Consider the following 57671-nt stretch of genomic DNA (forward strand, 5'->3'; position numbering starts at 1 on the left):
TCATCGCGGACAGAGGACAGCAAGTCCCCGATGCAAAATGAACTGATGGAGAGTTCTGAGCCGACAGAATCCAGTCGAGAAATATCCAAAAGGGCGTGCAACAAAGACTCAATGGAGTCGAATGACCGACCGAGACGGGACACAGTGTCTTCAAAAGGGGTGTCTTGTGTCCCCTCCCCAAGCGTGGAAATCAGCAGCTTTGCGGCATTGATTGGCTGAAGCAGATCATGACTGGCTGCTGCAAAAAACTTGGTCTTGGACGAAACCGCTTCTTCCGCTTCTGCTTTGGCTTGGCGCAGTTGCTCATCGATGATGGCCTGCTCCTCGTTTTGCCTGCGCAGACGCTCATTTACCGCAGTCAGTTCACGCGTGCGCTCTTGTACCATCTGCTCAAGGGTTTCCTTGGAGTGCGTTTCTGCCGTGATATCAAGCACATTCATGATGTAGCCCTTATCGGGCAATCCATGAACGCGAATGTTCAGAATGTTGCCGTTCACATGGCGCACCATGGTGTCGATCGACCCACGCGATCTCAATTCGTGCAGAATTTCGTCGAAATCATCCCCTGTTTCCAGTCCAACCAACAGCCGCTGTTTGCGTGCAAATTCGAGGATCTGACGAATAGCGGTTCCCTTTTGGACCAAAAACAGCGGCAGGTTTAGAAGCTCCCGAAACCGCTCATTGGTAATGAGCAGTGTGCCCTCTTCGGAGAATGTGCAAACGCCTTGGGTCATGTGATCAAAGGCGGCTTGCAGAAAGAAGCTCTGCTCGTCAATCAGGCGGTTCTTTTCCAGCCGGTTTTGTCGAACGATCCGCGTGATTTCCGTAGACAATAGAACAGTTCGATTGGCGGAGGCGCTCTTGCGGGTGATCTGGAACCAACGGTCACCGCGCAGTTCGAGCACAGATGGTCTATCCAGTGAAAACGATCTGTTGTCGCCAGTTGTGTCCGTTTTGCGACCAGTTTTTGCGACCGACACAACGGAAGCGCTGGACTGCAACAGTTCAAAGTAGGTGTCCAGCTCCAGACCGTTGGTGATTTCCTCCTCTAAATCAGGCACTAGCGTCTTGAACTGATCATTAAAAACTTCGAGCTCACTCTCTGAAAACAAAGCGAAACCACCCTCCATTGCTTCAAGAGCTTCGGCAAGGTTTTGCTCGGTTTGCTGCCAGGCGTATTCTGCGATCTTGAGCTTGTTGCTCGCCCGCCCCAAAGTATCGAGCGCTTGTTCCAGATCGCGGGTTTTCTCCCAAACCTCGCCCTGCAGCGCAATGGCTGACTGGAAGAGAGAATAGACCGATCCACCAACCCCATGTTCGCGATTGGCACGGCGGATCAGGGCGTCAATAATTTTCGATTGGCGCGCAACCTGCTGCTCAAGTGTTTCCTCAGGGTCGATCAAAACAACGCTCCCTCCCGAGGCGGGTAGAACGCGACACCGACGAATGTCTGGTTCACATGAACGCCGAGATGTTGCTCGCCGTAAGTGTTGAAGCCCAGCACCTTGTGCTTCTTCAGGATGTCAGAGACTGCTCCTGTCAGGTTTTTTTGATCAATTTCCAAGCGGCGCAACACACAATCGAACCCCAAAATAAAATCAGGAGCAACGCCTTGGTCCTGCACCTCCAGCCCTCTTTCCAGCGTGTTCAGGATCTCGGTTCCCTTGCCCAATGTGAGAACCAATCCATCATCAATCGCAGACAGGAAACTGAGGCCGCCCTCCTCCACAACCTGCTGAATGGCACGCACATGCCAGCTCTTGCCGTTTCTCACCAGAACCGGATTTTCAGCGAAGACCTCGGGAGAAAGATCTTCAACTTTACATCCCACATACCGTGCATATTCCTGTGCAGCTGGAACACCGTTCAGTTCAAGAACAACACGCTCTTCTGGATTGGCGTGGGTCACAACCATATGCTCAGCTGTCGGGAGAAAGTGATCAAACCCGAGGCCATGAAATGTCAGGTCGGTTTCAATCAACAACAGCAGGGCGGCATCATCATGAGCCTTGCCACCATGCAGAACCAGGGTTTCATCGAACGCCAAACCATGGCCCGCCGATCCGCCAAAAACGGGAATATCACCCAAACCTGAGCTGATCGCCGCGACCAGCAGGTCTTCCTTTTTGGACAAGCCGTCAGCGATAACCAGCGCGATGCGCCGCCAATTCGCCGTATGGGGAAACCGCGCTGCAAGGAGGCGCGTTTCTTCAGACACGCGCTCGATGGAGATCGGTGACAAGGGTTTAAACAATGCCGAGGAACAGCGAAAATGTGCACGTGGAAAGGCTATAACGACCAAGGCATCGGTTTCATATCCGCTCAGAGAGATCTGCCCAGCCGTTGAACATCCAAAAAAGCTGCTGTTCGGAGCAGCCGCCTCCAGCTTTCGGGCAAGCTCGTGCGGGTCCAGCTGATCAGGAACAAATGCTAATGCGAAGCATGTCGTCTCCGCCGTGATTTGCGACATCACATCCTTGACAGCCTCTTCGACTGTCTTTGCCCGAGACACCGCCACCTGCGTCATTGTTGGCTGATTGTCTGGGCGAACGGCTGTCATTTTGTGCTCAGCTTAGTATCGCGCGGACATCTGTGTCCGTGAGCCCGGCTTCGGTTTCGAAACTCGCGCTTTTTACCAACAGGGCAGCCTGTGTTCGATTGTGAACCCCGAGCCGACGAAGCAGCGCCGTTATGTGGGCTTTAACAGTGGCTTCAGCAAGCGACAGTTCATAGGCGATCTGCTTGTTTGCCTTTCCGTCGCAGATCAACTTCATGATCCGACTTTGCTGCGGTGTCAGGTCAGCAATTTTATGCGCCACCTCCTGCGCAGTTATATCCGTTGCTCTTGCGCGCTTGGGAGGCTGATAGCCAGGAGGCAAAAAACGGCGCCCTTCACTGATATCTATCAGTGCCTGTTCCAAAACCTTATGATTGGCATCCTTCGGCAGAAATCCTGCAGCTCCGGCTGCAGTCAAAGCTGTTATCGTTTCGTTGGATGATTCAGCGGAAATCACAAGCACCGGCACATCAGGAAGCCGGTTTTTAAACTTGATTAGGCCGCTTAGTCCGGTCACATCCGGCAGTCTCAAATCAAGAATGACGAGGTCCGGTTCAAACCTGGAGCCTAGATGGCGCATCCCTTCTTTCAGGGTGTTCGCCTTTTTGATTGAACTGGATCGAAACTGGTTTTCCAGTGTTGCTGCCAAGGCATCGCAATACAAAGGATGATCATCGATCACCAAGACCGAGCGGATCACAACCTTGTCATGCGTATTGCAATTTTTGCTCATCCGTGACGTTCCTCCCAAGGGCAAAGTATCGTAAGGGAAGCAACGGCAAGCAAGATAAATATGATTACGATTGGAAAATTAATATATTAAAGACGTAACTTTCTTACATTTTACTTATCTTTAGTTGCATTTTAAAAATGAAATACAATCAACTTCATATCAATGACAATCCCAGACTGGCGATAGCCTCTATGAAACATCGTGACAACATGGCAACAACTCGGATGGCCAACACCCTGCTTACCAAAGCAGGAACAACGTGATGGACGGGAACGCTGCCAAAAGAATGACACGCAAGATGTCGGAGGTAACGAACCACATGACGGCTCTGTAGGTCTGGGTCATCGGTGTTGACCGGTCCATAGCATTGATGATGAAGAGGTTCATGCCGACCGGCGGCGTAATCAACCCCACCTCCACAACGATCAAGACCAATATTCCAAACCAGATCGCAACATGTTCCGGGCTCATGCCAAAATCGAGCGCGCTTATAACCGGGAAGAAAATCGGAATGGTCAGCAAGATCATCGAGAGGCTGTCCATCAAACACCCAAATACCAGATAGAATACGAGGATCAACGCCAGAACGGACCATGGGCTCAACCCAAGATCAATAACCCAACCGGACAGCTCCTGCGGTACCTGTGTCAACGCAAGAAATCCGTTGTAAAATCCAGCTCCCAGCACAATGAAGAAGATCATTGCCGTGCTGACTGCGGTTGAGATGATCGCTTCCTTGAACTGGTTCCAATTCAGATTTCCGGACACCAAAGCCACTAAGCCGGTGCTTGCTGCGCCTACGGCAGCACCCTCAGTTGGTGTAAACCAGCCCAGATAAATTCCGCCAACAACGAGGGCGAATACACCCAGCACAGGCCAAACCTTCAAAAGCGCCTGCACCCGCTCACTATAAGGCACAGCATCGCGCGTCCCGGCGGCATCCGGGTTGACGCGAACATAAATCGAAATCGTGATAATGTAGCCAATTGCCGCCAGAATACCGGGAATGAAGGCCGCCAAAAACAGCTTGGCAATGTTCTGTTCGGTCAGGATTGCATAGATCACCAGGATGACCGAGGGCGGGATCAAGATGCCCAGTGTTCCGCCTGCAGCGAGCGTTGCGGTGGCAAACCCGCCGGAATAGCCATATTGGCGCAGCTCTGGCAGTGCGACGCGGCTCATGGTTGAAGCGGTTGCCAGAGAAGACCCGCAGATCGCGCCAAACCCGGCACAGGCACCAATGGCAGCCATTGCGACACCACCGCGTTTATGGCCAAGCCAGCTTTCAGCGGCCTTAAACAGCGCCTTTGACATGCCAGACAAGGTCGCAAACTGACCCATCAGCAGGAACATGGGGATGATGGTCAGCGAATAATTGGAGAAGGTGGAGTAGGTTTCTGTCTTCAGCTTTGACAAGACAATGTTCGGCCCACCCATGGCAAAATATAGTCCGCCAATGCCACAAATCATCATGGCAAGTCCGATGGGAGCACGGAAGAAAATCAGAAGAAGCAGGACGGGAAACGACAGGATACCCAGTTCGAGCATGCTCAAGAGGAGGCTCCTTCGCCAGAGATGGACTTTGGGGTGCCTTTGAACAGATCCATCACCCGCGTAACGGCGCAGTACACGCCAACTAATGAGGCAATGACCGCAGCAACAAAACTGGCAGCATAAGCCCACCAGACCGGAAACTCGATCAAAAAGGTGGTCTCACCATAGGCCATCTTGCTTTCCATTCCCGCATAGAGCCGCCAAGTGATCAGGATGAGCACAGCCGTTAGCAAGACTTCCCAAAAGGCCTCCAGAAAACGGTTGAGCCCTCTTGGAAACATGGATGCGAACACATCCACGGTGGCATGGCCGCGGTTGAGCTGACAGATCGGCAGAAACGCAAAAATGGAGAAGGCAATCCCGGCCTCTACCAGCTCAAAGTCACCGGTGATCGGCCCGACCCCGGTTGCAATCAATCCATGAGCCAGTGTTTCAGAAAAGGCCTGAAGGACATCGGAGTGACCCAACGTGTTCAGGCCGCGACCAAGAACACTCACACATGTGAGAATGACCAGTGCCGTCAGAACCAAGCCGCCGACATAAGCCATCAATCGAGCGCCGCGCTCTACCAAGGTGACCACGTTTTCAACTCCAGTGCGATGAAAGCCCCCGCACTCAGCTTGCGCAGAAATGCGGGGGCGTGCGAGATCAGTTGTCGGTGTTTTCGGCGATCAGTTCAAGAGCCCGCGCGCGCAACCCTGTGCCGTCAAGTCCCTTGCCATCCATCTCGGCAATCCAGTTGTCGATGGCTGGCTGTGCAGCAGCCTTCCACTTGGCAACTTCTTCTTCTGACAAGACAATTTCATTGTTGCCGCCATCAAGGGCCACCTGGCGGGAACCAGCATCATCGGCTTGCATCTGCTTGCCTGCCGAGGCCGAGAATTCAACGCCAGAATTTGCATCAATGACCGCTTTGAGATCATCTGGAAGCGCGTTGTAGCGGTCCTTGTTCATCGCAAAAATGAAGGCTGTCGTGTAAAGCGCGTCATCACCAAAGCTGGTGTGGTTCTTTACCAGCTCGTTGACTTTCAATGCCTGTGTGACTTCCCAAGGGATGACCGCTGCATCAATTACGCCTTTGGACAAGGCCTCAGGAACAGCAGGCACCGGCATACCGACCGGTGTAGCACCGAGGATCTTGAACATGCCGGTGGTGATCCGCGTTGGCGCACGCAATTTGACGCCGTTCAAATCTTCCAGCTTCTCAACCGGGCTTTTGGAGTGGATCAAACCTGGTCCGTGAACCCATACACCAAGGATTTTCAGGTCTTTGAAGTCCTGATCCATCATGGTTTCTTCGGCCAGCTGCCAATAGGCCCGCGACACGGCCTCTGCATTGGTCATTGTGAACGGCAGCTCAAAGACTTCCGCACGTGGAAAACGGCCAGGCGTATAACCCGCAACGGTCCAGACGATATCAGCTACACCGTCAATCGCCTGATCGACCAACTCTGGCGGCTTGCCGCCCAACTGCATGGACGGGAACCGCTGGATTTCGATGCGCCCATCGGAATCTTGTTCCACCTTATCGGCCCATGGATAGAGAATATTTTTCGGAACGTTTGCCTGCGCTGGCAAGAACTGGTGCATCCGCAGTGTAACCTCTGCGGCATTTGCACTTGCAGCACCCAGCATCGCGGTTCCGACAGAAGCGGCCAACAGGCCCTTCAAAAGTGTCCGGCGCAATTTGATCATTGTGTCCTCCCTGACAAGCTGTGATCATCGAGACAATTGCCGATGTGTCTTCCCATAGGCAATTTAGTTACATTAGAAACTTGTTTTGTCCAGAGCCAATCTGCAAACCACTCCAAAAGACCAATTTCAGATTGTATATTGATTGCGCGCCAACTTATTTAGCCGCAATTCGATTGAGTTCGGGACGCGAAAATCTGTTCGGATACCTCTTTTGCTGGCTCCAGATATCGGTGGAGATCAAAAAGCCGATCCCGTGTGATTGGGCTTGGAGCGTTTCGAAGCACGGCGTCTACAAACCCTTCATCGGCCCGCAAAGCAGCTTTGACGCGTTCTGCAGCTTCCTGCCGACTCATATGTTCTGACAAGGCTGCGACGGCTGTCTCCGCCATTGCTTCCGGATTTGACAGAACGCGCTCTTTCATTGCCTGCATATCAGGCCTGAAGTCAGCCAATAAAACCAGCGCATGGTTGAGAGCAGCAGCGGTTGCCGACAACAACTGGGGCATCAGGTGCCATTCCAGAGGCCAGGCAACGCCGTCCCGGTCTTCGCTCTGGACGCTACTTGCTGAAAGCCCAGCGCCCAGCGCTTGCGCCAGCAGCTGAATTGACTGGAGAAATTCCGCAACAACCGGATTGTGCTTGTGAGGCATGGCAGATGAACCGCCGCCTGGACCGGCGGAAATTTCAGCAATTTCTCCTCTTGCCGAGAGGCTGGTGTCTTTGCCGATCTTCGCCAGTGCACAGGTCATCTGTTCCAGCCATGCAGCCAGTTGGCGGACACCGGAGCGGTCGGTATGCCAAGGCGGAGCAGGCTCCAGTTGCAGCACTTCAGCCAGAGCGTCCGAGACCTTTTTGCCATTTCCGCCCAGCGCACTGCGACTACCGCTAGCGCCGCCAAACTGAACCTTCAACGTCCGCTTCCGAACCTGCCCAAGTTCATTTTCAAGCGCAACCAGAGGCTGGGCCCACTGAGCAATGCGCAGTCCAAGTGTGATCGGCGTGGCGAGTTGCCCCCTTGTTCGCGCCATCATCACCGTTTCCGCATACTCGCTTGAGAGAGCTTCAAGCCTGTCGAGCAACTGGCCTAGACGAGTATTGATGATTTCAAGAGCATCTCGATAGCAAAGGCCAAAAGCGGTATCGATGATGTCCTGACTGGTCGCACCCAAGTGCACAAACCCACCACCGCGCTCGCCAGCTTCTTGCCGTACACAGTCAACGAGAACGGGAACAGGAACACCGGACTTGGCAACTCCCTCGGCAATCAAAGCGTCCGGAAACTTCACCGTGCGCCCTGCACTTTGGATCGCTTCTGCAGCCTCCCCCGGTATGATGCCAAGCTCTGCCTGCACACGGGCGAGCGCCAATTCCACCCGGATCATGGCATCTAGGACGGCACTGGTGGTGAAGTGCGATGACACGGCTTCATCGAAAAAGATTGGATGCGTCAAAGCGTCAGGCGCAGGATATGTGTCGGTATTCGAAGTCATATCGCGTTACGCAGCCTTTCTCAGTCCAAGAATGTCTCGGGCCTGTTGCCACGTCGCCACTGGCCTTTCATATTTCTCGCAAAGCCCAACCGCGCGCTGAACCAACGCTACATTGGAGGGCGCAAGCGCGTTCCTGTCCAGCCGGATATTGTCCTCTAGGCCGGTCCGGGTATGACCTCCTGCAGCAATGCTCCATTCATTCAAAGTCAATTGATAACGTCCGATTCCCGCTGCACACCATTCAGCATCCGGGACCAGACGCTCAACCGTTTTGACATAATAGTCAAACACATCGCGGTCGACAGGCATCGCGTTTTTCACGCCCATGACGAATTGCACATACAACGAGCCGGGAATACGCCCATCCCGGTTCATGGCTGCAGCCTGATGGATGTGGCTGAGGTCAAAGGCCTCAATTTCCGGCTTGATGGAATGCGTGCGCATTTCCCCAGCCAACCAGTCAACAAGATCAGGTGGGTTTTCATAGACGCGGGTCGGAAAGTTGTTGGACCCGACAGATAGGGACGCCATGTCTGGCTTTAGCGGCAACATGCCCCCGCGCTCCTTGCCCGCACCGGATCGCCCACCCGTTGAAAACTGGACGATCATGCCCGGGCAGTGTTTCAACAGCCCTTCCTTGAGCCGGGCAAAGCGTTCAGGATCAGACGACGGGGTTTCATCGTCATTGCGCACATGAGCATGAACAATTGATGCACCCGCCTCAAACGCTTCTTGCGTTGATTCAATCTGCTCCGCGACTGTGATCGGAACAGCCGGATTGTTTTCTTTCCGCGGTAAAGACCCCGTGATCGCCACGCATATGATGCAAGGTTTGCTCATGTACTGGCCCTCAAATGTCGAAGAAGACGGTTTCGCCCTCTCCCTGCAAGCGAATATCGAAGCGATAAACCGGCATCTCCTCGCCTTCCTCACGCTTTGCGATCAAGGTGGCTCTGCGGTTCTCCCATTCAATCAGGTTCAAGACCGGATCAACTGCGTTGACGCCCGCTTCATCTTCGAAATAAAGACGCGTCTGCAAGCCGACATTTATACCGCGTGCCACGATCCATAAACTGATATGGGGAGCCATGATCTTGCCATTCGCATCGCGAACAGACCCCGGCTTGATGGTCTCAAAGGCCCATTTCCCCGTTTCAAAATCGGTAATGACGCGGCCCCAGCCGCGAAATCCGTCTTCGACGTCTCCGTCATGTTCAGGATGGGCATAAATCCCGTCTGCGTTGGCCTGCCAGGCTTCCAGAAGCACATCTTTGACCGCTGACCCCATGCCATCGATCACTGTGCCTTCCACGCGGATGCGTTCGCCTCTTGCATTGGGACCGGCGATATCCCGGCCCAATTCGTTCTTGTAGATGTCAAACCCGGCGGCGCCCGGCGCCAGACCGATATGCACAAACGGACCGGCTGTTTGAGACGGCGTTTCTTTCAGGTAGTAGAGCTTCTGACGCGCCATCAGTTTCCCTCCAGCCGATTTTCAAACAGGGTGGATCGCCGACCGCGCAGGACAATGTCGAACTTGTAGGCAAGTGTGTCGAGCGGGATAGAGGCATTCATATCAAGTCGGGCGACCAGTTGCTCAATGGCATCCGGGTCGGGGATCGTCTGAACAATCGGGCAGCGCGGAATGAGCGGATCACCTTCAAAATAGCATTGGGTAATCAATCGTTGGGCGAAGGCGCAGCCAAAGACGGATACATGAACATGTGCTGGTCGCCAGTTGTTTACCCAATTTCGCCATGGATATGCGCCCGGTTTGATGGTCCTGAACGCGTAATAGCCGTTTTCGTCTGTCAGTGTGCGCCCACATCCGCCGAAGTTGGGATCAATCGGTACCAGATATGTGTCCTTCTTGTGGCGATACCGTCCACCAGCATTGGCCTGCCAGATTTCAACCAGCGTTTCAGGCACCGGTTTGCCGATTTCATCCAATACACGGCCATGCAGGATGATGCGCTCGCCAATGGGGCTTTCACCGGTCTTGGCATAATTCACCAGAAGATCATTATCGCCGGGATCGATGTCGTTGTGCCCAAACACCGGGCCGGTCATTTCACTGACCGTTGTCTCAAGACTGATCATGGAATACTGCGGCGAGCGCGCCACGCTGGTCTTGTAGTCTTGCGCTTTTGCCGGAGGATGCCATTGGCGATCCCTTTGATAATACGGCCCAGGTTTCATTTTGCATCCTCCGGGTCAAAACGCTGTGAGGTGTTGCTCTGCTGCGTTTCTTCCATTTCCATGTACGTCTGCTTGGCAAGCTTCAGGGCATGGTTGGCCCGCGGCACTCCAGCATAGATTGCAACATGCTGAAACGCCTCCAAAACATCCTGCTTGCTCGCTCCAGTCCGGGCCGTTGCACGAATGTGCATGGGAATCTCGTCAAAGTTTCCAAGCGCCGCCAAAAGCGCAAGCGTCAACATGGAACGTTCGCGCTGGCTGATCCCGTCTGACGCCCAAACGGTTCCCCATGCGCTTTCAGTAATCAGCGTTTGAAATGGTTCATCCATCACAGTCTTGGCTGCTTCAGCCCGCTCGACATGCGCATCCCCGAGAACCGCGCGGCGCACCTCCATGCCGCGTTCGTATCGATCAGACATGAGACGCCTCCGTAAAAAACGACATCAAATGCGCCGCATAGACCTTTGGAGCTTCAACACACGGCAAGTGGCCCGCCCCTGCGAGTTCAACAAAGCGACTACCGGGCACCAAGTCCGCGGTCGCCTTGACCAGATCAGGCGGGATGGCCTTGTCTTCCGATCCGCCAATCCCGAGCACCGGGAGACGGAGCTGAGCAGTTGTCGCGTGCAAGTCCGCATTGGCGATAGCCTCACAACAGCCGATATAGCCTTGCGCCGGAGTTCGGGTCAGCATTGCGCGCCAAATCCGGTTTTCTGAGCTGCCGCGATAGGCGGCACCAAACCAACGATCCAGTATTGCGTCCACCAGACTTCCCAGCCCTCCCGTCTCAATCGCCGCAATCCGGTCGCGCCACATAGCCGGTTCGCCCATTTTGGCTGCGGTATTTGAAAGAACCAGCCCCTTGATGCGACCGGGATTTCGGCTTGCCACAAGCTGTCCAATCATACCGCCAATCGAAAGCCCGACGAACAGGCAATCGGTGACCTCAAGGTGATCGAGAACGGCTTCAGCATCGTCGGCCAACTCGCCCATCGTATAAGGGGACGACGGACAGGCCGACAGTCCATGGCCGCGATTGTCAAACCGAATGTAGCGAATCCCTTCTCTTGGAAGAAGCTCGATCACCGCATCCCATATGCGCAAATCCGTTCCCAGTGAATTGGCAAATACGACGGGCTGCCCATCCGGATCGCCCTCTTGCTGCCAATGCAGATCAACGGTGGTGGAACATAGACCGCGCATCAATACGGCAACCCCACATAGTTTTGCGCAAACCACTTTTGGGCCGCTTTATTGTGATGCAGGGATTCAATTTCAGCCCTCTGCATTTTGAGGTCAAAGCCGGATTGATCCGGGAACCGATGCAAGAGATTGGTCGTCGCCCAGCTGAACCGCTCTGCCTTCCAGACCCGAGCCAGAGCCATTTCAGAGTAACTGTCGATGCCCTGCTCGTCGCTGTGCTCATAATATTGGATCAAGGCCTCAGACAGGTAATGGACATCAGATGCGGCCGTGTTGAGCCCCTTGGCCCCGGTTGGCGGTACGATGTGAGCTGCATCCCCACACAGGAACAGCCGCCCCCAGCGCATCGGCTCGCTCACGAAAGACCGGAGCGGTGCGATTGACTTTTCAATTGACGGACCCGTGACAATCTTCTCGGCAATGGATTGGGGCAGCCTGCTTCGCAGTTCATCCCAAAATGCATCGTCACTCCATCCTTCCACCGTGTCGGTCAACGGGCACTGGACGTAATAGCGCGACAGGTTCTCATTGCGCAGCGAACACAGCGCAAAACCCCGCTCAGAATTGGCATAAATCAGCTCATCATGCACCGGCGGCGTTTCGGACAGGATACCCAACCAGCCGAAGGGAAACACCTTCTCAAACTCCTGCCGGACGGTCTCCGGGATTGTCTTGCGGCTAACACCGCGGAACCCGTCACATCCCGCGATAAAATCGCAGGCGATTGTATATTGCACCCCGTTGACGCAGTACGTGACCAAAGGCGCATTGCTATCGGCGTCCAAAATTTGAACACCTTCAGCCTCAAAGACGGTTTTTGCACCGATCTGATCGCGTGCGTCATACAAATCTCGCGTGACTTCTGTCTGGCCGTAGACAACGACGCTTTGGTCGATCAACTCCTTGAAATTGATGGAAAAGAGCTCGTTCTCATAAGAGATGTAGGTGCCGTCATGCACAATGCATTCCCGGTCCATTCGCTCCGCCACACCAGCCTTACGCATCAAGTTGACAAGGCCGGTTTCCAGTATGCCCGCACGAATGCGCGACAAGACATAATCCCGCGTCTTGCGCTCCAAAATGACGGTTTCAATTCCTTTTAGAGCAAGCAGTTGCCCCAACAGCAGTCCTGATGGCCCCCCCCCAACAATGACAACCTGTGTCCGCATCCGCATTTCCTTCCATTCAACACATGATAAATGTTCAAAAACGCAATGTAAAATGATATAAATCGCCCTCTACTTATCAAATACGATAACTAAATGCTCGACCGTCGTATCAAGTTCCGACACATACAGTCCTTCGTTGAAATCGCCCGTGAGGGAAGCCTAAAGCGGGCAGCAGACAAGCTGAGCCTGACACAGCCAGCCATTTCCAAGACCCTGAAAGAATTGGAAGACATTACGGGTGCGGCACTCATGGTGCGCAACAGGGCGGGCGTTGCCTTGACCAAACAAGGCGAGGTCTTTTTGCAGTTTGCGCAGGTGTCCCTTGCAAGCTTGCAGCAGGGGTTTGACAGCGTAGAACAGGCTGGCGGCCGAGCCGGAGTAACCTTGAAAGTCGGCGCATTGCCGACCGTTGCAGCCAGTCTTATGCCGCCTGTCATACGCAGCTATGCTGATCTCTGCCCGGATGTGACAGTTCGGATCGTTGACGGCCCACATGGCTATCTGATTGAGCGATTGAAGCTTGGAGAGCTTGATCTTGTGATTGGCCGACTTGGTCGTCCGCAATCCATGGAAGGAGTCTCCTTCACACAGCTTTATTCTGAACGTGTCGACTTTGTTGTGCGTGCCGGGCATCCGCTTCTAGACAATCCAGACCTGAAACACCTATCGGACTGGCCAGTCATATATCCACCGGAGGGGTCCGCAATTCGACCACTGGTGGAGCGGTTTTTAATTGCGAATGGGGTGCCTGAACTTCGCAACAGGATCGAAACTGTCTCTGGCGCGTTTGGCCGGATTTACGCGCGTATGACGGATGCGGTTTGGATCATTTCGTCAGGTGTGGCTCAAACCGAAATTGCCGACGGCCACCTGACCCGCCTTCCCTTTGAGAGCGATATCACCAAAGGGCCGATTGGGCTGATGACACGTCCCGACGCTCAGCCTTCGGCTGTTGAACGGGTGTTTCGAGTCGCCCTGCAAACGGCCATTGAGGACCTTGGGCTCAAGTCGTGACACCGCTGATTATCTTACGGGCATCACCCTTCCCGAGACACCAGATGATCAAGGCGTGCCACAAGGTCCGGCTCCCAGTCTTCAATCGAATGCGCTCCGGCCCAGGACTTCAATCGGCCAGCCTGTTCAGCCGCCAGACAATAGAGCCCTGCACCTGACATTTGCTCCAGCACACTTAACTCCATCAGGGCCCGTGTGCGCGGGGATCGCGCTGTTTTGAAAGCACGGTTCCAACTCTCTGCCTCGCCCCCGTCACTGACAAGTTGCGCCAACTCTTCAACGTTTACGCCGGGCCGCTCATCAGGCGCAGCCACTGCCGAGTGAGCATCGGCACTTGCCGAGTCAGGCCCTGTCTCCAACGTTGTTAGACCACCGACGGTTTCCTCTGAAACAAGTGGCGTACCGTCTGCATACTTCAGGTCTCGAATCTCCGGAAAGCGAACCAGAAATGCGAACAAATCACGCAGGATTGCCTCCTGCACTTTCTCCCGCCCCAACCGGGCGGCAAAGTCGGCTGCAATTTTATGCCCATCAAACCAGAAGGGTGTGGACTGCAAGGTTCGTTCAAGCCGCTTCACCAGCTCACCATCCACAGCCCCGCCTGCAAGCGCGCTGCTGTAGCGATCAATGGTATCCACGGCCACAGGCGGCACAATGGTCTTTGGCGCATCCTTGATAGGTGGCGGAGCCGTTATGTCGCCCCAAGTCACAGCGCGACGCAATTGATAGGACACCGGTGCGGTGGGATCGAGATCATAAAGCGTGTCGGCGATTTCCCCGGCAGATCGCTTGAGCGCACGCCAATCGGTCTCTGAGGACTGAGACTTATCAGGAGATCGACTTTGTGACGTCCCGCTGGCTTGTTTAGCGTTTTGCGCAGGTTTCGCAGCGCTTTGCGCAGCCCCGCTCTCAGGGGAAGCCGTTTCAGCACCGGCGCCATTTTCAAGCGCCAAACGTTCCTTGATGTCACTGAAATGCTTGCCGAGGGCTGCGGCGCGGATCAATTCGTGACCAGAAAGACGAGTTAGTATCTCGGTCAACTCGCTGGTCAACTTGCCTTGCGGCCCGGGGAACTCCTTTCGCGACAGGCTGCTTGCGATCCTGCTCAGCTGAGTATGAAACGCCCTCTCCTGTTTGGGTTGCCTCTGATCGGCAGGCAATTCCAAAAAAGCATAGAGGCCACAATAGCCCGACATTAGAGAATCACGGGTGGCATTTTGGGTCAGCGCCAGACAGACTGCCTCGACAAGCCGTAAATCCTTGGCTTTCTTCGATAAAAGCTCAAGTGCAGCTTCCTGAACCTCTGACCAGCTTATTGAGCCGTGCGACAGGGTTCCACGCTTCATAAGCGCATCGTCGATCACATCGAATTGTGGCTCGTCTTCCAAATCGCCTTTAGCTGGCGTCGCAATAGGTGCGCGTATCGCAGCAACGAATGGATCGTCAGAAGGGAGAGCGGACAACGAGCCGATCTCCTCTTTGCTTGAGATCGGCGTCGCCTTCTTTTTCGATGCCACTGCCATTGACCTTACATCCGCGCTGGGAGGATCAGATCGGTCAACGGGCTTTGGGCAGCCGGATTCTTTTGCCCGTCCTGCGTCACCACATAGCTTGTGCTCGCCCCGCTGATGTCAAACCGCACGATCGTTCCATTGCCCGCGAAATTCGTCACGGTTCCTGAATCCAGCAAACGGAAGCCGGACCAAGGCCCCGTGAACGAGATTGTTTGCGGGCGACCGCGACCATTCGGGAAGACCGTGAGTTTGCTCTCTGCCTGCTTGGACAACTCGTTCGGCCAGATCACCCGGATCGGGCGGCGCGGCCCGTGGGTATAGGAAATAATCTGCCCTTCCACATTCATGACAGCCCGGCGGAACTTGCCGGAAAGGCTCTTCGGTTCAATGGTGTAGCTGATGCCGAGCGTTCCATCGCTTGAGAAATAGTGCTTGCGCAGATCAAGAGACTTTTTCAACTGGGTCAGAAAGGTCCGGTTTATCACCAGGCTGCGCCCGTCAATCGTTCTAGGGTCGCCGGTCGCCTCATCCACGAAGAGAACCAGATTCTCCTCATAGAATTTTTCAATACGCCCACCGGGACCAAAGAAGGCCTCAAAGTCCTGAAGTGGCACTTCTTCGCGCGCATCAACCGTGAACGGATAGCGGGTCGAAAGGCTAAGGTTATACTCCGCATAAACCTCTTCATTCCAGGCGCGTTGCAATTCTTCCTTGGCCTTTTTCAAGACCACCTTCCAGCTCTGGTCTGCAATCTTGTCAAAGAACCGATTGAGAGGTTCTGGTAGATCAACACCAAGGCGCCTGATGACATAGATCGGATCATCACCTTCCAGTTTGATCCGCGCCTTTGCCTTGGTCAGTGCGACTTCACCTGAGCGTTCACCAGCCTGCCGGATTTCCTTCAGATATTCATAAAGGCGGTCGAGCGCTGCCTGCAGGTCTTCCAGATAAGCCTTTTCATCTTCCAAGGCTGTGCCTACGTCATTCAGACGGAAGAACGCACGGCGGATTCGAAGCCCCTGCTCCCGATTCAGATCAAACGGAAGATCGGCATTGGTCGCCTGTTCGGCTTCCAGCTCGACAAGCTTTTCCTCATAGATCTCAGTTTCTTCCTTGACCCGTGCAAGCAAGCGCCCGAAAGGGTTCTCAGGGCCGGTGATCTCTTCCAGAACGTCAACAGCATGGTCGACATTTTCAAAGTCGACCATTTCAAGCGCGTTCAAGGCATCAGACCAGGCCGTGATGTAATTTGTTGCGTACCGTCCAGCGACCTTGCGCTGGAAATTCTCAAGATCCTCCGGTGAGTAGCTGACCGTGTCGCGTTCACCTGCAACCCAGGCATCTTCAACGGCAACAACAGACAACGTGTCATTTTGCTTTATGAAGAAGTCTTTGAAAGCGCCCTTCGTGAAGAATGGCTTCACCTCCACAGGCTCGCTTCGGCCACTGGCATTCTTCGCCGTTTCAAAGATGATGTTGTAGGCAGGCCCAATCTCGTTGCGCAGGTTCACAGGCGTGATGAGCTGACGATCGCCCAGCTGTTCAATGTTGCGATAGAGGCGCAAATCGCGGGGAACTTCCCGGAGGTTTGATTGGGCGGCAAGCACCATCTGCTCATCCAGCTTGGTTTCCAGCTCGACCGTTTCAAGTGCGAACTTGAGGTGGTCATTGAGCTCACCTTGCATGACGCCCTCGCCGGTATACTTATCCTGCCAGACTTCGCTGACCCAGCCCTCGACCAACGTGTTGTTGCGGCGCTCACGGTCCCCCAACATCAGATAGATGCGAAGAGCCTCCAAACGCGCGTCGCTGTCCTTGGTTTTGGGGTCTTTGCCTAATTCATCTATTTCGTCATGAACATGCGCGCCGATATCTGGCAAAAAGGCCTTGTCGAGCAATGCCACATAGGACTTTTCGATCTCGGGGCCGATTTTCTTGCCTTGATAAAGGGTCGCCGCCGCTGAAACCGGGTTCCAGTCCCGATAGTTCCCGAAAATTCCAGCTGCAGATTTCAGGGAGTTAAGGGGCTTAAGGAAGGCAGCGCCTGCCGTTTCGCCACTGACGTTGGCCTGCTGGTTCTGGATCTCCTGAAAGGTCTTGGCAATATCGACAACTTCGTTTGCCTTGGCGCGATTCGCGTCATAGGCGAGCCAATAAAAGCCCGAGAAACCAACGAAGAGAACAGACGCCGCTGCAGCAGACATGGCAAAGCGCATTTTTTTGGCGCGCTCAATGCGAATATTGTCACCCGCAAGCCCGGCCTCGCGAAAGACTACCGTTTTCAGAAGATCGCCCGCGAAATAGTTCTTGGAATAGCCATTGTGGACCGGAAGGACCGGTGTGCGGATCTCGTATTTTTGAGAGGCTGCTGTCAGTACCGCATTAAACGGCACGGCTTCCTGCCGACAAGACGTCATGAACACACCGCGAACTTGCGGCGCGGTTGAGAATTTATCCTGATGCAGGCTTGTGGTCAGAAATTCCAGAAGCAAGTCGCGCAGTCCCGCCAACTGCCTGCTGAAAGTGTACAGCTTGCGGCGTCCGGCGATTGATCGCTGATCCAGAATTCGATCGAGCGTCAGGTCATTTACCTGCTGCAAGAAGGCGTCAAAGGATTCGGAAAATTCTTCAATCCACGCATTTCCAGCTGATTCCGGTGTGACATCGAAGGTGAACCCAAATGGCTCCTGACGCTGACTTTGAGGCAGACCAGAAATGAACTCATGGAACCCGTCCAAAAGGTCCACCTTGGTAAGAAGCACATGCACAGTATAGCGCGTACCAAGCGCCTCGGACATCTCCACCAATCGCGCGTGCAAGAGCGCTGCCTTATTGTCTCGCACCTTAGGTGAAGACTGAATAAGATCAATCACATCAATACAGACGACTGCCCCGTTGATTGGGCGGCGAGGCCGATATTCCTGCAATAGTCCGAGAAACTTGTGCCAAAGCAGCGCTGAAACATCCAAAACATTGTCAGACAGACTGCTGCGCTGGTGGGTGAGAATCTGTCCAGCCACATCAAACAGAACGGCTTCGTCCGTGACCCAATAGTCCACGTCCTCCGTTTCGGTAACGTGTTTGGCATCCTCTTGAGAGAACAAATGCGCCAAGGGCAGCTTGAGGTCCGATTCGACGATCAGGCTTGTTTTCCCGGCTGCGGGAAACCCCATTACCACGTACCAAGGCAGAGCGTAGAGAGAGCCGATTTTCTGCTTTTCGTCGCGCCCAATCCAGCTGGTCTTGATCGTGGACATGGCATTGCGGAAGGAGGCTTCGAAGGCGTCCACACGCTCCCGGATCGGGTCACGCGGCTTTTCTTCCTTCTTTTTTTCCTCGGCGCGTTCAGCACGGCGCTTGCGGTAATACTCGGTGACCAGATTGTTTAGGCCCCAGATGAAAATCGCTGCGCAGATCGCTACAAGTCGGAAAGTAACCGGCTCCAGAGGCCTGTAACCAGAGATTGAAATGCGAGGCCCAAGGAACCAAATCGCAATGCATACAATCAATGTAATGACGAATGACGCAAACAAGTAGGACTTAATTGCTGACCATAAACCTCGCGCCATTTTTCTAAAAAAGCCAAAAATCTTACCAAAAATTCCCGAAACCATGACACTTCATCCATAATTACAATCTATTTCCATGAAATAATCACCTCAACCGCAAAACTATCCTAAGGTGAAACATGATTTTATTTATCAATTTATTTCCGATTATATCGCGTTATTAGGCTTGTCAATCACAACAACATACTGCTATTCAAAACCCAAGATTGCCTCTACGGCATCCAGAGGTTTAGTGCCTCTTATATCGGTATTCGTTTTATGTCCGGCTGTTCCATCGGCTACATTTTTTTAAGTGGCAATCGAAGGTGAGCCGGAATTTATTGAGGAGGTTTTAGGATGGCCGGTAAAGAAGGCTCCGTCGCCCCGAAAGAACGGATCAACATCCGTTATGTTCCTGCAACCGGTGACCAACAGGAAGAAGTAGAACTTCCGCTTCGCCTCGTTATGTTGGGCGATTATCTCGGTCGCGAAGACGATACTCCGCTTGAAGAGCGCGAAGTCCTGTCAGTGGACAAGAATAGCTTCGCCTCTGTTATGGAGGAGGCTGGCCTTTCACGCGAATTGAACGTGAAAGACACGTTGTCAGATGACGATGATGCCCGTTTAACTGTGAACCTCAACTTCAAGGGCCTTAACGATTTCTCACCCGATGCAATCGTCAAACAAGTTCCAGAACTTGATCGTTTGATCGAGCTTCGTGAAGCACTGGTTGCACTCAAGGGACCGCTCGGCAACATCCCAGCATTCCGCAAACGCCTTGAACAAATTCTGGAAGATGAAGATTCGCGTCAGAAGCTGATTGAAGAGCTGCAACGCATCGAAGATGCATCGGCAGAAGCTCAACCGGGCGAATATTTAAATGGCGCTGCCGCTTCTGCGAATGGCGAACATGCAGACGAAAATGGTGCATCAGCCGCGCCGGCTGAGGGTGACGACGACACCCAGCGCCCATATTTGAATAGCTGATTTCGGTGGCCGGTCTTCGGCCACCTGCTCCCTGATTTTAGTGCGCCGGTTACCGGCCATGCAACGAGAGTTCTGAAATGACCCAGACTAGCTCGACCGCACCACAGGATGTGCGGACTGGTGATGTTGCTCATGTATCCCTTCTCGACCAGATTATGGAAGAGACCCGCATTCAACCAGATGACTCGGAAAGCTATTCCATAGCCCGGCGTGGTGTTGAAGCCTTCATTGCGGACATGATTTCAAGTCGCAAACCCGGTGAACGGATCAATCGTGTTCTCGTCGACCAGATGATTGCCCAGCTTGACGAGAAAGTTTCCCGTCAGGTCGACGAAATCATGCACGATGAATCGTTCCAGGAACTGGAATCAGCATGGCGCGGTCTCAAGCTGCTGGTTGATCGCACAGATTTCCGGGAAAACATCAAGATCGACATCATCTCGGTGTCCAAGGACAAGCTGCTCGAAGATTTCGAGACCAGTCCTGAAGTGGTCCAGTCCGGTCTCTACAAGCACGTTTATGCTTCAGGCTACGGCCAGTTTGGTGGCGAGCCGGTTGGTGCCATGATCGCCAATTATGATTTTGGCCCCGGCGCGCGTGACGTAAAGCTAATGCAGTATGTCGCCTCTGTTGGTGCCATGGCCCATGCGCCGTTCATCGCGGCCGCAGCACCTCAAATGTTTGAAGTTGACGATTATGTTGACCTTCCGGCGCAAAAAGACCTGTTCTCCCTCTATGAGGGTCCACGCTTCCGCAAATGGATGGGTTTCCGACAGAGCGAAGACTCTCGTTATGTCGGCCTCACCTGCCCGCGCTTCTTGCTACGCATGCCATATGACGCAGAAGAAAACCCTGTCAAATCCTTCGTTTACAACGAAAACGTCACCGAAGATCACGACAGCTATCTTTGGGGCAACACATCGTTCCTGATGGCAACACGCCTGACGGAATCCTTTGCCAAATATCGCTGGTGCCCGAACATCATCGGCCCGCTGTCTGGTGGAGCGGTTCATGATCTCCCGGTTCATGTCTATGAAGCATTCGGTCAACTGGAAGAGAAAATTCCGACAGAGATCCTGATCACGGATCGCCGGGAATATGAGCTGGCGGAAGAAGGCTTTATCGCGCTGACCATGCGCAAGGGCTCCGACAACGCGGCATTCTTCTCTGCAAACTCCGCCCAGAAGCCGAAAATCTTCCAGAACACCAAGGAAGGCAAGGCTGCCGAGACCAACTACAAGCTCGGAACACAGCTTCCTTACATGATGATCATCAACCGCCTGGCGCACTACATCAAGGTGCTGCAGCGCGAGCAGATCGGTTCCTGGAAGGAAAAAGAGGATCTGGAGCGCGAGCTGAACACTTGGCTCAAGCAATATGTTGCTGATCAGGAAAACCCGCCGCAGGACGTGCGCTCACGCCGTCCGCTGCGTGCTGCGCAGGTGGAAGTTTCGGATGTCGAAGGAGATCCGGGTTGGTATCAGGTGTCTTTGAAGGTGCGTCCGCACTTCAAATACATGGGTGCCAACTTTGAACTCTCCCTCGTCGGCAAGCTCGACAAGGACGACTGATCCGGGAGGTCACGTTGAGACGACGACCGGAAGGCACCGAAGTCTGGAACAGTCGGAACCGAAGCGCGGCGGGCAGTTTGTTTGAGCGCTTGGTTCTGGATGAAGAAGACAGGGAAACAGACCGGAATACCAGCGAGGTCCAAGGCACTGTGCGATCCATCAAGCGCCATTTGATGCGCTTGCTGAATGCTCGTGCCGGAGGTGCCGCGTCTGCCCCTGAACTTGGTCTAGTCGATTTCAACGTGTCTTCGGTCGAATCCAACGATTTGACCCAACATATTGCAGCCTCGATCCGTCGGTGCATCGATACCTATGAACCACGGGTCAAAGTGCGTGCCGTCGAATGTTCTCGGGATCCCGACCGGCCACTCGACCTCAATTTCAGGATCGCGGCGGAAGTTCCGGCGCGATCTGGCAACGAAATGGTCCAAATCGATTTGCTGATGCGAGACGGACGCGCAGCGCACATACTTTGAAATTAGTCCCGAACTTTAAGAAACGGGGCGGGTTGGCGACGTGAGATCACGATATTTTCAGGACGAGCTGACATATCTTCGGGAGAGTGGTCGGATGTTTTCCGAAAGCAACCCGAAGCTCGTCAAATATCTGTCGGAACGCTCAACCGACCCTGACGTGGAACGCATTCTGGAAGGTTTTGCCTTTCTGACGTCCAAGTTGCGGGAAAAGCTGGACGACGAACTGCCCGAGCTGACGCATTCCGTTCTTAACCTGCTCCTGCCGAATTTCTTGCGCCCCTTCCCGGCCGCAACAATGATGAAGCTGTCGCCCATTGAAAAGGCGATCACAGAGCGGCAAACCGTCCCCAAGAACACCGAAGTCCTGTCGCGCCCCGTGGATGGCGTGGTCTGCACGTTCAAGACAACGTCGGACATTTCCATCTACCCGCTGGAGATCGAAAGCCAGTCCCTTGAACGAACCCGGCAAACCACAACGCTTCATATCGACCTGAAAACGCTTTCCGGTCTGCCTCTTTCGAAAATTGACCTCAAGGACCTTCGGCTCTGGTTTTCCGGAGATGAGGTCACCGCTCAGACGCTTTACCTTTGGTTCGGGCGCTACCTGTCCTCCATTGAATTGATACCGGAGACAGAAGCAGGACCACAATCACCTATCCGGATCCCGAAAGACAAGATCCGGCCCGGTGGCTTTGCGCAGAGCGAAGCGATGCTCTCAGCCGGAAACGCAGCATATGAGGGCTATCGGCTGCTACGGGAATACTTTGTGTTCCCATCGAAATTCCTCTGCTTTGACCTTCAGGATCTTGGTCGGCTTTTTGCCAACTCGGATGCTCTGGGATTTCGGATAACCGTCCGCTTCCAGCGCCCTTTGCCAGCAGATTTGAAAGTTCGCCCCGGCACCTTGCGCCTCTACTGCTCGCCCGCGGTCAACCTGTTTACCCATGATGCAGAGCCAATGATGATCAATCACCGGCGCCTGCATTACCCGCTCCGCCCCTCCTCCAATGCCAAGAAGACAATCAATATCTTCTCCGTTGACCGGGTGATGAGCTGGCGTTCGATTGAAGACCCGAAGACCGGTTCGCACCTTCGGGACTATCCCCCGTTTGAGTCCTTCCACCATGAAGTGGAACGCGCGCAAGGCATGCAGCAGATCTATTATCGCCTGCGTTTGCGAGAAGCCCTTCAGGGCATGGGGATGGATCACCTTCTGTCCTTTGTTCGCCATGACAACAGTCCGGTGGTTCCAGACCACGAAGTCCTGTCCGCGGAACTCAGCTGTTTTAACGGCTCCCACGCACATGAGTTGGGCGGCGGCGATATCTGTGTGCCGACCGAAGACACACCAGCCCATGCCGAGTTCCGCAATCTGGAGCAGCCAACACATCCGGTTTATCCGCCACTCGATGGCAGCCTCTACTGGACAATGATTTCCAATCTGTCGCTCAACTATGTGTCCCTGCTCGACAAGGATGCGTTGAGCGCAGTTTTGGCCGTTTATGACTTTCAGGCTCAATCGGACCGCCGGGCCGAGCGCACCAGTCAACGGCGGCTTAACGGCCTTCTTTCGATAGAGACAAAGCCTTTTGACAAGCTGTTCCGCGGCCAGCCGGTGCGCGGGCTTTATTCGCGAATGCGGCTGCGCGAATCCGCGTTTCAAAGTGAAGGAGACATGTTCCTGTTCGCGAGTGTGCTCGCTGAATTTTTCACGCTCTACGCCAGCATCAACTCGTTTCACGAGTTGGAAGTTGAAGGCGAAGAAAACAACGAGGTGTACCAATGGCCAGCGAAGATCGGCAGACAGCCGATAATCTGACGGACCGTTTGGTCCACGATGCCCGCACCTGGTCCTTTTTTCAGGCTGTGGAGCATATTCAGCGTGCCTATGACGGGGGCAGTGAAGTCGGCAGTCACATGTTGCCGGGCGACGAAAAGATTTTCTTTTCCGTGGATCATCGATTGGGCTTCCCGATCTCCGACATCAACCGTATCGACCTGTCGAATTCAGACCAACTGAAAGCGAACGGGGCTGTTCCCGATATTCCATCAGACATTCATGTCAATGGGTCCGCTACGGGGGGACTTCGCCAGCCATTCCAGCTGGAAGTTGCCTTTTTGGGACTTCATGGCGCCAACTCGCCTCTTCCCTCCTATTATCAGGAAACCATTGCCCGATATGACGCGGAAGGTTCGCTTCTCAAGGGCTTCTTTGACTTCTTTCACAATCGTCTGATCGGCCTCATGCACCGGACGATGCGAAAGTATCGGTACTATGTGCGCTATCAACCGGAGGCAAAAGACGGCTTTTCGCAGAATATGTTCTGCGTCTTCGGTCTGGCCGATCAAGAGGCCAGAGACAGTTCAAAGATCAATTGGGCCCGACTGCTAACCTTCACCGGCATTCTGGCGTCTCGAAACCGTTCTCCTCAGGTTGTTGCGAGCGTGGTCGCACATGCCTTTTTCCACGAAGATGTGGAAGTGGAAGAATGGGTCCAGCGTAAGGTTGATATTCCGGCGAACCAGTTGTCAGCGCTGGGAAAACAGAACTTCCAGCTTGGGCAGGACGTCGTACTTGGCGACCGCGTGCCGGATCTGGCGAGCAAGTTCAACATCTACCTCAAAAATCTGAGTTTCGAGCGGTTTCAGGACTTTTTGCCGAGCGGCAAGGACCATGAACCTCTCAAGCAGCTGGTCGAGTTCATGCTGCGTGATCAACACGCATATGACATCAAGCTTGGCCTAGCTCCACGGCAGGCCAGACCTTTGGACCTGTCGGATTCCGATGAAGGCCACTTGGGCTGGTCTTCCTTCCTTGGGTCCGGAGATGCCGGTCAGCGCGATGTGCTGATAACGGCCAGATTGTGAGGAATTTGCCATGAAAATGATCCTCGCCGTCAACAACACCACCAATCTGGAAAGCGGGATTGCTGCGACCTCCGTTTTTGAGGCCTCAGGTGGTGTGATTGGCTCAGCACCGGATGCCGACTGGCAGCTGATGGACCGTGCTGGCTCCGTTGCGGACTTTCACGTCAAGGTGTTTCAGCAAGACGGCCATTTTTGCGCAACGCCTCTCGACCGAGAAGGCATGGTGGTCAATCGCGCGTCCCGTCCGATGCAGAAGGGAACAACCTTCTCTGTTTCCGACGGCGACACATGGAACATCGGCGACTTTAACGTCTCTGTTTACATCGCAATTGATGAAAACACTGCCGCCGGTGGCTCGACACCCGGTGAGCAATGGGCCGGTCAGTTTTCCTCAATCGAGACCCTTTTACCCGGTGCGTTGAAAAACGACGATCAACGGGAACAGCTAAATGCCAAAGCCATTCTTGCGGATTATTCCGCCGAGGATGATGAGAAGGCTGAATTTTTCGCCACCAAAGATCGAGCCATCAAGGAAGCGCTCGATCCGGTCACACATTTGAACAAAGCCTCACAGAGCCTGGAAGACGATAGCAAGGATCCGGTTGTTCTGTTTGATCGCAAACGGGGGGCAAGCGCCATGTCCGACGAAAAAAGCCTGATCGATGATCTGAACGTAAAACCACAACAAGGCACTGAAAATCTCGGCCTTGATGACCCGATGGCTCAAAATGCCTTTTTCGCAGGACCCAAAGCAACAGATCAAAATGAGGATCTGGACAGCTATCTGCAGGAACTGACGCAAGCCGGGTCACGCAACATTAATGAGTCCGCCCTGAACAACGTCTAAGCCATTGATGTTGCGCGTGGCCGAAGCAATACGCAAATATTCGATTTGACCGGTTTGGGGATGGGGTTTGTGATCCAGAGCAGCAAAATGATCAGTGCATTGAGGATCAGACGCAGGTTATGACCGGCTGCGGCCAGCAGGGCGTTGATGGCATCGCCATTTTTGCCATTGAGGAAGTTCCGGTCAAGTCGTCCATCTGTTTTCATGTGGCCGATGGTGGCCTCGATCGCTGATCGTCGTTTCAGCTCACGCTTCATCTGTGCCGTCAGCCCGCGCTTCTGGCCGGAGATCATGACCTTGGCGTCGCCCTCATAATCATGCCCCCGATAGCCACGGTCCACATAGACACGCTCAGCTTTGGTGCCGCAGACTTTCTCAGCCTGACTGATGGTGTCATTCAAGGTGTGCCCATCATAGGGATTGCCCTCAAAAGCCCTCGCCGCAAGAACCAATCCTTCCCGATTGGTCGTGGCAATGCCAACCTTGGCCCCGAACTCGTAAGGTGTTCGCGCCTTGCCCTTGGCAATACAGGCCACTTCCGGCGCATGCATGGAATAAATCTTGTTTTTGTCCTTGGGGGTCTGGGCCAGAAGCCGCTCCACCAGTCCCAGCAGACGGGAGAACCGGTGCTCAAGACCTTCGTTGCCTGCGATCTTGCGGGAGATGTCGCGATAGACCCGGCCCAGATAGGTCTTCAGCTTTTTGAGTTCCCGGCGCATCCGCTTGAACTGTTTGGCATGGGCATAACGGCCCGCCATCAAGGCCGCCTTTTTGGCAACTCTGGTATGGCTGCGACGCAAGATGATGCCGGCCCTCTTGGCCTGGCGCACCAGAAGCTGCAAGGCCTTGTGATAAAGACGGCTATCGGTGGGATGGGCAATGGCTTTGGGTTGAACGGTCGTATCAACCAAGACCCGCTCAAGGCTGCTCTTCTTGATCGTCCCGCTCTCAATCGCAACACCTACCGTAGCAGAAAGAAGCTTTTCCATTCCCTCAGGACCAATCCGTTTGCGCCAGCGGGTCATGGTTGAGGGATCAATGGGGAATTGGTGCTGGAAAAACTCAAAACCGCAGAAAGACTGCCAGTAGGGGTTTTCAACCCAACGCTCAACCGTCTCTTCATCGGAAAGATCGTACATGTGCTTGAGAAAGTGCAGCCCGGCCATCAGACGCGTTGGTTTGGCCGGTCGTCCCAAGGGGCGATAATGCCTGCCGAACTCCGCATCAAATTCATCCCAAGGCATCAGACCAGACAGCCGCACCAACGAATGGTTCATATCGATGATTGCGGCCAGGCGTTCCTTGAACAGATCGCCACACCGTTTGTTGCGTTTTGAAGGTCTCATGAGAATATGCCAGAAAATGCGTGCTTCGGATCAACTAACCGGCATATTCACACATCCAAAACCCAATGGGTATCCATACTCTTCAATCAGTTAAGGGGTTTTTCAGCGCGAACTAATGACATCCGCGCCCGTGAAGAGTGGCATGGCAACGTGCAGTCAGGCAGTTTTGACGAAAATGAACAAGTCGACCACGTTGTTCTACGCCCCCTCCTCAGCGCGATGGGCCTGCCGGTTGCAGACATGTCTGTGCCAGAGGCCAACCGGGTGGCCCGCGAAACAGGCGAAGCGATGTTGGCGGCCATCATCGGCCTGATGGAAATTCACAATCGACAGGGCGATGACCGCAACAGTCTCAACGACACCCATTTGCATCCGGTCGAAGACAACCCCCTACGGCTTGGCATGAACCCGGGAGAGGCCGTTCGCCACCTGTTTCTGGTGCAAAGTCCGGTTCACCTGAACGCGCCGGCGGCGATTGAAGAAAGCCTTGCGCAAATCACAGCGCACGAAGAAGCAAGCCAAACGGCAATCGAAGCTGCTTTGGAAGCGGTCCTGACCGCCTTATCCCCGCAGCATCTGTCCCGTCGCTTTGCCCGCTACAAGGGTCATGCCCCGAAAACCGGCGACCCGGATGCGTGGCATTGGCAGATGTATCAGCACTACTACAGCGAGATGAAGTCAGATCGTCAGCGTGGCCTTGGCCGCATGTTCTGGGAAATCTTCCGGCAGGTCTATGACCGTGAAATGCGCAGCAAGACGCTGCAAAGCCAATTCGGGGGCTCACCGCTCAATGACAGCTAGCAAGTCCCCTTTCTGGCGATTGTCACTTCGAATGCTCTCGGTTGGCTGTCTTGTGACGGGCGCCGTGCTTCTTTCTGCCTGTGGAGCGCAGGAGATTCCCGGCAAAGTCATCAAGGTTATCGCGGATCCCAAAATCGCCGTCGGGGAGCCGAAAGACCAGCCGACATTGGTGGATATCACCGTCTATGCGGAGCCCGGAGCCAACCGGAACGATGGCGGTGAAGCTGTTCCAATTGACGTCTGGATCTTCCAGCTCAGTGACGATGGCAAGTTTTTTCAAGCCGAATTCGACCGTTTGACGACAGAACCAGCAGCTGTGCTTTCCACCACCTTCGTCAAGGTGAAGGAGGTGCAAGTTCCACCCGGAGAATCCAAGACAATCAATGAGCTGGAACTTAAAAAAGACACGACCTTCATTGGAATTGCCGGCGGTTACGTCGATCCCGACAAGGTGGATTGGCGAACCGTAGAAGCCGTCAAGTCCAAGGGCGAAACCTACAAGCTTCTGGCTGTCATGAACCGCCGGAAAATCATCACGAACCTTCATCGCTGAGCTTCGCGTAACGAGCAGGATTGCTAACGTATGTCTTTGAGAAACCATGTTGTCTGGCGGGATGGGCTGTTTTTGAAGCCCCACCACTTTCAACAGCAACAGCGATACATGGAATACCTGGTCAAGACCCGGGCCGATACGCTCGACCCTTACCAGACTGGCTTGTCTCGCATTGAAATCAACCTTGAGAACCTGCTGCATGGCAAGGTACTGGTCGATTATGCTCAAGGCGTTTTCCCCGACGGCTCCATTTTGGACATTCCGGGTGAAACCAGCCCGCCGGAAGCGCTGGATGTCAGCACCCGCAGCATTGTCGATCAGCGCATTTATATCGCACTGCCCCTCCGCCTGAATGGCGTACCGGAAGTCGAGGATGCGATACAGCCTCAAGACAACACGCGTATGCGCGCTGTTGATCAGGAAGTGCGAGACAATGCCTCTGTCGACACCGAGCCGTTCATGGTCAGCGTGGCGCAATATCGTGTCCGCCTGATGCTGGAAGAAGAAGACCGGTCTTCCTACACATGCTTGCCGATTGCGCGCATCCGCGAAAAACGCTCGGACGGCAGCTTGGTACTGGATGATGAGTTTCTGCCAACTGCTGCCAACATCGAGGCGTTGCCGACCCTGAAGAAAGTGCTGGATGATTTTGTCGGCCTACTTCAGCAGCGAGCCCGGCAGATTTCAGCGCGTCTCGGCAGCCCGGGCCAGCGCGGCGTTTCGGACGTATCCGACTTCCTGATGCTGCAGACAGTTAACCGTCTGTGGCCTGAATTCCGCCATTTGTCGACGATCACCGGGGTTCACCCGAAAGACCTGTTCATGACATTTGCCAAGGCGGCTGGTGAATTGGCGACCTTCTCTCACGATCAGCGCATGCCACCTGCATGGCCCGCCTATCATCATGAAGAGCCGCGAGTTTGTTTTGATCCAGTGATTGCGTCTTTGCGCCAAGCGCTGACGGCTATTTTCGAGGCAAACGCCATCGCACTGCCGTTGCAAAAACAGAAATTCGGTATTTACACATCTCCGATTGCTGACCGCAGTCTCATGCAAAACGCTATCTTTGTTATTGCCATCAAGGCCAGCGTTCAACTGGAGAAGCTGGCGAAGGACTTTCCGGCCCAGACCAAAGTGTCTTCGATTGAGAAAATCCGCGAACTCATTCAATTGCATTTGCCGGGTGTGGTTTTGCAGCGCTTGCCATCGCCGCCGCGCCAACTGCCCTATCACGCCGGGTTCACTTACTTCCAGCTTGATCAAAATTCGGCCGGTTGGGGCCATATGGACAATGCCAGCGGGTTTGCCTTCCACGTCGCTGGCACCTTCCCTGATTTGGACATGCAGTTCTGGGCGATACGAAACGAAAGGGCATCGTGATGAACGAAGTTGCCAATATTTTCGACATGGAGCCCGCCGTTCCGCTGGAAAACGGGCTCGACACACACACGCAAAAAACCAGCGCCCCGGCGTTACCTCCGATCAATCGGCTGGCCTTTCCGCTGCGCGGCAACAGTATCAACCGCATTGTCGATGCCAGCCAGTCGCTGCTGGCACTGATTGCCCGGATACCGGATGTCGCTGAGTTCAACAACATTGACCACTTGCACCGGGACATAAAGGCAGAGATTGAATCTCTGGAGTTGGAACTCCATCGGGACGGGTATGATCGGGCCACCATCCTGGCGCATCGCTATTGTCTGTGTTCGGCAATTGATGAAGCCGTGATGTGCTCAAAATGGGGTGAAGAATCCGACTGGTCAGAGCGGAGCTTGCTGGCGCTGTTCCACTCGGAGACATGGGGTGGTGAAAAGTTCTTTATCGTTCTGGGGCGTTTGATGCGCGACCCTCCGCGTTACATTGAGCTAATCGAATTCCTCTACCTGCTGCTTTGCCTCGGCTTCGAGGGCAAATATCGGGTCATGCACAATGGCCGTACGCAGCTGGAAGATGTCATTCGCGAGGTTCACGATGCCATTCGCAAGGAGCGCGGTGATCCTCCCGAAAAGCTCGTCTCTTTCCGCGACAAGGTGTTTGAAAAAGTCCATTTCGTGCATCGGCAAACCCCGGTGTCCGTAATCTGGATAGTTTTTACCTGCCTCTGCGCCCTGACTTTTGCCGGTTTCTATTTTGCGATTGACCAATACACGGACTCAGTCGTGTACCAATTGAAAAACATGCTTTGATTTTTGGAGTACACAATGGCTCGGCTGGATATCCGTTCCCTGATCGACCGCCTCAACACCTGTTCCAGGAGAGCGATTGAAGAAGCTGGCTCCATTTGCGTTGCCAACTCTCATCGGGAAGTCACCGTAGAACATTTTCTGTCCGCTTTGGTCAAAGAACCCGGTGCCGATGTTCGAATTATTTTGAAGGAAAACGGTGTTGATCCGGATGGTTTGTACGAGGCAATTGCACGAACATTCCCCCGCTTGCGCCAAACCCAATCCGACCGCACACCAACCTTCTCACCACTGCTGTTGGACCTACTGCAGGACGCCTGGATCATCACGTCTGTCCAGTTGCAGGAGCCAGCCATTCGCTCGGGCGCGCTTCTAATCGCAATCCTTGGCGACCTCGGTCGCTATTGCGATTATGCCTATTATGATCGCTTGTCTTCGCTGTCCGCTGATGAGCTGACGCGCAAGTTTGCCGACCTGACTGCTGGCTCAGTTGAGGAAAGCAATGCGGGTGCGGCGGAGCACCATGCTGCAAGCGGCGGTTCTGCAGCTTTGGATCAGGGTGACAGCGCGCTCGCCCGCTTTGGTACCAACTTCACCGAGCTGGCGCGCCAGGGCGAAATTGACCCGATCTTCTGCCGGGACCGGGAAATCCGCCAGATTGTCGAAATCCTGTGCCGTCGGCGCAAGAACAACCCGATTTGCGTTGGCGAAGCCGGGGTTGGCAAAACGGCACTTGCTGAAGGGTTTGCGCTAAAAGTTGCGGAAGGCGATGTTCCTGAATCCCTGAAAGGTGTTGCTGTTTGGGGTCTTGATGTCGGGTCCCTGCAAGCGGGCGCTTCGATGAAAGGCGAGTTTGAAAAGCGCCTGAAGGCCGTCATTGAAGAAGTGAAGGCCAGCCCGGTACCGATCATTCTTTTCATCGACGAAGCACACACGCTGATTGGCGCAGGTGGTGACAAGGGGGGCTCCGATGCTGCCAACCTTTTGAAACCAGCTCTTGCGCGCGGCGAGCTCAAGACAATCGCCGCAACCACCTGGAGCGAATACAAGACCTATTTTGAAAAAGACCCAGCCCTCACCCGGCGCTTTCAGCTTGTCAAACTGGATGAGCCAAGCGTTGAAGATGCTGTGATCATTTTACGCGGCCTGAAAGACTCTTACGAAAAGGCTCACGGGGTCTATATCTCTGAGAAGGCGCTCGAAGCCGCCGCCCGCCTGTCCGCGCGCTACATCACAGGTCGGCAACTGCCTGATAAAGCGATTGACGTCATTGATACGGCCTGCGCTCGGGTGAAGGCCTGTTTTGATGCCCTACCTGCGGAAATGGAAAGCATGATGCAGGAGCAAAAGGCTCTGGAGCGAGAGCGGCTTGGCCTGTTGCGTGACCAATCGCTCGGCCATCTCTCGCCGGAACAGCTTGACCGTCTGCATTATCTGGATGAACGCGAAGGCGAATTGGCCGGCGAAATATCCGCTTTGGACGAGCGCCTTGATCATCAGCGCGCTCTCGCCGGTGAGTTGGTTGTCCAGCGTCAAACCCTGCTGACTGGTGTGGATTCAGATGCAGATGGCGACCTTCCGTCGCAAGACGAGCTTGCGCGGCTCTCTGACGAGTTCCAAGCCATTCGCGAACAAGACCGACTGGTTCCGATTGAAGTTGGAGCGGCGGAAGTGGCGGCTGTTATCGGCGATTGGACCGGTATCCCGGTCACCTCAATGGTGGAAGATGACTACCAACGTTTGCTGACCTTGGCGGAAACGATGAACCAGACCATTCGGGGTCAGGATCACGCTCTGGCAGCAGTTGAGGAGCGGTTGCGCGCTTCCCGGCTTGATCTTCATCGCAAGGGTCAACCGCTTGGCGTGTTCCTGCTGGCGGGTCCATCAGGCGTTGGCAAAACCGAAACGGCACTCGAAGTCGCACGGCAGCTCTTTGGCGGCGAGCAATTCCTGACCACCATCAACATGTCGGAATATCAAGAACGGCACACAATTTCCCGGCTGATCGGTTCTCCCCCCGGCTATGTGGGGTATGGAGAAGGCGGCATATTGACTGAAGCCATCCGCAAGAAACCCTATTCGGTCGTGCTGCTCGACGAGGTGGAAAAAGCAGACGCCAACGTTCTCAATCTCTTCTATCAGGCGTTTGACAAGGGTGAACTCGCCGACGGTGAAGGCCGTTTGATTGACTGCAAGAATGTTGTCTTCTTTTTGACCAGCAATCTTGGGTCGGACCAGATTGAAAACTGGGTGGCAACGGCCGAAGAAGGCAAAATCCCGTCTGCGGCGGTGATGGCGCGGTCTCTACAGCCCCTGTTTGCCCAGCATTTCAAACCGGCGCTTCTCGCGCGGATGGAGCCAATCGTTTATTTGCCGCTCTCTGATGATGTCATGGCGGAAATCGTCGGACTGAAACTGGCTTCGCTAAAACAACTCCTGTCCGACAGCCAAAACATTGAACTGACGGTGACAGGCGCCGCAGCCACGCGAGTTCAGGCCATGTGCGGTATTTCAGCCAACGGTGCTCGGTTTGTGGATCAGGTGATCCAGCGCCAGCTACTGCCGACACTTTCGCTGGAAATTCTGGAAACTGGCCAACGCGGCGAAACCCTGTCTGCCATTACCATTGATTATGCGGATGAAACCGGTTTTGCGTTTCAGACTGCCGTGGTTGATACGGACGCTGCAGAGCCCGACCTCGAAGCTGTTCCGGGAGAGTGATCCGTGCTGCGCAGAACCGCGACATTTGATCTGGAACGGCCTCTGCTGCAAGCGCGCACGATTGCAAACCTGTGCGCTGCGTTGGCGCATGGAGCGATGGAGCTTTGCGCCGCGCAAGGTGTTGTCATCTATGTGGTGGACGCCACAGGACAAAAACTGCGCCCCCTTGCCAGCGAAGGCACCTACCCTACCCAGCGGCTCGCCACTCTGGGCCTTGGGTGGGACCGGCAACAATCGCCGGTTCTGGCAGCCCTTCAAAACGCTGCGACTTTCGCTCAAGACGTGCGCGGAACCGGAGAACCCGAAATTCTGCGCAAACAATTATTTGCCTCGCGTGGATGGTTGCTTGCCATGCGGCTGGACGCCTGCTCTCCAAACACGGAACCGACAGCCTTGCGTGCCGGAACAGGTGTAGCCCTGTTCAACCTAATGGCCCCGGCAGCCAAGGATCAGGAACTTGAACGCGAAACACTGTGCGAACTCTTTGAGACCTTTTTGCAACTTCGTCCGCTTGTTGATGCGTTTGAACATAAGGATGATCACGCCAACCGGAACCAAGACAAACAGGATGCAGCATGGGAGCGGCTCAATGCGGCGCTCTCAGAACGACTGGTAGGCATATCCGCACAGGTGAGCCAGATGCGCAGCCAGATTGCGCGCTATGCCATTCGTGACTATTGCATTCTCGTGCAAGGCGAGACGGGAACAGGCAAAGAGCTTGCGGCACGCGCGCTGCACAGGCTCTCCACCCGTTCCAAGGGGACTTGGGTCGCGGAGAACTGCTCTGCTTTGCCGGAAAACCTGATTGAAGGCGAACTTTTCGGTTATGAAAAAGGCGCATTTACCGGCGCTGACGAGTCACGCGAGGGCTTGATGAGCAAAGCCTCCGGCGGCACCTTGTTTTTGGACGAGATCGGCGATCTCCCGCTTTCTCTGCAAGCAAAACTGTTACGTGTTTTGCAGGAGAGGAAAGTCCGCCCGCTAGGTGCTCGAGAAGAACGGGATGTGGACTTCCGTCTTGTGACTGCGACCCACAAGGATCTGCGTAAAGCGGTTGAAGAAGGCACATTCAGGGCCGACCTTTATCACCGGATTGCGCAACTCACCCTGAAACTGCCGCCCTTGCGAGATCGGGTTGGAGATATCTCCTATTTGGCCGAGTATTTTCTTTCCGAAATGGCAGCGCGCGAAAACCAACCGCTCAAAACACTGAGCGACGGGGCCATGGCGCTTCTAGAAGCCCACCCCTTTACCGGCAACATTCGCGAGCTGCAAAACTGTATGATCCGCGCAGCACTGGTGGCGGGAGAGGCCACCTCCATTTCAGACAATCACATTCGGGATGTCTTGCAATCCATTGCCATTGGGAGTTCGTCAGCCCCACGCTCATCAGCGTCATCTAGTTTGGATGTCAATCTCTGTGAAGAAGGCTTACCGGAGACGATGGCGCGCGTGGAACGCGCATTGCTGGAGCAGTGTCACGACCGGTTTTCCGGCAACCGCCTGAAAATGGCGGGCTATCTCAAAATTCCAAGACGCACCCTTGCAAACAAACTGGCCCGGCACGAGATCGGCACATCAAGTGCTGACGCATTGCCTGCCGAGTCCGAAGGATAATGACAATGCACCCTGCTCCCCGTATCAAGTCCAGCACACTATCTTGTCTGGCACTGTCGACAGCCTTGTGTCTGGCGGCAATGCCGACAGCGTATGCAAGAGACATTTCCGAGGATGCCATTCGGATTTGCACGCAAGAACCCGATCGCTTTGACCGCCTCGCCTGCTTTGACGCACTACTTGGGACTCCAAAATCCGTCATTGCCGGAAAAACACCGGTTTTATGGGATCCGGAAAAAGAAGCAGCTCCAACACCTGATCGCCTGGACTATGGGCCGTTGGAAGCGATTGCGCACAAGATGGAGGATGCCCGACCTGCCGGAGACCCTTCATGGCAATTTCGCTATTCCAAGGTGGGACAAACAAGCCTGCGCACGCTTGAACAGCTGGTCAATGATGCGCAAACGGATGAAAACACGCCCTTGATTGCCGAATTCAAGGACGAAGAGGAAATCCTGCCGGAAAAGGCCGCCGCTGCCCTCGTTGCACGGAGCCCCGAGACGACGCTGGAACCCGGAACTGCCAATATCTACCTGACAATGGCCGAAACGCCACCGGCGGACGCCGGTGAAGATGAGCCGAAAACCATCCTGATGCTATCCTGCGAAGCCGATATTACAACCGCACGGCTGATCCTGCCCGTCGAAGCACCGCGTCGCCGCAATCAGGTTTCGGTTCGGGTGGACGGCAATGTTGCCAAGGAAGACATCTGGCAGACGTCTGAAAATGACAGGGTGCTGATGGCGGCCCGCGGACTTGTCAGCATTTCGCACATTACAAAGTGGATACAGTCGCAACGATTGCAATTTGATCTGTTCGTCAATGGTCAAAACAAGGCGACTGTCTTTGAAACCGCGAATTTGAAAGAAATGCTTCCTCCACTTCGCCGCGCTTGCCGGTGGTAATGAGATAGCCCGGTTCGCACCATCAAGACACGAACCGGAGGTTTATTACTTCACTGTGATAGTTATGACTTCGCTCATAACTGGTGGATTGTGCGGGACATGGCCCATATCGCCGAGAACCAGCTGTAATGTGTGCGAGCCCGGCTCCAACTCCAAAGTGGTTTCAGTTTGGCCGCCGCCGAAGTGGAGATGCTGTTCGTCAGCTGGAAGGCCATACATCAGTTCATCTGCTCCATCCGAGCCTTCGCCCAAGGCGGGGCGATCAATCAGCAGATGGTGGTGACCGGTTTTGGCTTTTTCGACGCCTGACGGCGCAACACCCATACCAGACAACCCGAACACAACCTTGAACGGTGAATGAACTTCCGCGCCGTCTTGGAGATTGACGAAATAGACCTTTGCTCCGTCAGCAGACGGCGTTTCTTGCGCCAAAGTCTGAGCTCCAAAAGAAAATGCTCCAAGGAACAGCATTGCAAATAAACGAAGTTTCATGTTTCTCTCCCACGATAATTTCCGCAGCGAAAGGCTGCAGAGAATAAACACCCGGGTCGCAGGATTATTCGGCGTTGAGCAAAAAAAGTTCTGAGGCTGAAATTCGCGAAGGTCTTCCGAAGGTGTTTCCTCGGTTATGGCGATATGCCTTGGTTCTTACTGGCAATCGCGATTCCGCAAACGATCTGGCTCAGTCGGTGTGCCTAAGGGCACTTGAGAAACACAAGACCTATCAAACAGGAACCCATCTGGACCGTTGGCTGTTTCGGATTGCACACCGGGTGTGGCTGAACGAGCTGCGATCCAAGGCTGTTCGCCACGGCAATGGCCTCCAACCAATCGAGAGTACGGAGTTAGGCGATACAAGGCCGGATTCGGAAACGAATTTTTTCGCCCAACAAGTGTTAAACTCAATACTCACGCTGCCCGAGGCTCAAAGAGTGTGTGTGATTTTGGTTTATGTGGAAGGTTTTAAATACGCGGAAGCTGCTGAAATCTTATCCATTCCAATCGGGACTGTCATGAGCCGGTTAGCTTCCGCGCGAAAAACAATATCGGCTCAAATGGGCAAAAATGGTGAAACACGGGATGATTGATAGACGCGAATTCACCGATATCGATCTGACTGCCTATCTGGATGGAGAGGCAGATCCAGCGACTGTTCAGCAAATCAACCTGGCACTTGAGCAAGACAAAAACCTCGTTGCTCGTCTGGAAGCCCTTACTATACCAAGTTCTGAAATAACTGCATCCTTCGATGATTTGCTCTCAAGCGCTCCAGCAATACCTCCCCTGCCGAAAACGAACGCAGACCACGAGCCCTTAAAATCATCACCCCAGCCAAAGTTGTTCCTTAAGTTGGGATCTCCTCTAATCGCAGCGTCTCTTGTCGTTGGCATAGGCCTTGGTTATTGGGCAGCGAAAACGCCAACGGCTGCTGTAAGCTGGATGGGTTATGCAGCTGCCTATCAATCGCTTTATGTCAATGAAACACTCTCCGAAGTGGAAATATCAGAAGCAGACAAGCATCAAAGCCTGACGCGGCTTGGCGCGCGTTTGGGCCGCGATATTAGCGCTGCCCAAAATGACGACGCACTCCAATTTGGACGAGCTCAACTCCTAGGCTACAAAGGGGAAGACCTTATACAACTGGCTTATCTGGACCCCGATGGTAATCCGATGGCACTCTGCATCACTCCATCGCGCAATTCGGACAACACAACAGTGCAAATCACCACCCTGGAAGGTATGGCCGCTGCACAATGGATCGACGAGGGCATGGCGTTTCTCTTGATTGGGGGCACAAACCCAACACTCATAGAATCAGCAGCAAAGCGCCTCAAAGCCTCGATCTAGGCTTAGTTCATATCCTTGATCAGCCGGCCGTGTTTACGGGTTTGCGTGAGCACATCGCCGAAGGTTTTGTAGCCTTTCGAGATCAGGATAGGCAGCAAATGGCATAGAACTTCCGCTGTTGCCTGTGCATCCCCAAGTGCGGTGTGGCGCAACTCTACGGGAATTGTGACACCCAATCGGTCGCACAGGGCGTCCAGCGTATGTATTTCCGTGGTGCCATAGACGACGGCTGACAAGAGCACCGTATCCATGATTGGATGATCCCACTCCAGCCCGCTTTCACGGCCATAGCGATGCAAAAACGCCATATCGAACGGCGCATTGTGGGCCACAATGACGGAGTCTTTGGCGAAGGTGTGGAACTGCTGAACTGAGGTGACGGCATCTGGCGCGCCCTTCACCATCTCATCCGTTATGCCGTGCACCTTCGTTGATGCTGGCGGGATCGGCCTGCCCGGATCGACCAGCTGATCAATCACTTCGCCGGGAACAATCTTGCCATTGACCACACGCACGGCACCGATTTGCACGATCTCATCCTTGTTCGGCATCAAACCGGTGGTCTCGGTGTCAAACACTGTGAAGCTGAGGCTCTCCAGTGGGCGCTTGAGCAAGGCCCGCTCGCTGTCATGTTCTTGAAGGGCAAAGTCATAGACCAGCGGTCGCTCGGCATCGGACGCAATACGCGCATGGGTGTTGTCGACCAACACCATGTAACCCTGCACCTGCTTTAACTTCTTTATACGCAGATCAAAACAGAGATTGCCCCGTGCGCAATGACACTTCGTCAAGACTTCGGTCCGGGTCTCCGACAGCTGTGCATGTGCGGCCTTTAATTCATCCTCGTTGAGGTAGTCGAATATGGAGGCACTCAAGCGGGGCACCTGAACCTGACCAAGAATGTCAGCGGCCTGCCCATCATAGAGGATGATCCGGTGATTGGGACTGATCAGCACTATGGCTACCGGAATTTCCGTCAGGAGCAGTGCCAGATGCGCTTTTTCTGCCATCAGCTGCGCTTTTTCTTCTGACAGAACCCCATCGCTTTCTGCAGTGATCTTGGAAAGCTCTCCAGAAACCGCATGAACCGCGGGTGCCAGATCCCCCAGATAGCGGGCCTGATGCAAATCAAGTTCGGCGTCTACCTTCGCATGCGCGCGTGTGCGCATGGCAATTGCAATTTTCTCAATCGGCTTGGCGACGTTTTCATCAAACAACAGCCAGAAACCAACCGTAAGCGCAAGAACGCCAAAGGAAGCGACTGTTCCGCCGAAAATGAAAGCCGTTTCCGCGTCTGCGCCGTCAATCCTCTGATATCCCCATACCAGCGCCCCGCCGACAATTCCGACACTGGCGAAAGCCATGCCGAGAAACATCAGAAAAATCCGAAGGCGCAGGGACAGGGATGTCAACATCAGGTCGTTCCGCAAACTGTGGTCACGATTGGATCTTCCGGGGAAACTGCCACCCATTCAGTTCCATCAATCGAGCCATCTGCCTCGAAGGAGCTGGCATCCGCGAGAGCTGCTCGTTTTTCCGCGACACAATCGGTCAAGACCATCATCTCATTCACCGGGGCCCAACGTCCAAAGAAATAGACTTGGGTGAGCTTGATCCCCGGATGCTTGGGGTGGGTGCGAGCGGTGGCTGTATCCACGGCAACAAACCGATCCACATACGGCCAAACATAAGTCCACGGCCGATAGAGCGCCTTCTCCTCCACCGTTTGCGCCACAACGAGCCCTTCCGGTAAAGCTGCCTCAGTGCGCGCAAACCAACCATATTCGCTGAAGACAGCGACGAGGATCATCACACCACCGGCTGCGACCGGAGCCATCCAGCGTGGCAAACGCCCCCCCAAGAACCGATTGACCAACAATGTCAGACCGGCTGCGGCGATGCCCGCAATAAAGATGGCGATCAATTCCAAAAACATTTCACTTCCTCCGGTTCAGGCTTCCGGCTTTCTGTGGACCAAGTTCTTACCTGAAAACCAATCTGGTCTTTCGCTTCAAAGTTTGAGTCCGAAAGACCCTGTATCTATTTGATTTCCTTCAGCCCAAGAATATTACCTATCCTTGAGTCTTCTACTTAGTTCGCGCTGAAAAACCCCTTAACTGATTGAAGAGTATGGATACCCATTGGGTTTTGGATGTGTGAATATGCCGGTTAGTTGATCCGAAGCACGCATTTTCTGGCATATTCTCATGAGACCTTCAAAACGCAACAAACGGTGTGGCGATCTGTTCAAGGAACGCCTGGCCGCAATCATCGATATGAACCATTCGTTGGTGCGGCTGTCTGGTCTGATGCCTTGGGATGAATTTGATGCGGAGTTCGGCAGGCATTATCGCCCCTTGGGACGACCGGCCAAACCAACGCGTCTGATGGCCGGGCTGCACTTTCTCAAGCACATGTACGATCTTTCCGATGAAGAGACGGTTGAGCGTTGGGTTGAAAACCCCTACTGGCAGTCTTTCTGCGGTTTTGAGTTTTTCCAGCACCAATTCCCCATTGATCCCTCAACCATGACCCGCTGGCGCAAACGGATTGGTCCTGAGGGAATGGAAAAGCTTCTTTCTGCTACGGTAGGTGTTGCGATTGAGAGCGGGACGATCAAGAAGAGCAGCCTTGAGCGGGTCTTGGTTGATACGACCGTTCAACCCAAAGCCATTGCCCATCCCACCGATAGCCGTCTTTATCACAAGGCCTTGCAGCTTCTGGTGCGCCAGGCCAAGAGGGCCGGCATCATCTTGCGTCGCAGCCATACCAGAGTTGCCAAAAAGGCGGCCTTGATGGCGGGCCGTTATGCCCATGCCAAACAGTTCAAGCGGATGCGCCGGGAACTCAAAAAGCTGAAGACCTATCTGGGCCGGGTCTATCGCGACATCTCCCGCAAGATCGCAGGCAACGAAGGTCTTGAGCACCGGTTCTCCCGTCTGCTGGGACTGGTGGAGCGGCTTCTGGCCCAGACCCCCAAGGACAAAAACAAGATTTATTCCATGCATGCGCCGGAAGTGGCCTGTATTGCCAAGGGCAAGGCGCGAACACCTTACGAGTTCGGGGCCAAGGTTGGCATTGCCACGACCAATCGGGAAGGATTGGTTCTTGCGGCGAGGGCTTTTGAGGGCAATCCCTATGATGGGCACACCTTGAATGACACCATCAGTCAGGCTGAGAAAGTCTGCGGCACCAAAGCTGAGCGTGTCTATGTGGACCGTGGCTATCGGGGGCATGATTATGAGGGCGACGCCAAGGTCATGATCTCCGGCCAGAAGCGCGGGCTGACGGCACAGATGAAGCGTGAGCTGAAACGACGATCAGCGATCGAGGCCACCATCGGCCACATGAAAACAGATGGACGACTTGACCGGAACTTCCTCAATGGCAAAAATGGCGATGCCATCAACGCCCTGCTGGCCGCAGCCGGTCATAACCTGCGTCTGATCCTCAATGCACTGATCATTTTGCTGCTCTGGATCACAAACCCCATCCCCAAACCGGTCAAATCGAATATTTGCGTATTGCTTCGGCCACGCGCAACATCAATGGCTTAGACGTTGTTCAGGGCGGACTACTTAAACCATTAGCTTAACATGCCACTGCCATGCCCGATGGCTGACTGCATGGTTTTCACAACGACAAAGGCATCACGCAAGTGACTTCGCTCGAAATCCGACAAGCTCGACGGGGCCAGAAAATTGTCGGGCGCTGAGCCTGCCTTGATCAAATTTGCCTGATGCTGCAGCCGCGTTTCGGCAATAAGGTCATATGCGTCGAGCAAGTCCCCTGCTCCCGATGCGCTCAATTGTCCTGCTTCACGCGCATCAACCAACCGTGCCCGGGTGTTGACCGATCCGATTTTGCCGCGCAGGGCATAGACACGCGCCAGATCGACCACCGGAACGACGCCATTGTGCTTCATATCCAATGTGTTCTTGTTCTCGCCGGACCGGATGGTGGCCAAACCACGTAAGAGGCTTAAAGGCGGCTGATGCTTCAGAGAGTTGGCCACCATATGGGCGACAAAGATCGAGTTTCGAGCCGCAGCGTCCAGCGTCGCATCCTGAAGATTTTCAAACAGCGCCATTTGACCGCCAATCGGGCGAAGATCAAACATTACGGAAGCCAGCATTTGCGCCATTGGGTCCGGCTTGGCGATCCAGCCCTCAAAATACTCTTTCCAGACGCGTATCGGCTGGTTCCAGCGTGGATTGGTCGCCATCATGTCGCCAGGACAGTAGATATACCCGCAAGTGTTCAGTCCATCGCAGACAAAATTCGCAAGCTCAGTGAAATAGCCGTCACGCTGAGGATCGGTCACAGCGTCATCGAGAAACAGGCAATTGTCTTGATCACTGACCCCAGTTTGCTCCTGCCGCCCTTGGGAACCGCAGGCAAGCCAGAGATAGGGAACCGGTGGGGGACCGAGCTTCTCTTCCGCAAGGGCCAACAGACGACGTGTAACCGTGTCGGCAATGTCCGTGATCAGCCGTGTCACGACCTCATGGCGACTTCCACCGCCGACAAGCTGGACAAGAAGTTTGGGAATGCGCGCTGTGACGGCCGCCATCTCTTCAGGCGTTCCAGCTCTCGCAATTTCGCTGACCATGTCCGCCGAGTTGACCGCCTGATAGCGGGTCAGATCTGTTTGCGTGATGATGCCGACAAGACGCCCGCCGGAGACAATCGGGACGTGTCCAATCCGTCGTTCCATCATCAGGTGAAGAACATCTGACCCAATGGCAGACGGAGTAAGCGTAAATGGAGACACGGTCATGATGTCAGAGACAGGCGTGTCATAGGATCGGCCTTCAGCAAGGACCTTTCCGGACAAGTCCCGAACCGTAATGATGCCCTTCAGGCTGTCTTCCCCATTTGTGATGCAAAGTGACGAGACATGCTTGTCCCGCATCAAAACCGCTGCTTCCCTGACCGTGGTATTCGGCTGGCAGGTGTAGGGATTTGCAGCCATGAGAGTTTCGGCGCGTGTTGTTGCCAATTCCCGCCGAGGGGCATCCCGTTTTCCAGTGCGGTCGAAGAACCGGGCGACGACCTTGTGATCGGACCTCAGCGCGTGGAACGCCTGAGGAGCGAGCAACAAGAGCGTGCTGGCTTGGGAAGCATCGGCGGATGTAACCGCCAGACCGTCTCGCAGAAGGCCGCGTTCGCCAAATGAATTTCGGGTTTTCAGATGGCTGACCGGTGCGCCGTGCTCGTCGCGGATTTCGATCACCCCATCATAAATCAGAATAAGACCGGGGAGCTGTTGCCCAAGTTTGTAGACAGAGGCGCCCTCTTCCAAATCCCAGACCATGAACTCCTCAGCGAGGGTGTTCTGAACTTCAAAGGGAAGCGCATCATAAGGATGAACCGATTGGAGAAATAAGAGAATTTCGTCCGGCGTCATTGGCATCCGTTCAACCTCATCTTGAAACGAAAAATCCTGCCCGGCAGACCCGGGCAGGAAATTCTTGAACCGGAAGGCTGACAATGCAGCCTTCCTTGAGCGGCTTAGTGAGCCTGAGCAGAACCCGCACCTTTCGGGACGCGGACGCTTTCGACCAGCTCTTCGATGTCGCTTGGGATCGGGTCCGAAGACTTGGACACGAAGTAGGCAACTGCGAAGTTGACCAGTGCACCAACCGCACCGAAAGAGGTGGACTTGATCGTGCCGAGCAACGGAGCAGCATCAGAGAAGCTGTTTGTGCCCGGGATGAAGAACCAGCCCTTGTGCAGGAAGATGTAGATCAGGGTTACGGAGATACCTGCGATCATACCAGCGACTGCACCACGGCTGTTGACCTTCGTGAAGATGCCCATCATGAGCGCCGGGAAGATCGAGGCAGCAGCCAGACCGAAGGCAAGAGCCACGGTCTGCGCCGCAAAGCCTGGAGGATTGAGCCCCAGATACGTTGCCACAACGATGGCGACGGCCATTGCGATACGCGCTGACAGAAGCTCGTTTTTCTCCGAAATGGCCGGATTGATCGCCCCCTTGATGAGGTCGTGAGAAACCGCAGAGGAGATAGCGAGCAACAAGCCAGCTGCCGTGGACAGAGCCGCAGCAAGACCACCCGCTGCCACAAGACCAATCACCCAGCTCGGCAGGTTCGCGATTTCCGGGTTCGCCAGAACCAGGATGTCACGGTTGAACTTGGTCAACTCGTTACCCTGCCAGCCGTTTTCTTCGGCTTTGGCTTGCATGGCTTCAGACTTGTCGTTGTAGTACTGGATCTTGCCGTCGCCGTTCTTGTCTTCCCAAGCCAGCAGACCGGTTTTCTCCCAAGTCTTCATCCAGTCGTATTTCGCATCGTTTTCGATGGTCTCGACAGCAACAGCTTCTCCGGCAGTGCCGTTCGGCCACATCATTTCAGTGATGTTCAGGCGAGCCATGGCACCAACAGCTGGAGCTGTGATGTAAAGCAGGGCAATGAACACCAACGTCCAACCAGCGGACCAACGGGCATCAGAGACCTTGGGCACTGTGAAGAAACGCATGATAACGTGCGGCAAACCAGCTGTACCGATCATCAGGGACAGCGTGAACAGGACCATGTTGAACGTGTCGGCGTGGTGAGTGGTGTACTCATTGAAGCCGAGCTGCGAGATGACGCTGTCGAGCTTGGCCAGCAGTGGCTCACCCGTTGCAACATCGTTACCGAACAGGCCGAGACCCGGGATCGGGTTACCTGTCAGCTGCAGCGAGATGAAGATTGCCGGAATGGTGTAGGCCGTGATCAGAACGACGTACTGGGCAACCTGCGTGTAGGTCACGCCCTTCATGCCGCCGAAAACGGCGTAGGCGAACACAACAGCAGCACCGATGAGAAGACCGGTTGTGTTGTCCACTTCCAGGAAGCGACCAAACGCGACACCAACACCTGTCATCTGACCGATAACGTAGGTAACGGATGCAACGATAAGGCAGACAACGGCCACAACGCGAGCAGTCTGGCTGTAGTAACGATCGCCGATGAACTCGGAAACTGTGTACTTGCCGAACTTGCGGAGATATGGCGCGAGCAGCAGTGCCAGAAGTACATAACCACCGGTCCAGCCCATCAGGAAGGACGAGTTGTCGTAGCCGGTAAAGGCGATAAGGCCAGCCATGGAAATGAACGAAGCTGCAGACATCCAGTCAGCTGCTGTCGTCATACCATTGGTGACCGGGTGAACGCCGCGACCCGCAGCGTAGAAGTCTGATGTGGAACCGGCGCGGGCCCAGATCGCGATACCGATGTAGAGGGCAAAGGAGCCACCCACAAACAGAAGATTGATTGTAAACTGACCCATAATCTCAGGCGCCCTTATTCTTCTTCCACGCCGTATTCACGGTCGAGTTTGTTCATCCGCCAGGCATAGAAAAAGATGATCGCCAGGAAGACCAGAATGGAACCCTGCTGGGCAAACCAGAAGCCCAGATCAGTTCCGCCAACGGCAATGCCGCTCAGCAGCGGGCGTAGCAAGATGCCAAACCCAAAAGAGACCAGCGCCCAAATCACGAGGCTGACCACAATAATACGCAAATTGGCAGACCAATACGCGTTATTGGATGAGTTTTCGGACATGTAGGCTCCTCCACTTTGTCCTTTGTTATCCTTCGTGGAACAGCGAAAAATCGCCGCCTTGATATCAGAGCTTCAAATCCGGGATTGCTGAACGGTCCCACCGGGTCAGGCTGGTGCCGGATGGGTGATCCGTGCTGTTACAGCCCTTTCGAAGTTGTCTTTTGATCCTTGCCGCCGCTCAATGGCCAGCTTCCCACAAAGGCTTTCGACGCTCTCTCACAATGTCCGGAAGGATAAGGACATGAGTTACGATATGCGCCGGATCAAAATTTCCCTCGTCAGCAATCCCTTTTCCAAGTTCAAAACATCAAAAGTTATTCCACCTTCAGTCCGTAGACGCCCCTGCGCCCCACGCCCTGAAATTCAACCATGAAACAATGACCGAGGGTCCTCCTCCATGATCAAGGTAGGGGTGTTTTAGTATCAATAGTTGCAAGGGGTTCAAGGCTACTAAGGTATGGACGACTTAAGTATAATTTAACCTTTTCGCACCGCACAAACCACGGAATACAATGCCTTTTTTTGACCCAACACACGTTATTGATGCAGTAAATCGCCAGCCTCTTTCGCCTAAACACTTAGGATTAAGCAGACAGTCTGGGTGAGCAAGACGCTGCGTTTTGGCGACGCCTTGCACACCCGTTTTGCACCTTGATAAAACTCTTGATCATCCCTTTGACGTTTCAGGGTCTTTCAGACAAGATGCCGCCAAAATTCACTGCGGAGGCAATTCAATGAGTGACGGAATTCCCGGTTTTTCTACCTTGGCTATTCACGCTGGGGCCCAACCGGACCCTTCAACAGGCGCGAGGGCCACGCCGATCTATCAAACATCATCCTTTGTGTTTGACGATGTTGACCACGCAGCTTCCCTTTTCGGCTTGCAGGCATTCGGCAATATCTACACCCGGATCACCAACCCGACGACGGCCGTTCTGGAAGAGCGTGTTGCAGCCCTTGAAGGTGGCACAGCAGCGCTTGCGGTTGCCTCTGGCCACTCAGCTCAGCTTTTGTGCTTCCACACCATGATGCAGCCGGGCGACAATATCGTTGCCGCGAACAAGCTTTATGGCGGATCCATCAACCAGCTCAGCCATTCTTTCAAGAGCTTCGGCTGGGGTGTGAAGTGGGCAGATCCGGCGGATCTGAGCACTTTTGAGGCAGCCGTCGACGAGAACACAAAGGCGATCTTCATTGAAAGCCTCGCCAATCCGGGCGGTGTCGTCACGGATATGGAGGGCATCAGCGCGATTGCAAAGGCAAAAGGCATTCCACTGGTTGTCGACAACACAATGGCAACTCCATATCTCTGCCGCCCGATCGAACATGGTGCGGATATTGTCCTTCACTCTTTGACCAAATTCATGGGTGGCCATGGTAATTCCATGGGCGGTGTCATTGTTGATGGCGGGTCTTTCGACTGGTCAGCCACAGATCGCTACCCGCTTCTCTCCAAGCCGCGCGATGAATATCATGGGCTGGTGATCCACGAGACTTTCGGCAATTTCGGTTTTGCCATTGCCTGCCGTGTTCTTGGCCTGCGGGATCTAGGCCCAGCGATTTCGCCGTTCAACTCCTTCATGTTGCTGACCGGCATCGAAACCCTGCCCTTGCGCATGCAGCGTCACTGTGACAACGCACTGGCCGTTGCAAAGCATCTTGAGGCACACGACAAGGTCAGCTGGGTCTCTTATGCCGGTCTGGAAAGCGATCCGCACAACACGCCTCAAAAGAAATACATGCCCAAAGGCGCAGGCGCGGTGTTCACCTTCGGTGTGAAAGGTGGCTACGATGCGGGCGTGAAAATGGTGTCGAGCACCGAACTCTTCTCCCACTTGGCAAATATTGGCGATACACGCAGCCTGATCATCCATCCGGCGTCAACAACGCACCGCCAGCTGGAAGACGACCACAAGGTTGCTGCCGGGGCTGGGCCAGATGTTGTTCGGATTTCTGTTGGTCTGGAAGATGTCGATGACATCATTGCCGATCTGGATCAGGCCCTCGCAGCGGGCTAAAATTTTGAAATAGAAAAGAAAAAGCCCGGCAATGCCTTAGCCGGGCTTTTTCGGTTTTTGATTCCGTTGTTATCGAGTGGGGTAGCTTCCCTTTAGGGCCACCAGATAATCGATGCTCGCGGCCAGAACAAAAACCGCAAAGCCTTGATGCACCAGCGCGATGCTAAGCGGCACATTCCAAATCAACGTCAAGATACCGAAGACAACCTGAAGGCCGATGAACCCTGCCAAATGCCATGTGGGGCGCATGACATGGGCACGCCCAGACACTTTCATTGACCGCCAGGCAAGATAAGCAACCGCTGCGACCAAAAGATAGGCCACCATGCGGTGCTGGAACTGGACCATCATCACGTTCTCAAACATATTGATCCACCATGGGTCCATGACGAGCAACCGATCCGGAATGATCTGGCCATCCATCAGCGGCCATGTGTTAAACGTGAACCCGGCATTCAATCCGGCTACCAAGCCGCCCAAGAAGAGCTGCAAGAACACCAGTCCTAAGAATACCCAACCAAGTGTGGTCAGACCGGCTTGTTCTTCGTGGGTGGCAGCTTCACGCGGTGCAAGCCGTCGAGCTATCCAGAACAGATAGGCGAAAATAAAGAACGCTAACGTCAGGTGGGTCGCCAACCGGTATTGGCTGACATCGGTGCGTTCGACAAGACCTGATGCAACCATCCACCAGCCGACAGCGCCCTGAAGCCCGCCGAGAAATAGGCCAAAAACGAGGCGCGGTTTCAGCCAGGGCTCCAGCCGCCCTTGAGCCCAAAAGACAACCATTGGGACGAAAAAGGCTATTCCAATGACACGGCCCAGCAGCCGGTGTCCCCACTCCCACCAGAAAATGAACTTGAACTCATCAAGGCTCATGCCCTTGTTGATGAGCTGATATTCCGGGATCTGTCGATACTTCTCGAGCTCTTCCTGCCACTGCGCTTCGCTCAACGGCGGAATGACACCATGAATCGGCTTCCACTCGGTGATGGAAAGGCCGGATTCGGTGAGCCGCGTTGCTCCGCCGACAACCACCATCACCAAAATGAGTGCGCAGACAAAATAAAGCCACCAACGCACCAGCGTCCGATTATGCTGCAATTTGCTATCTTCGCTGCCCGCAACTGCCGAAGTGTGTTCAGAAGTCGATGTCATATGCGCCCCGGATTTGACCTTTGACCGGGTGAGATATAGGTGCACAGGGAAATCGGCAAGTCATGGTCCGCGATTGTGCGACACTTGACCGCTGGACCCCGTGTTTCAAAGCCCATGTTTCAGAGAAGGAACCTTCGCGTGCCCTCACTTCGCAAGTTTATCGGAATGGTGCTGCTTGTGGTTTTCGTCGTGACCTATGCGTTCTTCGCCATGGTCATCGGCGACATGACGTTGCAAAATACCAGCGGCTGGGTCTCTTTCGCCTATTTCGCGGTTGCTGGACTGGTTTGGGTTATTCCGGCTGGAGCGATCATCTGGTGGATGGAAAGAGGTGGGAAAAAGACGACGTGAAACGCAGGCTGCCGGTCAGCCAGCTTGCAGCCCTATAGAGAGCAAAGGGAGCTCCGGTAAGGTATTGATCCAATGTGTCGCTGGTCTGAAAACGACCGTTCAGGGACACACGCGGTAATTTCATCGGGGTCTTGGCGCTGGTGGAGTTCAAGACGCCGGGAAATGTGGTGAGTGCCGACGCGAAGCCGGCATGCTCCAGATACTCCGCATCCCGGTCACAGACCGAATAAGGTTTGCCATAAGGATAAGCAAAGTGCTTGGGTCTCAAGCCCAATTCCTGCTCAATTCGGTGGGCGCCATGGTCAATGTCACCTTCAGCGGCTTCAGCTGATAATCGTGCAAGCGCATAGTGATCATGGGTATGTGCGCCAATGGTGACGAGTGGATCTGCGGCTAGTTGGCGGAGATCGTCCCACGTCATCATGTATTCATCGGCAAGCGCCGTGAGGTCGAGGCCGTATCGCGCTGCCAATGCCCTTACGATGGCCCGCTGCTCTTCTTCGCCGACTTCCCTGCCCAGTACGTCCATCAGATGTTCGTAACACCGATCCTTCTCCTCCGGTGTTGCGCAGCTAATGGGCCCCTTTTCACTTCCTTCAGTAATGACAAGTTCGGAATTGGCGGCGACCAGCCGTTCAATCGCAAGCCACCAGAGTTCGCTGGTCCGATCGATCAAGCCGCTGGTCACAAAGACGGTAAACGGCGCGCCAAGCTCCTTCAAGACGGGGTAAGCCTGCTCCAGATTATCCTTGTAGCCGTCATCAAACGTCAAAACCGCATAACGTTTGCGGCCATACCCCATCTTCAGTTGGTCAATAGCCTCATCCAGATGTAGGATCTCGTATCCTTTGGACCGGATCCGATTGACCGCAAAACGCAGGAACTCCGGCGTAATTGCCAGATGTCGATTGGGTTGAAACGTATCAGTCCGCGGCGGTGTGATGTGATGCATCATGAACACGGCTCCGCAGCCTTGGGTCATAGGCGCCATGAATCGGCCGAGACCGCTGATATTCAGCAGTTTGAAGCCGCTCTGAAACACCTTTTGGCGCGTGTTCATCAAAATCCGTCCAGTCAATTCACTGGTATCCTATGATACTGAATATTTAATATTTATTGCTAGTTCTGGCGATGAAGCTCGATAGGGTTCATCAAAAAGTGCACTTGTCGGCAATTCCGATTTCCTTGGCTTCAAAATACTCATGATTTCCGGCACATAGCCACATCGGGGCGGTACTTGACGAATTTCCAGATCGAAATTAAAAACAGTCCTGAACAAGCCCGTGATGAATGGCTAACGCTGGAGCAAACCGGAATTGGCGGCGCGTACCAGACCCATCACTGGTGTAATGCTTATCTCTCGGCTTTGGGTAGCGATCGCGACGCCCCCTGTCAAATTGCACTTTTCACGCAGAACCGTAAGCCGTTGGCACTGCTTCCCTTCCAATTCACCAGAAGCCTTAGCGCGCAAACCATACGCTTTTTGGGAGCAGACAAAGGCAATCAAAATACAGGCCTCTGGGAAGAAGAGTTCTATCGCACCCTTTCAAGCGAAGATGCGCAGCGAGCCTTGTGTGAAATAGCCGGGCACTGCAAAGCTGACTTAATCCTTTTGGAAAACATTCCTCAGGTCTGGCAGCAGCGCCCTCACCCACTCCTGTCTCCAACGGCCACGCCAAGCCCCAGTCCCATCTTTCGAGGCGAGCTGGACAGTAGCTTTGACAGTTTTTTCCGGGCCTCTCAAAGCAAGGCCGCGCGCAAGAAATTATCTCGCAAGAAGCGCGCCCTCATGGAAGCTGGAGAGTATCGCTTGGTTCGTGGAGCAACAGCTCATGATGTTGAGAGGTTGCTCAACGCTTTTCTTGTGCAGAGAGAGCACCGAGCGGGACTCACCGGCATTCCGAATGCTTTCGCTTCTGAAGCTGATCAGTCATTTTTGCGTGCCCTACTCCCAACGGCGCAAATTCCGAATGGAACTCCAGAACTCGTTCTCTGGGGTCTTGAGGTGGCTGGGAAAATTCGCGCAACGTATCTCTACCTTCAACACCGGGAAACGCTGATCGGCTACGCAAATAGCGTGGCACATGACGAGTTGCTGCCACACAGCCCCAGTAACGTTCTTCTGATGGATGTTATTGAACAGGCCTGCATAGGCAGTCGCACCCAATTCCTCGATCTTGGCCTTGGGGATGAACGCTACAAACATGGCTGGACGAAGCCTGTCGCACTTTCCGATCAGCTAATTGGCGTCACTTCGAAGGGTAAGATGGTGGAGCAAACCATCCGCCTGAAATCGTCGATCAAGACCAAAATCAGGACCTCACCGCAACTCTGGTCATTGGTCCGCAAGTTGCGGGCCGTTCGTGCAAAAGCTCGATCGTAACTGGATTAGAGACCTGACATTAATCAGGCAGCGTAATCAGCGCCGCCTCTCCCCCTGCGACTGGTCTGATAGATGATTTCCACATCGGAACCGGTGTTGTTTCGAAGCATTTCTGCAGCGTCCTCGAGGTCATCCGAATAATCTTCGGAACTCGCTCCTATGAAGACCTGGTTCACGTAAGCAAGCACATTTGCGCTGGCTTGTGACCCATCGATTGCGCCGAGGTCAATAATCACAACTTCATGGGTTTTAGCCATAGCGTCCAAGGCCAGCTTGAAGCGGTCATCATCAGCCATGTCATCTGTGATCGGCATTGTACCCGCCTCGATAATATGCGCGTTAGAGGCCCCATCCCTGTAGATCACCTTAGAGAAGGTTTCGTCACCTGCCACCAGATCTGAAAACCCGGGCGCACCATTGGGATCAATATCTTCCGGGAAAACTTCAACGAACACAGATGAACGGCCAGCGTCCGCAGCCATGCGAGCCAGATCAAAAGCGATTTCATGCGAAATATCCGGCTCGTCAACGCTCAGAACTGCATAACACCCGGCGATCTTTTCAGGGTCGGGCAGACCATTGTCCTTTTCCCTTTTCGATGAACCTGACCCGGCGCGGCTCATCATCATGTCATCGGCTTTTTGAATGGCCTCATCATTGTCTTGATAACCGCGCGGGTCCGTCAAGTTATCCTGGAGAGGCTCGGCCTCCGGCTTCATGTTGGCAACGTACTGGGCAGCCCGCTCTTTTCGCTCACTTGTCAAATCGTAGTTGCTTGCAGCGTAAAATCCGTAGGCCATTGGCGCAAAACCAGCAGATTTTGCCACTTCCGACTCTGGCTCTGGCTCTTCATATGGAGAGCGCCGTTCTCCGGTCTTTGATTTACGCTTGTCTTCCTCGATCCACTCTTTGACCACTTTAGGTGGCTCTGAAGAGCGAGCATTGCCTCTGCCCTCATAAGATACCGGGCGTACAGCTCGGCCGGAAAGGAACTCCTTCATCAAGACCAGCGTACAGCCCAACAAAAATGTGACCAGCGCAGCAATCATAGTGATCGCAAAAATCTTGGGTGAATGCGGCTCTACCGGAACGCTGGCACGGGAAATAATCCGCGCATCTGCTGGCAGCACTTGAGACCGCAAACGCGTTTCCGCTTCGCGGAACTTTGCCAAAACAGAATCGAGTTGTGCAGCCTTGGCATTCGCCTGACGCTCCAGTTCACTCAACTTGACCTGATCGTCATTGGATTTGGCGGCAGCTGCCTTCAATTCGTTCAACCGGCCTTCCAACGCCCTCGCCTGCTGGCTGGCAACTTTGGCGCCGTTTTCCAACCCTTGCAGCACTTTGCGGGCTTCTGAGCGAATCTGGCGGTTGTAATCGCTCAGCTGGGAATTCAATGCCTTCAACTGCGGGTGACTTGGTAGCAAGGTGATAGACAGTTCCGCAATGTTTGACTGGATCTCAACCTGGCGTTCTCTCAAACGCTGAATAAGCGGCGATTCTAGAACATCGGTTGCTGTCTCAAGAGAACCGCCAGAGTTAAGCAATTCTCTGATCAGGTCAGCCTTGGCCTGAGATTCGGCTTTGGCAGCTTGAGCTGCTGAATATTCGCTACTTATTTCTGCAAGCTGTTGACGGGCCAACGGTATGTTGTCAGCTCCAATAAGAAGGTCGGCCTTGGCCCGATAATCTTCGACGGCCTGCTGAGCTTCCCGAACCTCTACCTGTAGCTGAGCAATCTGAGGCTCAAGCGAGGACGCGGCAACCTCGGTGGACTCCCGCTTTGCCCGAGATTGAAGGGTGATGTACTCATCGAGAATGGTGTTTGCGATGATCGCAGACAGTTCGCGACCCTCAGATAGGTATTCAACTGCGATCACGCGGGATTCATCCAGCCGATAAATTGAGAGGTTCTCATAAAAATGGTTGAGCACACGCTCTTCGACCGTGGAGGGCGGCGGAGTTCGTTTGAGACCGAATTCGATCAAGAGCTTGTTGAATGGGGAATTGCTCTTGTCCTCGTTAAATTCTGGGATCGAGGCGAGATCGACTTTGCGGGCAACCCGCCGTGCCAAATCAGCAGACCGCAACAGCTGCACCTGACTGGCAACACCCTCATTATCAAGAACAGCGCGCTCGACTTCCGCGCTGCTTGAGCCGCCGGGAAATTCCGAGTCCTTGCTTTCAATCAGCAGGCGCGCTTCCGCCTGATATTTATTCGGGATGAACTGCAACACCAAAAGCGTGCCAGCGCACACCAGAAAGATGAGCGGCAATAGCCACAGCAGCGACCGGAAAATGGCGCGAACAATTCCGCCAAGGTCGAGCACCATGTCAGGGTCATAATCTGCATTACGCGCAGTGGTCATTGCCAAAACTCCAAGAATTAGTCTGACTATGACGAAATAGGGTAAGCGTTCGGTTAAAGCCGCTCCTCCGGCGTCGATCTGCGCGTTAATCAATGTGTATGATAGTTTTACCTCTTCAGCAGATAGACGGACCTAACCTTCACCTCACATTAACCATAGCTTGACATTGTGGCGTTGCACCTTTGGAGAGTTATCGATGCCACTTCGCGCGTTCCTAGTTCTGGTCGTGTGCGGGTTGCTGACCGCCTGTAGCGGGTATCAGCGCCCACCAACCGCGTTTCATGAGATCCTGACACAGCCGTATCAGCTCGACTCGAGTGACCGGCTGCGTATTCTCGTGTTCGACCAAGACGATCTTTCCAACACCTATACCATTGATCAAGCTGGATATATTTCATTTCCGCTCATTGGCAGCGTTGCTGCACGCGGCAAAACTCAACAAGAGCTGGCGACCGAAATTGCCCGCAAATTGCGCCAAGGGTATTTGAGAGATCCTGACGTCTCTGTTGAGGTGGATACCTACCGGCCGGTGTTTGTCATGGGTGAAGTGCAAAGCGCGGGCCAATACACTTATGTTCCCGGCATGACCGTGCAAAATGCCATTGCAACAGCCGGTGGTTTTTCGGCCAGGGCTCGTCAGGCGGACGTCGATATCACTCGTCAAATCAATGGTGAAATCCTAAACGGACGTGTGCCTATTTCGGACCCGATCCGCCCTGGCGACACCATATATGTTCGCGAACGGTATTTCTGAGAGGGATTGTGAATTAACCGGGAACTCATCTGTTTTCGCTATTGTGCAACCTATCAGCCTTACGGATCCAAAAAGAGATCTGAGGGCCGAAACAGGGAAATTGCACAATGGCAACGAACAAGCTTCGTATTGTTCATTGTGTCCGCTCACCAATTGGCGGCATCTTTCGCCACATCCGGGATCTGGCCGAATGTCAGATAAAAGCTGGGCACGATGTTGGACTGATCTGCGATAGCACAACGGGCAGCGCGTACGACAACCGGCTGTTGGACGATCTACGTCCACACATGAGCTTGGGTGTCGAACGCTTTCCGATGAAACGCCAACTCTCACTTGGCGATCTTAAGGCCGCTTATTCGCTTTATCGTCATGTGCGGGACCTCAATCCCGACATTCTTCATGGGCATGGCGCGAAGGGCGGTGCTTATAGCCGTATCATCGGAACGATCCTGCGCATCAAAGGCTCAGATACCAAGCGGATCTATACGCCTCACGGGGGAAGCCTCCATTACGATCCTAACCGTATGGAAGGGCGGATTTATCACGCCTTGGAGCACGGACTCATTACGCTTTCCGACGGCCTGATTTTCGTCTCCGATTATGAGTACTCAGCCTTTGAGACCAAGGTCACCAGTCCGCATGTCCCGGTGCGTATTGTCTATAACGGTTTGAAAGCTTCCGAGTTTACGCCGGTCAAGTCAAATTCGGATGCGGCCGATTTTCTTTTCATCGGAATGTTGCGCAACCTCAAAGGCACCGACTTGTTTATCGAAGCCTTGAACAACATTCGTCTTGCAAGGGGCACAGCTCCATCAGCAGCGATTGTTGGCGAAGGACCAGATGAAACCCGGTACAGGGCAATGGTTGAGCGACTTGGTTTGCAGGATACCGTGCGGTTTTACGGTGCAATGCCAAGCCGGGATGCATTTGCCATGGCAAAGACCGTCGTCGTGCCGTCTCGTGCAGAAGCGATGCCGTATATCGTCCTTGAAGCCATTGCGGCACAACGTCCGCTGATCGCTACACGGGTTGGCGGCATCCCGGAGATATTTGGCAAACATGTCGATCGCCTTATTGAACCGGGTCGTGTAGGCCGGCTGACACAGGCAATGACCGAAGCCTTGCACCACCCTGAGACAATGCTGCCGGCAACGGAATCTCTCAGTTCCACTCTAGCCGAAACATTCTCTACTGACCTGATGAGTGATCGAGTTACGTCGCTTTACCATGAACTTTTGGGAAACCCTGTCGCCTGTAATGACAGCCAAAACCTTGAAGACAACTCCACAGTTCTTCCAGAGCCAACCTCCTTTATTGCCAAGGCCAAGTAAATTCCATGACTGTTAGCGCCAAAGAAATTTTAGATATTAAGCCGTTATCGTCGAAGCCCAATCCGGCGTTGGCACTGCAGAGCAAATTGCGCGCAAGTGTTGAAAATGATCTGCGAGACCTTCGAGAGCTAAGTCATTCGGACAGATTGTCGGAACACGCGTTGGAAATTGCCGGTACCCTGCGCGATGACGGCATTTCTGCAGCGGTTCTCAGCGGATCTGTTCGTCTGACTGACATCTGCCTCTTGGGATTAAGTGGTTTCGTCGCTGGTTGGTATTTTACAACTGGTTTCGAAATGAACTGGGCCGTCGCAGCCTTAATTGCCCTTGCCACTCTTCTCTGTGTTGGGTTCTTTCAGGCTGCAGACGCCTATCAAGTGTCGGTGATGCGCCGTGGGCTTAGGCAAATCGGGCGGATCACGGGCGGCCTCGTTTTAGCTTGCGGTGCGGTTGCTCTTTTGCAGCAGACAACAGATTTTGGCGTGGCTACATCCACCAACTGGCTTGGACATTGGTTCCTGCTGGCCCTCAGCGTGCTTGTGATTTTCCGAACAACCGTTTTTGTTGCTGTCCGACGTTGGATGGATCAGGGCCGACTTGAGCGCCGGGCCGTTATTGTTGGTGGTGGAACGGCTGCTGCTGAACTCATTCACGATCTGGAGGGGCAAGTCGACAATGATATCCGCATTTGCGGGATATTCGATGATCGCGCCAATGATCGATCTCCCACTGTCGTTGCGGGCTATCCAAAGCTCGGCAATATCTCTGCACTGGTTGAGTTCGCTCGGCTTGCCAAAATCGACATGCTGATCGTGTGCATTCCCTTGCGAGCTGAGCAACGTGTATTGCAACTGCTTTCCAAACTGTGGGTGCTTCCGGTCGATATTCGTCTGTCCGCACATACAGATAAGGCCCGGTTCCGCAGCCGTGGTGCATCCTTTGTTGGCACCGTGCCGTTCGTTGATGTTGTCGATAAACCGATTGCTGATTGGGACGTGGTGGCAAAGCGGGTCTTTGACCTGTTCTTTGCCAGCCTCGCCATTGTTGCCCTCACCCCTGTGATGATCGCAACAGCAATTGCCATCAAGCTGAACAGCAAGGGACCGGTTCTGTTCCGCCAAAAACGCTATGGTTTCAACAACGAGATTGTCGAGGTTCTGAAATTTCGGTCCATGTACTCCGAAATGAGTGATCACGATGCCAAGACAGTTGTGACAAAAGGCGACCCAAGGGTGACATCGGTTGGCCGGTTCATTCGCAAGACGTCCATTGACGAGCTTCCACAGCTCTTCAATGTGCTGGCTGGCAGTCTGTCACTGGTTGGCCCCCGCCCCCACGCTGTGAATGCCCACACACAAAACAAAAAATGGGATGAAGTGGTGGACGGCTACTTTGCTCGCCACAAGGTGAAGCCGGGTGTCACCGGCTGGGCTCAGATCAAGGGCTGGCGCGGCGAAGTCGACACTCAGGAAAAGATCGAAAAACGGGTCGAGTGTGATGTCTATTACATCGAGAACTGGTCCATTTTGTTCGATCTGAAAATCTTGTTCCGGACCCCGTTTGCGCTCCTGAATACGGAGAATGCGTATTGACTCTGGCGGCCGAAACATATGGCCGCCCGCATTCTGGCGGCCCGACCTATTCTGTTTCGGCACGCACGCTTGGAAACGGCGCTCTTTGGTTTGCCATTTTCCTGTCGGGTTTCGTTATCCGCGAACCTGCGCCCTATGAGCTTTATCTGGTCTTCTTGTCCGTCGTCTGGCTCGCCTGTGGGCTGAAACTGCGCAGTGAATTCGGCTCCCTGATTATCTGCATGATGCTTTATACAGCGGGCGGCATTGCGGCGATCCCGCTTGCCACGAATTTTGGCGATGCCGCCATGTATATTGCAGTGACTGGATTTCTTGCCGTCACCTCGATTTTCTATGCGGCTATCCTCGCAGAAACCCCTGAGCGCTACCGCGTCATCCAGACGGCCCTCATTTTTGGCAGCCTGTTTGTGGCACTGGCCGGAATTGCGGGTTACTTCAACCTGTTTCCCGGAGCTGACTTTTTCACCCGTTACGGGCGTGCACGGGGTACTTTTGAAGATCCCAATGTCTTTGGGCCCTTCTTGATCCTGCCGATCCTCATTTTGATGCAGGGCCTGTTCCGAAGGCCCTTCCATATGAATGGTGCCGCCATCCTGTTTTTGCCTGTGTTGGTCCTGGCCCTGTTTTTGAGTTTTTCACGGGGTGCCTGGGGCGCAATCGTAATTGCCAGTCTCATTTTGTACGTACTTGCCCTCGCCTCTGAACGGAACGCATTTAAGCGTGGGCGTCTGGTCGCTGTTGGTGTGTT

Annotated in this window: 48 protein-coding genes and 1 pseudogene (2 of these 49 running past the window's edge); 24 read left to right on the forward strand and 25 right to left on the reverse strand. The window is 54.1% G+C overall.

Annotated features, from left to right (window positions below; translation table 11 throughout):
- The 13 genes from TRICHSKD4_RS17150 to pobA form a co-directional block, all read right to left on the reverse strand.
- On the reverse strand, positions 1–1403 hold the 5' portion of the coding sequence (locus TRICHSKD4_RS17150) for an ATP-binding protein (protein ID WP_009468150.1). The gene continues 850 nt to the left of window position 1, outside the view; only the first 1403 of its 2253 coding nucleotides appear in the window; it begins with the start codon at positions 1401–1403; the stop codon falls past the left edge of the window.
- Entirely contained in the window at positions 1400–2560 is a 1161-nt protein-coding gene (locus tag TRICHSKD4_RS17155; protein ID WP_009468151.1) for an FIST N-terminal domain-containing protein, read from the reverse strand. Before TRICHSKD4_RS17155 ends, TRICHSKD4_RS17150 begins: the two co-directional genes overlap by 4 nt.
- A 7-nt stretch (positions 2561–2567) precedes the next feature.
- Positions 2568–3290, reverse strand: coding sequence for a response regulator transcription factor (locus TRICHSKD4_RS17160; protein ID WP_009468152.1), 723 nt, complete (start codon positions 3288–3290; stop codon positions 2568–2570).
- Between the two features lie 240 nt (positions 3291–3530).
- On the reverse strand, positions 3531–4844 hold the full coding sequence (locus tag TRICHSKD4_RS17165; protein WP_040617073.1) for a TRAP transporter large permease: 1314 nt from the start codon (positions 4842–4844) through the stop codon (positions 3531–3533).
- Positions 4841–5425, reverse strand: a complete 585-nt coding sequence (locus TRICHSKD4_RS17170) for a TRAP transporter small permease (protein WP_247642829.1) — start codon at positions 5423–5425, stop codon at positions 4841–4843. The genes TRICHSKD4_RS17165 and TRICHSKD4_RS17170 overlap by 4 nt, the downstream gene beginning before the upstream one ends.
- 67 nt (positions 5426–5492) lie before the next feature.
- Positions 5493–6539, reverse strand: coding sequence for a TRAP transporter substrate-binding protein (locus TRICHSKD4_RS17175; RefSeq protein WP_009468156.1), 1047 nt, complete (start codon positions 6537–6539; stop codon positions 5493–5495).
- A 158-nt stretch (positions 6540–6697) separates the two neighbouring features.
- Positions 6698–8029, reverse strand: coding sequence for a lyase family protein (locus TRICHSKD4_RS17180; RefSeq protein WP_009468157.1), 1332 nt, complete (start codon positions 8027–8029; stop codon positions 6698–6700).
- A 6-nt stretch (positions 8030–8035) separates the two neighbouring features.
- On the reverse strand, positions 8036–8869 hold the full coding sequence (locus TRICHSKD4_RS17185; protein WP_009468158.1) for a 3-keto-5-aminohexanoate cleavage protein: 834 nt from the start codon (positions 8867–8869) through the stop codon (positions 8036–8038).
- Between the two features lie 10 nt (positions 8870–8879).
- Complete coding sequence (pcaG, locus tag TRICHSKD4_RS17190) at positions 8880–9503, reverse strand: protocatechuate 3,4-dioxygenase subunit alpha (protein WP_009468159.1); 624 nt, start codon at positions 9501–9503, stop codon at positions 8880–8882.
- Positions 9503–10228, reverse strand: coding sequence for a protocatechuate 3,4-dioxygenase subunit beta (gene pcaH / locus TRICHSKD4_RS17195; RefSeq protein ID WP_009468160.1), 726 nt, complete (start codon positions 10226–10228; stop codon positions 9503–9505). Before pcaH ends, pcaG begins: the two co-directional genes overlap by 1 nt.
- A complete protein-coding gene (pcaC, locus tag TRICHSKD4_RS17200; RefSeq protein ID WP_009468161.1) occupies positions 10225–10647 on the reverse strand; it encodes a 4-carboxymuconolactone decarboxylase in 423 nt (140 codons plus the stop codon). Before pcaC ends, pcaH begins: the two co-directional genes overlap by 4 nt.
- On the reverse strand, positions 10640–11431 hold the full coding sequence (gene pcaD, locus TRICHSKD4_RS17205; protein ID WP_009468162.1) for a 3-oxoadipate enol-lactonase: 792 nt from the start codon (positions 11429–11431) through the stop codon (positions 10640–10642). Before pcaD ends, pcaC begins: the two co-directional genes overlap by 8 nt.
- Positions 11431–12600 (reverse strand): 4-hydroxybenzoate 3-monooxygenase, encoded by a 1170-nt coding sequence (pobA, locus tag TRICHSKD4_RS17210; protein ID WP_009468163.1) that lies wholly within the window; start codon positions 12598–12600, stop codon positions 11431–11433. Before pobA ends, pcaD begins: the two co-directional genes overlap by 1 nt.
- 93 nt (positions 12601–12693) lie before the next feature.
- Here pobA and pcaQ point away from each other — a divergent pair, with 93 nt between their 5' ends.
- Positions 12694–13614 (forward strand): pca operon transcription factor PcaQ, encoded by a 921-nt coding sequence (gene pcaQ / locus TRICHSKD4_RS17215; protein WP_009468164.1) that lies wholly within the window; start codon positions 12694–12696, stop codon positions 13612–13614.
- A gap of 23 nt (positions 13615–13637) precedes the next feature.
- Here the strand turns inward: pcaQ and tssA are convergent, their stop codons facing one another.
- Both tssA and tssM read right to left on the reverse strand, forming a co-directional pair.
- Entirely contained in the window at positions 13638–15137 is a 1500-nt protein-coding gene (gene tssA / locus TRICHSKD4_RS17220) for a type VI secretion system protein TssA (RefSeq protein WP_009468165.1), read from the reverse strand.
- A 5-nt stretch (positions 15138–15142) separates the two neighbouring features.
- Positions 15143–18661, reverse strand: coding sequence for a type VI secretion system membrane subunit TssM (tssM, locus tag TRICHSKD4_RS17225; protein WP_208993118.1), 3519 nt, complete (start codon positions 18659–18661; stop codon positions 15143–15145).
- Between the two features lie 372 nt (positions 18662–19033).
- Here tssM and tssB point away from each other — a divergent pair, with 372 nt between their 5' ends.
- The 6 genes from tssB to TRICHSKD4_RS17255 all read left to right on the forward strand — a co-directional run bounded on the left by tssB (position 19034) and on the right by TRICHSKD4_RS17255 (position 25425).
- On the forward strand, positions 19034–19663 hold the full coding sequence (gene tssB, locus TRICHSKD4_RS17230) for a type VI secretion system contractile sheath small subunit (RefSeq protein WP_009468167.1): 630 nt from the start codon (positions 19034–19036) through the stop codon (positions 19661–19663).
- Between the two features lie 77 nt (positions 19664–19740).
- The gene (gene tssC / locus TRICHSKD4_RS17235) at positions 19741–21234 is read left to right on the forward strand and encodes a type VI secretion system contractile sheath large subunit (protein ID WP_009468168.1); all 1494 of its coding nucleotides are present in this window, start codon (positions 19741–19743) and stop codon (positions 21232–21234) included.
- Between the two features lie 14 nt (positions 21235–21248).
- Positions 21249–21710, forward strand: coding sequence for a type VI secretion system baseplate subunit TssE (tssE, locus tag TRICHSKD4_RS17240; protein ID WP_009468169.1), 462 nt, complete (start codon positions 21249–21251; stop codon positions 21708–21710).
- A gap of 94 nt (positions 21711–21804) precedes the next feature.
- A complete protein-coding gene (tssF, locus tag TRICHSKD4_RS17245) occupies positions 21805–23529 on the forward strand; it encodes a type VI secretion system baseplate subunit TssF (RefSeq protein WP_247642830.1) in 1725 nt (574 codons plus the stop codon).
- The gene (gene tssG / locus TRICHSKD4_RS17250) at positions 23493–24578 is read left to right on the forward strand and encodes a type VI secretion system baseplate subunit TssG (protein WP_009468171.1); all 1086 of its coding nucleotides are present in this window, start codon (positions 23493–23495) and stop codon (positions 24576–24578) included. The genes tssF and tssG overlap by 37 nt, the downstream gene beginning before the upstream one ends.
- Before the next feature lie 10 nt (positions 24579–24588).
- Positions 24589–25425, forward strand: a complete 837-nt coding sequence (locus tag TRICHSKD4_RS17255) for a phosphopeptide-binding protein (RefSeq protein ID WP_009468172.1) — start codon at positions 24589–24591, stop codon at positions 25423–25425.
- Here the strand turns inward: TRICHSKD4_RS17255 and TRICHSKD4_RS17260 are convergent.
- Positions 25422–26771, reverse strand: coding sequence for an IS5 family transposase (locus TRICHSKD4_RS17260; protein ID WP_009465529.1), 1350 nt, complete (start codon positions 26769–26771; stop codon positions 25422–25424). The genes TRICHSKD4_RS17255 and TRICHSKD4_RS17260 overlap by 4 nt on opposite strands.
- 150 nt (positions 26772–26921) lie before the next feature.
- Here TRICHSKD4_RS17260 and tagH point away from each other — a divergent pair, with 150 nt between their 5' ends.
- From tagH to TRICHSKD4_RS17295, 7 genes and pseudogenes are all read left to right on the forward strand, one after another.
- Positions 26922–27572 carry a type VI secretion system-associated FHA domain protein TagH gene (gene tagH, locus TRICHSKD4_RS17265; RefSeq protein WP_208993119.1) on the forward strand — a complete coding sequence of 217 codons (651 nt, stop codon included), beginning with the start codon at positions 26922–26924 and terminating at the stop codon, positions 27570–27572.
- Positions 27562–28125 carry a type VI secretion system lipoprotein TssJ gene (tssJ, locus tag TRICHSKD4_RS17270; RefSeq protein WP_208993120.1) on the forward strand — a complete coding sequence of 188 codons (564 nt, stop codon included), beginning with the start codon at positions 27562–27564 and terminating at the stop codon, positions 28123–28125. Before tagH ends, tssJ begins: the two co-directional genes overlap by 11 nt.
- 30 nt (positions 28126–28155) lie before the next feature.
- Complete coding sequence (gene tssK / locus TRICHSKD4_RS17275) at positions 28156–29505, forward strand: type VI secretion system baseplate subunit TssK (RefSeq protein WP_009468175.1); 1350 nt, start codon at positions 28156–28158, stop codon at positions 29503–29505.
- The gene (icmH, locus tag TRICHSKD4_RS17280) at positions 29505–30311 is read left to right on the forward strand and encodes a type IVB secretion system protein IcmH/DotU (RefSeq protein WP_009468176.1); all 807 of its coding nucleotides are present in this window, start codon (positions 29505–29507) and stop codon (positions 30309–30311) included. Before tssK ends, icmH begins: the two co-directional genes overlap by 1 nt.
- A gap of 111 nt (positions 30312–30422) precedes the next feature.
- Positions 30423–33029: pseudogene (gene tssH / locus TRICHSKD4_RS17285) on the forward strand (type VI secretion system ATPase TssH); the annotation flags it as partial.
- 3 nt (positions 33030–33032) lie between these two features.
- Entirely contained in the window at positions 33033–34646 is a 1614-nt protein-coding gene (locus TRICHSKD4_RS17290) for a sigma-54-dependent Fis family transcriptional regulator (protein WP_009468178.1), read from the forward strand.
- Between the two features lie 5 nt (positions 34647–34651).
- Positions 34652–35551: a type VI secretion system-associated protein TagO gene (locus tag TRICHSKD4_RS17295; protein ID WP_009468179.1), complete on the forward strand. Its 900-nt coding sequence runs from the start codon at positions 34652–34654 to the stop codon at positions 35549–35551.
- A gap of 45 nt (positions 35552–35596) precedes the next feature.
- Here TRICHSKD4_RS17295 and TRICHSKD4_RS17300 read toward each other — a convergent pair whose 3' ends face one another.
- On the reverse strand, positions 35597–36043 hold the full coding sequence (locus TRICHSKD4_RS17300; RefSeq protein WP_009468180.1) for a DUF4399 domain-containing protein: 447 nt from the start codon (positions 36041–36043) through the stop codon (positions 35597–35599).
- Between the two features lie 74 nt (positions 36044–36117).
- Between TRICHSKD4_RS17300 and TRICHSKD4_RS17305 the strand changes: the two genes are divergently transcribed.
- Both TRICHSKD4_RS17305 and TRICHSKD4_RS17310 read left to right on the forward strand, forming a co-directional pair.
- Complete coding sequence (locus TRICHSKD4_RS17305; RefSeq protein WP_009468181.1) at positions 36118–36639, forward strand: RNA polymerase sigma factor; 522 nt, start codon at positions 36118–36120, stop codon at positions 36637–36639.
- Positions 36632–37399, forward strand: a complete 768-nt coding sequence (locus TRICHSKD4_RS17310) for an anti-sigma factor (RefSeq protein WP_009468182.1) — start codon at positions 36632–36634, stop codon at positions 37397–37399. Before TRICHSKD4_RS17305 ends, TRICHSKD4_RS17310 begins: the two co-directional genes overlap by 8 nt.
- A 2-nt stretch (positions 37400–37401) precedes the next feature.
- On the opposite strand, the gene TRICHSKD4_RS17315 is transcribed toward TRICHSKD4_RS17310, so the two are convergent.
- Together TRICHSKD4_RS17315 and TRICHSKD4_RS17320 are read right to left on the reverse strand one after the other, a co-directional pair.
- Positions 37402–38814, reverse strand: coding sequence for a 3'-5' exonuclease (locus TRICHSKD4_RS17315; protein ID WP_009468183.1), 1413 nt, complete (start codon positions 38812–38814; stop codon positions 37402–37404).
- Positions 38814–39335, reverse strand: coding sequence for a hypothetical protein (locus TRICHSKD4_RS17320; RefSeq protein ID WP_009468184.1), 522 nt, complete (start codon positions 39333–39335; stop codon positions 38814–38816). Before TRICHSKD4_RS17320 ends, TRICHSKD4_RS17315 begins: the two co-directional genes overlap by 1 nt.
- A 271-nt stretch (positions 39336–39606) precedes the next feature.
- On the opposite strand from TRICHSKD4_RS17320, the gene TRICHSKD4_RS17325 reads away from it, so the two are divergent.
- A complete protein-coding gene (locus TRICHSKD4_RS17325; protein ID WP_009465529.1) occupies positions 39607–40956 on the forward strand; it encodes an IS5 family transposase in 1350 nt (449 codons plus the stop codon).
- A gap of 29 nt (positions 40957–40985) precedes the next feature.
- On the opposite strand, the gene TRICHSKD4_RS17330 is transcribed toward TRICHSKD4_RS17325, so the two are convergent.
- From TRICHSKD4_RS17330 to TRICHSKD4_RS17340, 3 genes are read right to left on the reverse strand one after another with little or no spacing between them, the layout of a single operon-like run.
- Entirely contained in the window at positions 40986–42893 is a 1908-nt protein-coding gene (locus tag TRICHSKD4_RS17330; RefSeq protein WP_009468185.1) for a DUF294 nucleotidyltransferase-like domain-containing protein, read from the reverse strand.
- A 20-nt stretch (positions 42894–42913) separates the two neighbouring features.
- Positions 42914–44695 (reverse strand): sodium:solute symporter family protein, encoded by a 1782-nt coding sequence (locus tag TRICHSKD4_RS17335; protein ID WP_009468186.1) that lies wholly within the window; start codon positions 44693–44695, stop codon positions 42914–42916.
- Positions 44696–44709: 14 nt separating this feature from the next.
- A complete protein-coding gene (locus tag TRICHSKD4_RS17340) occupies positions 44710–44970 on the reverse strand; it encodes a DUF4212 domain-containing protein (protein WP_009468187.1) in 261 nt (86 codons plus the stop codon).
- Positions 44971–45704: 734 nt separating this feature from the next.
- Between TRICHSKD4_RS17340 and TRICHSKD4_RS17345 the strand changes: the two genes are divergently transcribed.
- Positions 45705–46988, forward strand: coding sequence for an O-acetylhomoserine aminocarboxypropyltransferase (locus TRICHSKD4_RS17345; protein WP_009468189.1), 1284 nt, complete (start codon positions 45705–45707; stop codon positions 46986–46988).
- Between the two features lie 69 nt (positions 46989–47057).
- Here TRICHSKD4_RS17345 and TRICHSKD4_RS17350 read toward each other — a convergent pair whose 3' ends face one another.
- Positions 47058–48143: a COX15/CtaA family protein gene (locus TRICHSKD4_RS17350; protein WP_009468190.1), complete on the reverse strand. Its 1086-nt coding sequence runs from the start codon at positions 48141–48143 to the stop codon at positions 47058–47060.
- A 165-nt stretch (positions 48144–48308) separates the two neighbouring features.
- On the opposite strand from TRICHSKD4_RS17350, the gene TRICHSKD4_RS17355 reads away from it, so the two are divergent.
- A complete protein-coding gene (locus TRICHSKD4_RS17355; protein ID WP_040617178.1) occupies positions 48309–48494 on the forward strand; it encodes a DUF2842 domain-containing protein in 186 nt (61 codons plus the stop codon).
- Here TRICHSKD4_RS17355 and TRICHSKD4_RS17360 read toward each other — a convergent pair.
- The gene (locus tag TRICHSKD4_RS17360) at positions 48454–49554 is read right to left on the reverse strand and encodes a polysaccharide deacetylase family protein (protein ID WP_040617077.1); all 1101 of its coding nucleotides are present in this window, start codon (positions 49552–49554) and stop codon (positions 48454–48456) included. The two genes, TRICHSKD4_RS17355 and TRICHSKD4_RS17360, sit on opposite strands and share 41 nt — an antisense overlap.
- 177 nt (positions 49555–49731) lie before the next feature.
- Between TRICHSKD4_RS17360 and TRICHSKD4_RS17365 the strand changes: the two genes are divergently transcribed.
- Positions 49732–50877: a GNAT family N-acetyltransferase gene (locus TRICHSKD4_RS17365; protein WP_009468195.1), complete on the forward strand. Its 1146-nt coding sequence runs from the start codon at positions 49732–49734 to the stop codon at positions 50875–50877.
- A gap of 23 nt (positions 50878–50900) precedes the next feature.
- Here the strand turns inward: TRICHSKD4_RS17365 and TRICHSKD4_RS17370 are convergent, their stop codons facing one another.
- Positions 50901–53246 (reverse strand): exopolysaccharide transport family protein, encoded by a 2346-nt coding sequence (locus TRICHSKD4_RS17370; RefSeq protein ID WP_009468196.1) that lies wholly within the window; start codon positions 53244–53246, stop codon positions 50901–50903.
- Between the two features lie 196 nt (positions 53247–53442).
- Here TRICHSKD4_RS17370 and TRICHSKD4_RS17375 point away from each other — a divergent pair, with 196 nt between their 5' ends.
- From TRICHSKD4_RS17375 to TRICHSKD4_RS17390, 4 genes are all read left to right on the forward strand, one after another.
- Complete coding sequence (locus TRICHSKD4_RS17375; RefSeq protein ID WP_009468197.1) at positions 53443–54000, forward strand: polysaccharide biosynthesis/export family protein; 558 nt, start codon at positions 53443–53445, stop codon at positions 53998–54000.
- Between the two features lie 107 nt (positions 54001–54107).
- Positions 54108–55331 (forward strand): glycosyltransferase family 4 protein, encoded by a 1224-nt coding sequence (locus TRICHSKD4_RS17380; RefSeq protein ID WP_009468198.1) that lies wholly within the window; start codon positions 54108–54110, stop codon positions 55329–55331.
- Positions 55332–55417: 86 nt separating this feature from the next.
- Complete coding sequence (locus TRICHSKD4_RS17385; protein ID WP_009468199.1) at positions 55418–56923, forward strand: undecaprenyl-phosphate glucose phosphotransferase; 1506 nt, start codon at positions 55418–55420, stop codon at positions 56921–56923.
- Positions 56920–57671 carry the 5' portion of an O-antigen ligase gene (locus tag TRICHSKD4_RS17390; RefSeq protein ID WP_009468200.1) on the forward strand. It continues 511 nt past the right edge of the window, so only the first 752 of its 1263 coding nucleotides appear in the window; the start codon lies at positions 56920–56922; the stop codon falls past the right edge of the window. Before TRICHSKD4_RS17385 ends, TRICHSKD4_RS17390 begins: the two co-directional genes overlap by 4 nt.

Source organism: Roseibium sp. TrichSKD4 (genome assembly GCF_000148725.1).
Classification (GTDB): domain Bacteria; phylum Pseudomonadota; class Alphaproteobacteria; order Rhizobiales; family Stappiaceae; genus Roseibium.

Excerpts from the sequence above, each read along its gene's own strand:
- TRICHSKD4_RS17155 (WP_009468151.1), bottom strand. The coding sequence starts at position 2,560 with ATGACAGCCGTTCGCCCAGACAATCAGCCAACAATGACGCAGGTGGCG.
- TRICHSKD4_RS17160 (WP_009468152.1), bottom strand. The coding sequence starts at position 3,290 with ATGAGCAAAAATTGCAATACGCATGACAAGGTTGTGATCCGCTCGGTC.
- TRICHSKD4_RS17175 (WP_009468156.1), bottom strand. The coding sequence starts at position 6,539 with ATGATCAAATTGCGCCGGACACTTTTGAAGGGCCTGTTGGCCGCTTCT.
- TRICHSKD4_RS17180 (WP_009468157.1), bottom strand. The coding sequence starts at position 8,029 with ATGACTTCGAATACCGACACATATCCTGCGCCTGACGCTTTGACGCAT.
- TRICHSKD4_RS17185 (WP_009468158.1), bottom strand. The coding sequence starts at position 8,869 with ATGAGCAAACCTTGCATCATATGCGTGGCGATCACGGGGTCTTTACCG.
- pcaG (WP_009468159.1), bottom strand. The coding sequence starts at position 9,503 with ATGGCGCGTCAGAAGCTCTACTACCTGAAAGAAACGCCGTCTCAAACA.
- pcaH (WP_009468160.1), bottom strand. The coding sequence starts at position 10,228 with ATGAAACCTGGGCCGTATTATCAAAGGGATCGCCAATGGCATCCTCCG.
- pcaC (WP_009468161.1), bottom strand. The coding sequence starts at position 10,647 with ATGTCTGATCGATACGAACGCGGCATGGAGGTGCGCCGCGCGGTTCTC.
- pcaD (WP_009468162.1), bottom strand. The coding sequence starts at position 11,431 with ATGCGCGGTCTATGTTCCACCACCGTTGATCTGCATTGGCAGCAAGAG.
- pobA (WP_009468163.1), bottom strand. The coding sequence starts at position 12,600 with ATGCGGACACAGGTTGTCATTGTTGGGGGGGGGCCATCAGGACTGCTG.
- pcaQ (WP_009468164.1), top strand. The coding sequence starts at position 12,694 with ATGCTCGACCGTCGTATCAAGTTCCGACACATACAGTCCTTCGTTGAA.
- tssA (WP_009468165.1), bottom strand. The coding sequence starts at position 15,137 with ATGGCAGTGGCATCGAAAAAGAAGGCGACGCCGATCTCAAGCAAAGAG.
- tssB (WP_009468167.1), top strand. The coding sequence starts at position 19,034 with ATGGCCGGTAAAGAAGGCTCCGTCGCCCCGAAAGAACGGATCAACATC.
- tssC (WP_009468168.1), top strand. The coding sequence starts at position 19,741 with ATGACCCAGACTAGCTCGACCGCACCACAGGATGTGCGGACTGGTGAT.
- tssF (WP_247642830.1), top strand. The coding sequence starts at position 21,805 with ATGTTTTCCGAAAGCAACCCGAAGCTCGTCAAATATCTGTCGGAACGC.
- tssG (WP_009468171.1), top strand. The coding sequence starts at position 23,493 with ATGGCCAGCGAAGATCGGCAGACAGCCGATAATCTGACGGACCGTTTG.
- TRICHSKD4_RS17255 (WP_009468172.1), top strand. The coding sequence starts at position 24,589 with ATGAAAATGATCCTCGCCGTCAACAACACCACCAATCTGGAAAGCGGG.
- TRICHSKD4_RS17260 (WP_009465529.1), bottom strand. The coding sequence starts at position 26,771 with ATGAGACCTTCAAAACGCAACAAACGGTGTGGCGATCTGTTCAAGGAA.
- tssJ (WP_208993120.1), top strand. The coding sequence starts at position 27,562 with ATGACAGCTAGCAAGTCCCCTTTCTGGCGATTGTCACTTCGAATGCTC.
- tssK (WP_009468175.1), top strand. The coding sequence starts at position 28,156 with ATGTCTTTGAGAAACCATGTTGTCTGGCGGGATGGGCTGTTTTTGAAG.
- icmH (WP_009468176.1), top strand. The coding sequence starts at position 29,505 with ATGAACGAAGTTGCCAATATTTTCGACATGGAGCCCGCCGTTCCGCTG.
- TRICHSKD4_RS17295 (WP_009468179.1), top strand. The coding sequence starts at position 34,652 with ATGCACCCTGCTCCCCGTATCAAGTCCAGCACACTATCTTGTCTGGCA.
- TRICHSKD4_RS17300 (WP_009468180.1), bottom strand. The coding sequence starts at position 36,043 with ATGAAACTTCGTTTATTTGCAATGCTGTTCCTTGGAGCATTTTCTTTT.
- TRICHSKD4_RS17310 (WP_009468182.1), top strand. The coding sequence starts at position 36,632 with ATGATTGATAGACGCGAATTCACCGATATCGATCTGACTGCCTATCTG.
- TRICHSKD4_RS17315 (WP_009468183.1), bottom strand. The coding sequence starts at position 38,814 with ATGTTGACATCCCTGTCCCTGCGCCTTCGGATTTTTCTGATGTTTCTC.
- TRICHSKD4_RS17320 (WP_009468184.1), bottom strand. The coding sequence starts at position 39,335 with ATGTTTTTGGAATTGATCGCCATCTTTATTGCGGGCATCGCCGCAGCC.
- TRICHSKD4_RS17325 (WP_009465529.1), top strand. The coding sequence starts at position 39,607 with ATGAGACCTTCAAAACGCAACAAACGGTGTGGCGATCTGTTCAAGGAA.
- TRICHSKD4_RS17335 (WP_009468186.1), bottom strand. The coding sequence starts at position 44,695 with ATGGGTCAGTTTACAATCAATCTTCTGTTTGTGGGTGGCTCCTTTGCC.
- TRICHSKD4_RS17340 (WP_009468187.1), bottom strand. The coding sequence starts at position 44,970 with ATGTCCGAAAACTCATCCAATAACGCGTATTGGTCTGCCAATTTGCGT.
- TRICHSKD4_RS17345 (WP_009468189.1), top strand. The coding sequence starts at position 45,705 with ATGAGTGACGGAATTCCCGGTTTTTCTACCTTGGCTATTCACGCTGGG.
- TRICHSKD4_RS17350 (WP_009468190.1), bottom strand. The coding sequence starts at position 48,143 with ATGACATCGACTTCTGAACACACTTCGGCAGTTGCGGGCAGCGAAGAT.
- TRICHSKD4_RS17355 (WP_040617178.1), top strand. The coding sequence starts at position 48,309 with ATGGTGCTGCTTGTGGTTTTCGTCGTGACCTATGCGTTCTTCGCCATG.
- TRICHSKD4_RS17360 (WP_040617077.1), bottom strand. The coding sequence starts at position 49,554 with ATGAACACGCGCCAAAAGGTGTTTCAGAGCGGCTTCAAACTGCTGAAT.
- TRICHSKD4_RS17370 (WP_009468196.1), bottom strand. The coding sequence starts at position 53,246 with ATGACCACTGCGCGTAATGCAGATTATGACCCTGACATGGTGCTCGAC.
- TRICHSKD4_RS17375 (WP_009468197.1), top strand. The coding sequence starts at position 53,443 with ATGCCACTTCGCGCGTTCCTAGTTCTGGTCGTGTGCGGGTTGCTGACC.
- TRICHSKD4_RS17380 (WP_009468198.1), top strand. The coding sequence starts at position 54,108 with ATGGCAACGAACAAGCTTCGTATTGTTCATTGTGTCCGCTCACCAATT.